The 57671-nt window shown below is 55.7% G+C and carries 43 protein-coding genes, 1 tRNA gene and 3 pseudogenes; 16 read left to right on the forward strand and 31 right to left on the reverse strand.

What is annotated here, in order from left to right; all coding sequences use genetic code 11:
* From EDC52_RS12960 to EDC52_RS12970, 3 genes are all read right to left on the reverse strand, one after another.
* On the reverse strand, positions 1-6782 hold a 6782-nt coding region (locus EDC52_RS12960), incomplete at its 3' end, for a two-partner secretion domain-containing protein (protein WP_131865768.1).
* 159 nt (positions 6783-6941) lie between these two features.
* Positions 6942-8549: a ShlB/FhaC/HecB family hemolysin secretion/activation protein gene (locus tag EDC52_RS12965; RefSeq protein WP_230468040.1), complete on the reverse strand. Its 1608-nt coding sequence runs from the start codon at positions 8547-8549 to the stop codon at positions 6942-6944.
* A 1134-nt stretch (positions 8550-9683) separates the two neighbouring features.
* Positions 9684-11141: an SGNH/GDSL hydrolase family protein gene (locus EDC52_RS12970; protein WP_230468041.1), complete on the reverse strand. Its 1458-nt coding sequence runs from the start codon at positions 11139-11141 to the stop codon at positions 9684-9686.
* A gap of 110 nt (positions 11142-11251) precedes the next feature.
* Here EDC52_RS12970 and EDC52_RS12975 point away from each other — a divergent pair, with 110 nt between their 5' ends.
* A complete protein-coding gene (locus tag EDC52_RS12975; RefSeq protein ID WP_131865769.1) occupies positions 11252-12181 on the forward strand; it encodes a LysR family transcriptional regulator in 930 nt (309 codons plus the stop codon).
* Between the two features lie 133 nt (positions 12182-12314).
* On the opposite strand, the gene EDC52_RS12980 is transcribed toward EDC52_RS12975, so the two are convergent.
* The gene (locus tag EDC52_RS12980) at positions 12315-13178 is read right to left on the reverse strand and encodes a DMT family transporter (RefSeq protein WP_131865770.1); all 864 of its coding nucleotides are present in this window, start codon (positions 13176-13178) and stop codon (positions 12315-12317) included.
* A gap of 151 nt (positions 13179-13329) precedes the next feature.
* Between EDC52_RS12980 and EDC52_RS12985 the strand changes: the two genes are divergently transcribed.
* A complete protein-coding gene (locus tag EDC52_RS12985) occupies positions 13330-14724 on the forward strand; it encodes an aminotransferase-like domain-containing protein (RefSeq protein ID WP_131865771.1) in 1395 nt (464 codons plus the stop codon).
* A 76-nt stretch (positions 14725-14800) separates the two neighbouring features.
* Here the strand turns inward: EDC52_RS12985 and btsR are convergent, their stop codons facing one another.
* The 8 genes from btsR to EDC52_RS13025 all read right to left on the reverse strand — a co-directional run bounded on the left by btsR (position 14801) and on the right by EDC52_RS13025 (position 22163).
* Positions 14801-15526, reverse strand: coding sequence for a two-component system response regulator BtsR (btsR, locus tag EDC52_RS12990; protein WP_131865772.1), 726 nt, complete (start codon positions 15524-15526; stop codon positions 14801-14803).
* Positions 15520-17211, reverse strand: coding sequence for a sensor histidine kinase (locus tag EDC52_RS12995; RefSeq protein WP_131865773.1), 1692 nt, complete (start codon positions 17209-17211; stop codon positions 15520-15522). Before EDC52_RS12995 ends, btsR begins: the two co-directional genes overlap by 7 nt.
* 185 nt (positions 17212-17396) lie before the next feature.
* On the reverse strand, positions 17397-18413 hold the full coding sequence (locus EDC52_RS13000; RefSeq protein ID WP_131865774.1) for a zinc-binding alcohol dehydrogenase family protein: 1017 nt from the start codon (positions 18411-18413) through the stop codon (positions 17397-17399).
* A gap of 138 nt (positions 18414-18551) precedes the next feature.
* A complete protein-coding gene (locus tag EDC52_RS13005) occupies positions 18552-19283 on the reverse strand; it encodes an SDR family NAD(P)-dependent oxidoreductase (protein ID WP_131865775.1) in 732 nt (243 codons plus the stop codon).
* Positions 19284-19396: 113 nt separating this feature from the next.
* A complete protein-coding gene (locus EDC52_RS13010) occupies positions 19397-20671 on the reverse strand; it encodes a 4-aminobutyrate--2-oxoglutarate transaminase (RefSeq protein ID WP_131865776.1) in 1275 nt (424 codons plus the stop codon).
* A gap of 228 nt (positions 20672-20899) precedes the next feature.
* Complete coding sequence (locus EDC52_RS13015) at positions 20900-21148, reverse strand: GlsB/YeaQ/YmgE family stress response membrane protein (protein ID WP_131865777.1); 249 nt, start codon at positions 21146-21148, stop codon at positions 20900-20902.
* Position 21149: 1 nt separating this feature from the next.
* Positions 21150-21356 carry a DUF883 family protein gene (locus tag EDC52_RS13020; protein ID WP_131865778.1) on the reverse strand — a complete coding sequence of 69 codons (207 nt, stop codon included), beginning with the start codon at positions 21354-21356 and terminating at the stop codon, positions 21150-21152.
* A 129-nt stretch (positions 21357-21485) separates the two neighbouring features.
* The gene (locus EDC52_RS13025; RefSeq protein WP_230468042.1) at positions 21486-22163 is read right to left on the reverse strand and encodes a metallophosphoesterase; all 678 of its coding nucleotides are present in this window, start codon (positions 22161-22163) and stop codon (positions 21486-21488) included.
* A gap of 261 nt (positions 22164-22424) precedes the next feature.
* Here EDC52_RS13025 and EDC52_RS13030 point away from each other — a divergent pair, with 261 nt between their 5' ends.
* Positions 22425-23279: a DMT family transporter gene (locus tag EDC52_RS13030; RefSeq protein WP_131865779.1), complete on the forward strand. Its 855-nt coding sequence runs from the start codon at positions 22425-22427 to the stop codon at positions 23277-23279.
* 247 nt (positions 23280-23526) lie between these two features.
* Here EDC52_RS13030 and hutU read toward each other — a convergent pair whose 3' ends face one another.
* The 3 genes from hutU to EDC52_RS13050 form a co-directional block, all read right to left on the reverse strand.
* Entirely contained in the window at positions 23527-25209 is a 1683-nt protein-coding gene (hutU, locus tag EDC52_RS13035) for a urocanate hydratase (RefSeq protein WP_131865780.1), read from the reverse strand.
* Positions 25210-25219: 10 nt separating this feature from the next.
* A complete protein-coding gene (hutH, locus tag EDC52_RS13040; RefSeq protein WP_196237767.1) occupies positions 25220-26785 on the reverse strand; it encodes a histidine ammonia-lyase in 1566 nt (521 codons plus the stop codon).
* 698 nt (positions 26786-27483) lie between these two features.
* Complete coding sequence (locus tag EDC52_RS13050; protein WP_131865781.1) at positions 27484-28098, reverse strand: HutD/Ves family protein; 615 nt, start codon at positions 28096-28098, stop codon at positions 27484-27486.
* Between the two features lie 116 nt (positions 28099-28214).
* On the opposite strand from EDC52_RS13050, the gene hutC reads away from it, so the two are divergent.
* The 5 genes and pseudogenes from hutC to EDC52_RS20090 form a co-directional block, all read left to right on the forward strand.
* On the forward strand, positions 28215-28967 hold the full coding sequence (gene hutC / locus EDC52_RS13055) for a histidine utilization repressor (RefSeq protein ID WP_131865782.1): 753 nt from the start codon (positions 28215-28217) through the stop codon (positions 28965-28967).
* 23 nt (positions 28968-28990) lie between these two features.
* On the forward strand, positions 28991-30211 hold the full coding sequence (hutI, locus tag EDC52_RS13060; RefSeq protein WP_131865783.1) for an imidazolonepropionase: 1221 nt from the start codon (positions 28991-28993) through the stop codon (positions 30209-30211).
* A 27-nt stretch (positions 30212-30238) separates the two neighbouring features.
* Positions 30239-31039 (forward strand): N-formylglutamate deformylase, encoded by an 801-nt coding sequence (gene hutG, locus EDC52_RS13065; RefSeq protein WP_131865784.1) that lies wholly within the window; start codon positions 30239-30241, stop codon positions 31037-31039.
* Between the two features lie 394 nt (positions 31040-31433).
* Positions 31434-31509: transfer RNA gene (locus EDC52_RS13070), tRNA-Asn, on the forward strand.
* A 182-nt stretch (positions 31510-31691) separates the two neighbouring features.
* A pseudogene (locus EDC52_RS20090) lies at positions 31692-31862 on the forward strand (Arm DNA-binding domain-containing protein); the annotation flags it as partial.
* A gap of 160 nt (positions 31863-32022) precedes the next feature.
* Here the strand turns inward: EDC52_RS20090 and EDC52_RS13080 are convergent.
* Positions 32023-33003, reverse strand: coding sequence for a LysR family transcriptional regulator (locus EDC52_RS13080; RefSeq protein ID WP_131865785.1), 981 nt, complete (start codon positions 33001-33003; stop codon positions 32023-32025).
* Between the two features lie 133 nt (positions 33004-33136).
* Between EDC52_RS13080 and EDC52_RS13085 the strand changes: the two genes are divergently transcribed.
* Positions 33137-34642 (forward strand): MFS transporter, encoded by a 1506-nt coding sequence (locus EDC52_RS13085; RefSeq protein ID WP_131865786.1) that lies wholly within the window; start codon positions 33137-33139, stop codon positions 34640-34642.
* Positions 34643-34714: 72 nt separating this feature from the next.
* Here the strand turns inward: EDC52_RS13085 and EDC52_RS13090 are convergent.
* Positions 34715-35608 (reverse strand): annotated as a pseudogene (locus EDC52_RS13090) (IS3 family transposase).
* Between the two features lie 89 nt (positions 35609-35697).
* On the opposite strand from EDC52_RS13090, the pseudogene EDC52_RS13095 reads away from it, so the two are divergent.
* Positions 35698-35811: pseudogene (locus tag EDC52_RS13095) on the forward strand (transposase domain-containing protein); the annotation flags it as partial.
* A gap of 220 nt (positions 35812-36031) precedes the next feature.
* On the opposite strand, the gene EDC52_RS20445 reads toward EDC52_RS13095, so the two are convergent.
* From EDC52_RS20445 to EDC52_RS13105, 3 genes are all read right to left on the reverse strand, one after another.
* Entirely contained in the window at positions 36032-36253 is a 222-nt protein-coding gene (locus tag EDC52_RS20445; RefSeq protein ID WP_165911715.1) for an alpha/beta fold hydrolase, read from the reverse strand.
* A gap of 103 nt (positions 36254-36356) precedes the next feature.
* On the reverse strand, positions 36357-36896 hold the full coding sequence (locus EDC52_RS13100) for a DUF2058 domain-containing protein (protein ID WP_131865787.1): 540 nt from the start codon (positions 36894-36896) through the stop codon (positions 36357-36359).
* 127 nt (positions 36897-37023) lie between these two features.
* Complete coding sequence (locus tag EDC52_RS13105) at positions 37024-37506, reverse strand: cold-shock protein (protein WP_131865788.1); 483 nt, start codon at positions 37504-37506, stop codon at positions 37024-37026.
* 744 nt (positions 37507-38250) lie between these two features.
* On the opposite strand from EDC52_RS13105, the gene EDC52_RS13110 reads away from it, so the two are divergent.
* From EDC52_RS13110 to EDC52_RS13125, 4 genes are all read left to right on the forward strand, one after another.
* On the forward strand, positions 38251-39498 hold the full coding sequence (locus EDC52_RS13110; protein ID WP_131865789.1) for an oligosaccharide MFS transporter: 1248 nt from the start codon (positions 38251-38253) through the stop codon (positions 39496-39498).
* Positions 39499-39516: 18 nt separating this feature from the next.
* Entirely contained in the window at positions 39517-40707 is a 1191-nt protein-coding gene (locus EDC52_RS13115) for a glycoside hydrolase family 88 protein (protein WP_131865790.1), read from the forward strand.
* Positions 40708-40757: 50 nt separating this feature from the next.
* Positions 40758-42539, forward strand: a complete 1782-nt coding sequence (locus tag EDC52_RS13120; RefSeq protein WP_131865791.1) for a DUF2264 domain-containing protein — start codon at positions 40758-40760, stop codon at positions 42537-42539.
* Between the two features lie 235 nt (positions 42540-42774).
* The gene (locus EDC52_RS13125; RefSeq protein WP_131865792.1) at positions 42775-43617 is read left to right on the forward strand and encodes an AraC family transcriptional regulator; all 843 of its coding nucleotides are present in this window, start codon (positions 42775-42777) and stop codon (positions 43615-43617) included.
* Positions 43618-43975: 358 nt separating this feature from the next.
* Here the strand turns inward: EDC52_RS13125 and EDC52_RS19980 are convergent, their stop codons facing one another.
* From EDC52_RS19980 to EDC52_RS13145, 4 genes are all read right to left on the reverse strand, one after another.
* Entirely contained in the window at positions 43976-44878 is a 903-nt protein-coding gene (locus EDC52_RS19980) for a hypothetical protein (RefSeq protein WP_196237768.1), read from the reverse strand.
* Between the two features lie 250 nt (positions 44879-45128).
* Complete coding sequence (locus tag EDC52_RS13135) at positions 45129-46058, reverse strand: SDR family oxidoreductase (protein WP_329955558.1); 930 nt, start codon at positions 46056-46058, stop codon at positions 45129-45131.
* 74 nt (positions 46059-46132) lie between these two features.
* Positions 46133-46870: an SDR family oxidoreductase gene (locus tag EDC52_RS13140; RefSeq protein ID WP_131865793.1), complete on the reverse strand. Its 738-nt coding sequence runs from the start codon at positions 46868-46870 to the stop codon at positions 46133-46135.
* A 14-nt stretch (positions 46871-46884) separates the two neighbouring features.
* Positions 46885-47625 carry an SDR family oxidoreductase gene (locus EDC52_RS13145; protein WP_131865794.1) on the reverse strand — a complete coding sequence of 247 codons (741 nt, stop codon included), beginning with the start codon at positions 47623-47625 and terminating at the stop codon, positions 46885-46887.
* A gap of 151 nt (positions 47626-47776) precedes the next feature.
* On the opposite strand from EDC52_RS13145, the gene EDC52_RS13150 reads away from it, so the two are divergent.
* Both EDC52_RS13150 and EDC52_RS13155 read left to right on the forward strand, forming a co-directional pair.
* Positions 47777-48376, forward strand: coding sequence for a TetR/AcrR family transcriptional regulator (locus tag EDC52_RS13150; protein WP_131865795.1), 600 nt, complete (start codon positions 47777-47779; stop codon positions 48374-48376).
* Between the two features lie 177 nt (positions 48377-48553).
* Positions 48554-50077 carry a carboxylesterase/lipase family protein gene (locus EDC52_RS13155; RefSeq protein ID WP_230468044.1) on the forward strand — a complete coding sequence of 508 codons (1524 nt, stop codon included), beginning with the start codon at positions 48554-48556 and terminating at the stop codon, positions 50075-50077.
* Between the two features lie 308 nt (positions 50078-50385).
* Here the strand turns inward: EDC52_RS13155 and EDC52_RS13160 are convergent, their stop codons facing one another.
* The 7 genes from EDC52_RS13160 to EDC52_RS13190 are packed head-to-tail and all read right to left on the reverse strand — an operon-like array spanning position 50386 to position 57479.
* Entirely contained in the window at positions 50386-51366 is a 981-nt protein-coding gene (locus tag EDC52_RS13160; protein ID WP_131865797.1) for a mannonate dehydratase, read from the reverse strand.
* A gap of 39 nt (positions 51367-51405) precedes the next feature.
* On the reverse strand, positions 51406-52143 hold the full coding sequence (locus tag EDC52_RS13165; protein ID WP_131865798.1) for an ABC transporter ATP-binding protein: 738 nt from the start codon (positions 52141-52143) through the stop codon (positions 51406-51408).
* Positions 52140-52988: an ABC transporter ATP-binding protein gene (locus EDC52_RS13170; RefSeq protein ID WP_131865799.1), complete on the reverse strand. Its 849-nt coding sequence runs from the start codon at positions 52986-52988 to the stop codon at positions 52140-52142. Before EDC52_RS13170 ends, EDC52_RS13165 begins: the two co-directional genes overlap by 4 nt.
* Complete coding sequence (locus EDC52_RS13175; protein WP_407924218.1) at positions 52975-53856, reverse strand: ABC transporter permease; 882 nt, start codon at positions 53854-53856, stop codon at positions 52975-52977. Before EDC52_RS13175 ends, EDC52_RS13170 begins: the two co-directional genes overlap by 14 nt.
* A gap of 14 nt (positions 53857-53870) precedes the next feature.
* Positions 53871-54899, reverse strand: a complete 1029-nt coding sequence (locus EDC52_RS13180) for an ABC transporter permease (RefSeq protein ID WP_131865801.1) — start codon at positions 54897-54899, stop codon at positions 53871-53873.
* A gap of 14 nt (positions 54900-54913) precedes the next feature.
* Positions 54914-56509, reverse strand: a complete 1596-nt coding sequence (locus EDC52_RS13185) for an ABC transporter substrate-binding protein (RefSeq protein WP_131865802.1) — start codon at positions 56507-56509, stop codon at positions 54914-54916.
* Between the two features lie 13 nt (positions 56510-56522).
* Positions 56523-57479, reverse strand: a complete 957-nt coding sequence (locus EDC52_RS13190; protein ID WP_131865803.1) for an N-acetylglucosamine kinase — start codon at positions 57477-57479, stop codon at positions 56523-56525.
* Positions 57480-57671 lie beyond the last annotated feature (192 nt).

Here is a 57671-nt window from a genome sequence, read left to right on the forward strand (position 1 = left end):
CCGGCGGTCAGCTGGCTGCCCTGGCTCTGGTGCCGGGTCTGGGTCTGCTCCGAGGTCGATGACTGGGCGCCATAGGACAGATTGAGGCCAATCAATGTCCCGTCTTTGCCTTGGGCCTGCTCCATGGCATAGCCCTGATAGGCCTGAACGCCACTGAGGGCCGACTTGATGCCGTCCAGCGCCGCCAGCCGGCCGTTGCTTTGCGTGCCGGCCTGGTTGATGGTGGTCACCGCCGTGTTGGCAATCCCGCCCACCAGGCCCGACAGCGCCAGGGTCAGGCCGCTTTGCATTTGATCCACCCGGTGGGTCTGGACGCTGTGATTGTCGGCATGCCCAATCGCCACCTGCTGGCCCTTGAGGGCGATATCTTTGCGCGCCAGCACATCCGAACCTTTGATCTTAAGCCCCTGGCCCGCCTCAAGACGGACAGTGCCTTCGGTGCTGCCGACAGTACTGCCGGCGCTGCTGTGGACGGTGCCGCCATCACTGATTTTCAGGCTGTTGCTGCCGTAGTTGAAACCCAGGCCGCCGGTGCCGGTCAGGCCGGAGGTCTTTTCCACATTCCAGTGCTGGTCCAGGCGCGTCTGGTCGGCGGTCTCGATAGCCAGCCGGTGGCCGGCGGTCAGGCTGACATCCTCGGTGCCGGCCACCGAGCTGCCGGTGACGAGTAGGTCATGCCCGGCCTTGATATCCTGGCTATTGCCGCTGAAGTTGCTGCCCAGGTTGTTCTGTTCTGTCACCTGGTCGTGACTTTCCAGCGAGGTCGCGGACAGCATATTGCGCCGGTTTTGTTTATCGTGTTCGGTCAGGGTGAAGCCGGACTGGCCGCCGGACAGGGTGATATCATGACCGGCTTCGGCGGTGAGGGCACCGGCGGCAGTGACCGAGGCGGCCTTGGCATTGAGATCGTGACCGGCGGTGAGGGCTATGCTGCCCTGGCTGTTAAGCTGCGATCCCACATCATCATGCTGGCTCAGGTGTCGATAGGTATCCTGGCTCCAGTCGTTGTTTTCAGTATGCGTCTGGGTCAGAGTATCCAGCGTCAGTGTATTGCCGGCGGCAATATTCAGTTTGCTGTCCGCGCCCACGGTGCTGGCCTGAGTCGCCGTCAGGGTAATATTTTGCAGCGCTTTCAGGGCCAGGGTGCCGCCGTCGTTCTGGACATACAGGCCGGCCGCCCGGTCGATAGCCCGGTGCTCCTCATCGCCCCGCAGGGTACTTTGGCTGATAATGTCGCGGTCGGCCCGCACCGTCAGGCTATCGCCGCCCGATAGCGTGCCGCCCCGGTTAACCATATCGGTACGCGCCGTCAGGTCGGTGCGTTTGCCGCCGATAAAACCGCTGTTGGTCAGGTTATCGGCGCTAAGCCGGGTCACCTCCCGGCCAAGGATGGCGCCGCTGTTGGTCAGGTCCTGTTGGATATCCAGCCCGACATGATTACCGCTCAGCAGCGCCCCGCTGCCGTCAAGATCGCCTTGCTGCAGCCGGGCGTACAGCTGAGGCGCGACGACGCTTTGTACTGATCCATCCGGCAGGGTGACGTCCTGTTTGACCAGCCAGACCATATTGCTGGTCAGCAGGGCCATTTGCTCAGGGGTCAACGCCACGCCCGGCGTCAGAGAATAGCGCTTGCCGAAGGCGATACCGGCATCCATCAGCGCTTTAAACTGATCACTGTCGTTATTGAAGCCGGACAGATAACGCTGACCGGTCAGGTTGATCACCTGATTGCGGATCACCTGCTGCTCGTAGTAACCGTCGCCCAGGCGTTTGAGCATATGGCCGGCATCATGGTTGATGGCCTGCTGCATGTAGTCGCTGCCCAGCCACTGCTTCCGGTTGGTAAAGCGGGGATCAGTCTCCACCAGATACTGGCTGGTGAAATCCGGATGCAGCTGGAACAGGCTGCTGACCGGCAGATGAATATCCGGACTGGCAGTGCGCACCACCGGGGCCACCTGTTGCGATTTTAACGGATCCAACGGCTGGACGATCTCTACGGTTTGCACGGTGGGTGCGTCAATCGGGCGCTTATCGAGCTGAACGGCCGGGCCGTCAGGGTTGCCAACCGATTCGGTCAAGGCGGTGGTTTTACGCGGCTCAAGACGGGTACCGCTGCCGTCAACCGCCGCAGATCCCTGGTAGGCCATGGCTTTCAGGTCAATGGTCTGTACTACTGCTGCCGGCTGGTAACGGCTGGTTTTTTTACCCTGGGAGGTTTTAGTGCCGCCAATACCGCCGCCGGATTTCTTGGCATACCAGTAAATCTGCTTGCCCAGATCCTGGATGATCCGCTCGCCGGGTGTGGCCAGGTTTTGCAGATGGTTGATGGTGCCGCCCAGCAGGCCGCCGGCCAATATCTGGCTGTCGCTGTTGCGAACCTGGTCACTGTTGATCGTCAGGTTGCCGCCGGCCAGGATCTTGGCCGGTTCGCTCTGGACAATCTGCGTCTCGGTCACGGTACGCTGGTAGTCATACTCGTAAAATCTATTATACCCGGTACCGTCCGGCATGTTGGCATTGTGCACGCCATAGTCGTTTTCATGGGAGGTATCGATATCGGCCCATTCAAAGCGTTGCGTATGCCCTTGCAACACCGCGTCGTGGTGAGGGCTGCGCTCCGTCACCTCGTTGCGGGTGACCAGCGTATCGTTGGCATTGACGATTCGGTCGATATTCAGCGACATGTCCCCGGCGGACTCCAGGGTGGCGCTGTGGTTAGTGAAGAGGTTTGCCCGGCCTTCGGCCTGGAATGCCTCATTCAATCCGCCGCCAATCGCCAGGCTGCCGGCACTGTAGATAAGCCCCTGGCTGCGGTTATTCAGGGTTTGCACGCCCAGATCAAGCCGGTCTCTGGCGGCAACGGTCGCCGCCTGGCCATTTTCATCCAGGTTATCAAGCGTGCCGGTGCTGAGCGCGATATGATCGCCATACAGGCGTCCACTGCCGATATTGCTCAGGTTAGCGGCCACAATGTGCGTCAGGGTGCCGTCCAGCAGGCCATGGTTAGTCAGCGTCCCGTCGACCAGCAGGTGGTTTTGGGCAGCGCTGATTTCGCCCGACTCATGGTTCGTCAGGCTGGCCGTATGCAGATTAAGCTCGCCGCCGGCGGTAATACGCTGGCTGTTCTCCAGGCCCTGGGCCAGGGTGAGCTGCATATCGCCGTTCGCCGTCACCTCGCCGGTGTTGAAAAAGGGCTGCTGCAGCGACAGGGCCATCGCATCCTGGGACAATACGCGACCATCGCCGCTCAATGCTCCGGCCGACAAATCAAGTTGCTTACCGGCTACCAGCGTGCCGCTGTTATTGCCGATGCGCAGTGCGTTTTCGCCCTGCACCTTGAGCACTTGGGCCGATGAGAGCAGGCCGTCAGCATTGGCCAGTTCCCTGCCGGCGGTAATCTCCAGCAGCTGGTTAGCGCGGATATTGCCGCGTCGGTTATCCAGCTCGGCGCTTCGCAGGATGACCGATTGCCCTTCTAGTCCCGTGATCCCGGCGTTGGCGTCGCGCGGGATACCGTTATCAATGTGGCTATCCCGATTGATGATGCTATCGGCGCTAATCGTCACCGCCGCACCGCTGCGGATGGCCCCGGCGGTGTTGTCCACCCGACCCTGGCCGGCATTCACCCGGGCATCACCGACCGCCCGAATCTGACCTTGAGCGTTGTTCAGCCCGGCAACCGTAAACGCGGCCCGGCCGGCTGACGCGATATCCCCCTGGCGATTGTCCAGATCATGCCCATGGGTGTCGAGCAACAGATCGCCGGCGCTTTGCAGTTGGCCGGACTGATTCAGCAGGGTGCCGGTCAGCAGGGTGAGCGCCCCTGAAGCATTGATCCAGCCGCTGTTATTATCCAGCGTCTGGGCCTGGGTCTGCACAGTGAAATCATCACCGCTTTGCAAGACGCCAGAGTGATTATCCAGGGCCGCAGTCTGCAGGTGCAGCACGCCATCGCTGACCAGGGTGCCGTGGGCATTATGCAGATCTTCGGTGGCAACGGCCGCGTCATCCCTGGCACCGATAAAGCCGTGCTGATTGTCCAGCAGGCCGCTGTGGATGGATAACCGTCCCAGGCTCAAGATGCCGCCCTTTTCACCGCTGGCGCGATTACTCAGACGACCCTCGCCGAGATCCATAGACATGGCGTTGCCCGCCTGCAGCAAACCGCTGTCGTTATTCAGCCCGAGGCTTTGCAGAGTCAGGTCATGTAATGCCGCCAGGGTGCCCGCCGCATTGTTGACTGCCTGTTGTCCGGCGTGAAGCGTGATATTTTCAGCCGCAATTGCACCATGCTGATTATCCAACAGGCCACGCACCTGCAGATCCAGGGCTCCCTGCTGCAGCGCGGTGATATGGCCGGACGCGTTATTCAGATCGCCGGTATCAAGCCTCAGGTCGCCATTAGCGTTCAGGTTTCCAGCCTGATTATTCAGGCTGCCGGCCGTCAGCAGCACATTGCCGTCAGCAGTAAGATGACCCCGCTGATTATCCAGGCCCTCGGCGACAGTGACCTTCAGTTGCCCGTTGCCGGGCGTGGCCGGCCGCTGGCCACTGTCGGCGGTCAGCAGGCGGCCGCTATCCGCTATCTGGCCAATGCCGGTAGCGTTTATCTGGCCGTCACGGTTGGACAAGGGGCCGGTGGCGTATCTCTGGCCGTCACGGTTGGACAAGGGGCCGGTGGCGTTTATCTGGCCGTCACGGTTGGACAGGGTGCCGGCGGTCAGCGTGACCTGCGGGGCCGCTATCCGGCCCCGGTCCAAAAGTGCGTGGCCACGGGCAGTCATCGTCAGCCGACCGTTGGAATTTATCTGGCCCTTTTGGCTCTGCAGGCTGTCGCCGGCGATCTTCAGGTTTCCGGTGGATGTATGGCTAATCTGTCCGTTGTCATTGTTGATTTGAGCGACATTCAACGTCATATCGTGGCTATTGCCGGCAATTTCACCGTCACCGTTATCGAGAATATCGCTGGTAAAGGTCAGGGTGCCGGCGGCGGCATGGTTGATATGTCCGCTGTGGTTATTGATGTGGCTGGCGTTAAGCGTCAAATCTCCGCCGTTACTGGCAATGTGTCCGCCACGGTTATTGAGGGTGCCCGGCAGGCTGAGCAGCAAATTATCCTCGCCCCATTGTGAAATCTGCCCCTGCTGATTGGACAGATCCGCTGCGAAAATAGCAAACCGGTCGGCCGACAGGCTGCCGCCATCATTGTTAAAGACGCTGGCGCTGTGGCCGGTAAACTGCTGTCGGGCGGCAATAGTCGCACCGCCGCCGGTCAGCAAATCACCTTCGCCGGCATCGAGTTTGATGTTACGGGCTGCGGTCCGACCCTGAGTCACATCCACGCCTTGACCCTGAAACACCAGATCGCCGGCGGCCAGATTCTGGCCCTGTACCCGCAATGGGCCTTGGGCATCCAGCGTTAAGTTGCCCTCTTTGACCTGGCTGCCGTTCTGCTGGATACCGGCGGCCAGGATGCTGCCGGGCTCACTGGTCAGTTGTCCGCCCTGTATGTGCAGGTCGTGGCGTGAACTGACCGTCCCGCTGTTGTGAAACGCCCCGCCGTTCTTCAGGCTGGCATTGCCTTCGGCCTGCAGGGTACCGCTATTATCAATCCCATTGCCGGCAGTCAGAGACGCATTGCCCAGCACGTGCAGCGATCCACTGTTGTATATGGCGTTGCCGGCCTTGAGCGTGGCATTGCCCTCAATCTGCAGACCGCCACGGTTATCAATGTCCAAGGAGGATGTCAGCGCCAGGTCGGTTTTACCGCCGACACGACCGCTGTTTTCTATCCGGCCATCGGTAGTGATAATGACTGCGCCGGCCTGAGCACCGACAGTGCCGGCGTTATGTACCCCAACGCCATCTTCGGTGCCAATAAGGCGGATCTGCTGCGCATACATGCCGCCGAGGCTGGCTACGTCCAGCGCCAATCGAGGTGGGGCAGAATCATCGGCCGATTTTTTTTCAAACCGCCGATTGTCGGCATCTACCCGGTTACGCCCCAGGGTGATCGCAAGATCGCTGGCATTCAGCTCTGCGTTCACGCTCAGCGAACGGGCAATGATATCGGTATAGTTCTGGCCGTCACCATTGCTTAAACCGGTACCCTGAATAACGATCTCGCCACGATCAACGTCATAGCCAGTCAGTCGACCCTCTGCCATCAGCGCCTGCCCGGTGGTCAGGGTGGCGCGATAGGCATTGATAAAACCGCAACCGCTGCAGGAGATGCCGGCCGGGTTGGCGATGACCACCTGCGCACGCTGCCCCGCCACCTCGATATGGCCATTAAGCAGACTGGGATCTCGGGAATGCACCTCATTAAGAATAATTCTGGCTTCACCGCCGGCAAGCATCGGATTTCCCTGCACCATGCCGCCCAATTGGGTGGAGATGTCCTGGCGCGAGTTATTAAGGATGGCGCCTCGACCGTCAACGTCGAACTGGCGGTAGCTGTTGCGAGAGACGCCACCCTCGCTGGGCGTCTGGATATTGATCAGGGGGATGCCGTTGGCGCTGCCAATAATGATTGGCTGCTCGTTACCGGGGGATCGCGCATCTGCCTGGATACCCGCCTGAGCGCTGCCAATAACATTAACCGTGCCGAATAACACCAGCCATGCCCATGACCATGGATTGAGGCGGCAGCTGCATTGGGCGGCCCCATCAACCTGCCGGCCGCGAGGCTGCTTACCGCCCCGGCGGGCGAGGTCGCCTACTACCATCAACAGGCCGCGGGCCTTATTGAAAACAATGCGATAGCGCTGACTGTTCAAGAACAGGTCTCCTTACTCTGATTCTTAAGAGGATTATCAGTACCGGAAAAACGGCACAGCTCGAGGCCACAGGCTTGCTGTGGTTAAATGAGATTTTGGGTGACACCGGCTGGTATAAGCCGGTGCAGATAGTGCAGGCTGATATCGTTCAGCCTGGCTTTAATATTGCCAATTAACCGTAAAGCCCATGGTCCAGGGATCGGTACTGAATCCATCAGGCTTTGAAAAAGGCATCGCAGCGAACAGGTCATAGCCCATGCCCCACCGACGGCCCCTTACGCCGATTGCCCCGCCGGCCAGGCGGCGGCCCAACAGGTTTTTCGCGCCATGGCCGCCCACTTCGCCGTAATCAACCCCCAGGTAGAGTTCCTCTGCCTGCGCCTGCGGCAGGGCCCAGGCAAGCTCATTGCTGAGATACCAGCCGCTGTCGGCATTCAGGGTGCGTTCACCGTCAAAACCTCGCACCGTCCAGCGGTTGCCGATAGCGAACTGATCCTGGGGGGTGAGCCAAGTGGAGCTCAGTTGCCGCTTATACTGCATGTTGTAACGAAACTGACTTTTGGCCACCTCAAACGGCATAGCGAACTTGGCAGTAAGTTGAACAATCCGGCTTAAGGCAGTGGCATCACCTGCCGATTCTTCCGGTGCCGGAATGGCACCAAACCAGCGTGTCCCCTGCTGATAACTGATGCCCGTATTCAGAGTGCCGAACGGGAAAAAGTGTCGGTTGTCCAATCCGATTCGCCAGGCTGAGACCAGACGGCGCTGGACTTCGATTTCAACGTCATCGGTTTTATTGCCGGACTGGCGCATCAGCACGTCATAAGTCAGGGTGGTTTTCTGGTTGCCGCTGCGGTGCAGAACATGGCTGAGCTGAACGTCAAGACTACTGCTTTTGCCGCTGTAGCGGATATCGCTGTTCATCCCTGCAGCGGTAAGGTGATAGTCATAACTGCTGCCGGTGATGCTCAGCAGTGAGTACCCCAACGGTACCGAATAATGTCCGGTAATATTGCCTGAACCATTAGCGCTGTTGTTGTTCAGGCTGCGGTTGCCCGCCAGATAAAACAGATCGCTCAGTGAAAAAGGATTATCCACAGAGAGCGTCAGGCCGCCCTGATAGCGCCCGGTGCTGCGCGAGCCGGCATCATCAAGCGAAACGCCTGCTCGCCACATGCGCTGTTGCTGCCAGTTGAGGACGATATCGCTTTCACCGGGCTGCTGCCCCGGCAGGATCTCGACATTGGCCTTCACCGTCGGCAGGCGCTGCAGGTTCTCCAGCCCCTGTTCGATATCGCGAAGATCAAGCAACCCCCCGCTATGCGCCGGAAAAGCGGTATAAAGGGAGACATAATGGCCGCTCCCCGCCGTCAGTTTGGTCTGACGTATTTTGCCGGGCACCAGCAACAGTTCAAGCTTGCCGCCGTTCAAATCCTGGGCTGGCGCCAGCACGCGGGTAGTGATGTAACCGGCATCCACCAGCCGGTTCTGCAGTGTGCTCATTAACAGGCTGATGCCTTGGACCCCGAGACAATGGCCGTTCGCCTGGCGACTGATATGGTTTAGATGCAGCCAGAACGGCATGGTATCCACCCCACTGATCTTCACCTCAGATAGCGTAAAACAGCGCGTTTCCTGAGGAAAACGAAGGTACTTGCTGCGCCCGCCCGGCTGGGAGAGGCGCACATCCGGCGATTGTGGCGTGACGCTTTGCTGCAAAGCGCGCTGCCGCTGCTGCTGATTAATCAGGTACTGGTCTGGGGACATAATAACGTTTGCCGGCTGTTGGTCCGCGTTATAAGAGTGAGGCAATAATACCCGGCCTTCATTAGCTGAAGCCGGTAATATAAAGCAAACGACGCCTGCAGAATAAAATAATAGACTACGCCAAATCATCCCACCCAAAGTGGAAATACGCTCCTTTATGCAGGGCATACGATATCCTTATCCATATTACACTATCTAATAACGCGTCCATTTAATTCACACCATTATGACAAGAACTGCGATTCTTACAATATTTTTTATTACTTTACGAAAAAGAACATAAAGCGAGAATTAAAAAGAAAAGCTAATGACAATAAGTGCAACGTTAAATTAGAACATCACCATAAATAATACGGCAGACTCACCAATAAAGTATAAACATAAATCATTAAATATAAGTACCGACTGCCATAAGGTGCTGCATCAACATACTCGGAAATTACGATAACGCGTGACATATTACGCCCCTAACAGGAGAGCATCTGACAATTAATCGAAATCGATGGAAAATTTTCAATATGCGTTCCTGAAACACTTTATTAAGCAATTGTTACTCATGACATAACGTCCCATTTTTGATGCCTGACCCCTCATATCCGACAGCTGATGCTTAAGACTTACAACTTACAACTTACAACTTACGACTCACGACTCACGACTCACGACTCACGACTTACGACTTACGACTTACGACTTACGACTTACGACTTTCGATTCACGACTCACGACTTTATGCCTCATGCCTCATGCCTCATGCCTCATGCCTCATGCCTCATGCCTCATGCCTCATGCCTCATGCCTAAATACGATACTTGTCTCTTAATAATTTTTTCTTCTTTCTTCTTTCTTCTTTCTTCATGGTTGTTGATTGTTGATTGTTGATTGTTGATTGTTGATTGTTGATTTGAGTATTATCACTAATAAAATATCATCCAGGATATATTGTTTATCATTCATTCATGTTCACTCAAATAGACGTTAAATTGAAAATACCAGGTTCGATTTTGCTCCATTCCCGCTAATTTTTATTGCCGTCTCAAGGATTGCTTCAGCTGCCGGCAATCTTTATTAACAGACAGGGCAATGCCAGATTGCCCTGCCGCTGTCAGGATGGCTAACCGGTAGACATCCGAGTCAGTGATCGCCAGAAACAGCATTGCGCTTTGCATCCGCCTGGTCCTGCAGATCCGGCAGTAACAGCGTCAGGCTGACAGCATATGCCATGGCCCGATTACCTTCATCGCCTGGGTGCAACCGGTCGCCGGAATCGAAACGCGCTGACAGACTCGCGGGATCAGTGGAGTCCTGCAGCAGAGCGTCAAAGTCTATCACCCCGTCAAACACCCCGCTGTGACGGATCCATTCATTGAGCTGGCGGCGCAAGCGGTCCTTGTCCGGATGAAAGTAATCAGCCAGCGGCGTACCGGGCAGCGCCCCCTTGAAAGGCGTCAGGGTGGCACCTATCGCCCTTACCCCGCGGCGGTGAGCCTGAGACACCCACTGCTGATAACCTGCGATAAGTGCCGACAACGTCGGCCTGGGGCTATGTGGCGCAAAGGCCGTACCCGGCCAGGTGATATCGTTAATGCCCAGCATCAGGATAGCGCTCTTTACTCCTGGCTGGGCCAGCACATCACGATCCAGTCGCGTCAGTGCATTAGCCCCCATACCGTCAGCCAGCAACCGTGCCCCGGAGATACCGGCATTGACCACCGCCACGTTGTAGGGCGCAAGCCGCTCTGCCAGGAAATCTGGCCAGCGCCGATCCTTATCCAGACTGGCGGCGGCGCCATCAGTAATCGAGTCACCCATCACCACCAGCGCCGAGGAGGACGGTGGCGCTTCGACCTCAATGCCGGTCAGCAGCAAACGGGCAGTGATACTTTGAGATGACGTGGCTACCCATTCAGCAGCGGCGGTACGATTGCCAGGGACTATCCACCCGGTCTGACGCCCATCCCAGTGAAAAGTGCTGACCGGCGTGGCGACCGGCAGATACAGGCTGACTGCCACCTGCGCCAGCGGGGATGAACGCAGTGCGATAGGATCGCTTATCACCGCAGCCCCGGGGAGGATAGTCACCGACGATTGGCCGCCAAAGGTGACTATCTGCAGGCTATTGATATTGAGTTTATCGTCCTGACCAGGCAGGCGTGCCAAAGGGGTACCCGCGATAATCGGCGCCCGATTGTCCGCGGATGGGTTGGAGGTGGCGGGAGCATTGACGATTTCTGCTCGATTCAAGCCGGTCTGCGTCAAGCCGACCGTGGCTTTGCCCAGGGTAATCGGCGCCTGGCCATAGGCATTGGATAACACAATGCGCATCCGCCGCCCACCCAGGCTAATGCGTGCCAGCTGGCGTATGGTCTGATCTTTTAACACCGCCGGTACCTGGGTTGGAAATAAAAAATCCTTCCCCCATACCGGTTGAGGACTGGCTTGCCAACTGGCTGTCCAGACCGCACCGCTATCGGCCGGTGACTCCATGGTGAATTTTTCAGCACTGACGGCCGGCGTGATAATGCCGCCAGCGAGTAACGCAGGCATCAGCCAGGTGCGGGCTACGGCAGAGGATCGTATGAGAATATTCATAGTAGTGACTTCATCGACATTAGGTGTTCAAATAATGAATTCAAAGACGCATTCGCACTAGATAGCGACCAGTACAATCATTTGTGACCTGAACTCATAAGGAATGCCCTATGGCGCGTTTGGAGGTTAACCGTTCCGGTGAACTGGATATCTTTGTCCAGGTCATTCAGCTGGGCAGCTTCACCGCCGCCGCCCGGTCGTGTTCGATGACGCCCTCTGCGGTGAGCAAGCTGATTGCGCGCTTGGAACAGCGGCTGGGTACGCGGCTGTTAAACCGCTCGACCCGGCAGCTCCAGCTTACGCCGGAAGGATGCGTTTTCTATGAACGCGGCGTGCGCATTCTGACCGATCTGGATGAAGCTGAGCGTTGCGTCAGCGCCGAGGCGGCCCCGCGCGGCCGCCTGCGGGTGAATGCCAATGTGCCGTTTGGTCATCATTTTCTGTTGCCATTGGTGCCGCGTTTTCTGGCGCGCCATCCGGAAGTGCAATTGGATATCGTGCTGACGGATGATGTTGTCGATATTCTGGAACAGCGTACCGATGTGGCGGTTCGCGCCGGTCCGCTGAAAAGCTCCAGCCTGACGGCCCGCAAGCTGGGCCAGACCGGCATGATCATTGTCGGGTCGCCGGATTACTTACAGCGCCGGGGGATACCGCAAACCGCAGAGCAATTGGCCCGGCATAATCTGCTGGGGGCGAATTACCCGCGTGCGCAGCCGGGTTGGCCGCTGCGCGTTGCAGGTACGGTTCAGGTGATGCCGGTTATCGGCAATGCGCTGGCCAGCGATGGGGAAGCGTTGCGCCAGCTGGCGCTGGCAGGCGTTGGCTTAGCGCGCCTGGCGGCGTTTCAGGTGCGTCTGGATATCGCCGCCGGGCGGTTGCAGCCAGTGCTGGAACAGCTCAACCCCGGCGATCTGGAAGAGATCCACGGGGTGTTTGTCGGTCAAGGCGGCTACTTGCCGCTGCGAGTGCGCGCCTTTTTGGACTTTCTCGCGCAGGAAGTGGATATCGGAAGGGGTCCGCTCGAGGCTCCACCATAGCCGCTTCGTAGAACCCGATGGCAAAGCCAGGCAGAGCAACCTCTGATCCCAAGCCGTTGATGCAGTTTTATCACCAGGGCTGGACTCAGTAATCTAAGGCAGTAGCGCGTGGCTGGCTCCCGGTCTGTCGCTGTCAGGCGGCGAACTTCTTGGCGCCAGCCACACAGAGTACCGCTCCCAGGGCAACCGCCAGCATCGCCCAACTTACCGGTTCATGTAAAAACAGCGCCGCCAGTCCCAAGCCGAAGAAAGGCTGCAGCAACTGCAGTTGACTTACCCCGGCAATGCCGCCCATCGCCAGGCCCCGATACCAGAAAACAAACCCTATCAGCATGCTGAACACTGAGACATAAGCCAACCCGGCCCACCCGGCCACGGTAATCGGTTCGAAGGAGGCGGGCATGGTCAGCAGGGTTATCGGCAGCATCACCGGCAATGCCACGACCAATGCCCAGCAAATCACCTGCCAGCCACCAAGCTTGCGTGACAGTCGAGCGCCTTCGGCGTAGCCCAGGCCGCAGACCACGATAGAGGCCAGCATCAGCATGTCTCCTTTCAGCGAGGCCTGGATGCCGCCCCAGGCCGCATAGCCAGCGACAAAAGCGCTGCCGAGCAAGGAAAACAGCCAGAAAGCCGGTTTGGGGTAATCTTTACCGCGGAGGGCGCCAAACACTGCGGTGCATAACGGCAGCAGTCCGATAAACACCAGCGAGTGCGCAGAAGTCATATTCTGCAGCGCCATTGCAGTCAGCAGTGGGAATCCGACTACCACGCCCAGCGCGACCACCACCAGTGATAACACGGTACTGACGCCTGGCCGGCGCTGTTGCAACGCCAGCAACAGCATCAGTGCCAGCAACGCGGCGATAGTTGCCCTGGCGCCGGTGAGAAACACCGGATCGAAATCCTTCACCGCCAGGCGGGTCGCCGGCAGCGAACCGGCAAAAATCACCACGCCTATCAATCCATTAATCCATCCGGCAGACATCTTGTCCATTGGAGACTCCCTTTTTTAGTCACATGTTGAGGCCATATGGGGCCGGTCTGAATTACATCACTCCTTGGCTGGACCCGCCACAGACAAAACAGTACAATTTAAAGTAACTGTTATGGTTTCTAGCGCCATACACTTTTCAGGGATCCTCAGCATGAAGCCGACAATGACTCGCATTGAAACCGTAATGGACAGCGTACGCATGAAAATTGCCTCGCGGGCTTATCTGCCCGGCACCCGACTGCCCTCGGTGCGTGCCCAAGCGACGGCGATGGGACTGTCAGTGTCGACGGTGGTCGAGGCCTATGAGCGGCTTTGCGCTGAAGAAGTTATCTACTCCCGCCAGGGTTCAGGGTTTTATGTCGCCGGCCCGATAGCACCGCTGGCGCTATCTGAAATTGGCCCCAGGCTTGAACGCGAAGTTGATCCTTTGTGGATCTCACGTCAGTCGCTGGAGAGCGATGCCTCAGTGCTGAAACCCGGCTGTGGCTGGCTGCCGACCCATTGGATGTACGAGGCCGGGATGCGCCGAGCCTTACGCACCATCGCCAGGGCCGACCGATCGCTACTGACGGACTATGCACCGCCCCAAGGCCTGCCGGCTCTACGTCAATTTCTGGCGCGACGCATGGGGGCTACCGCTATCGAGGCATCGCCTGAGCAGATTCTGCTGACAGACTCCGGCACCCAAGCGATAGATTTGATTTGTCGCTTTTTCCTGCAACCGGGTGATGCGGTATTGGTAGATGATCCTTGCTACTTTAACTTCCACGCCCTGCTGCGCGCTCATCGCGTCAACGCAGTCGGTGTTCCATTTACGCCCACCGGCCCTGATTTGACGGCGTTTGAAGCTGCCCTGCGCCAGCACGCTCCGAGGCTTTATATCACGAACTCCGGCATTCACAATCCCACTGGCGCCGCCCTTTCCTCAGTGACCGCGCACCGGCTGCTTACCCTGGCGGAAGGCACGGACCTGGTTATCATTGAGGATGATATATTCGCCGATTTTGAAAGCCACCCGGCCCCACGGCTGGCCGCTCTGGATGGACTGTCCCGGGTTATCCATATGGGCAGCTTTTCCAAAACGATTTCAGCGTCGATGCGTTGCGGCTATATTGCCGCTCCGTCCCGCTGGGTCGATGGTCTGACGGATCTTAAAATCGCCACCCAGTTCGGCGGTGGCCAACTGGCGTCTGCGGTGCTGCTGGCGGCGCTGACCGACAGTGGCTATCGCAAGCATATGGCGACGATACGCCTGCGTCTGGCCCAGGGAATGGACCATTGCCTAGGCGGTTTAGGCAAGATTGGCATCACGCCGTGGTTGGCGCCGCAGGCCGGGATGTTTGTCTGGTGCCGGTTGCCGAAAGGCGCTGATGCGGCAAAAATAGCCAGCGCCTGTCTGAGACTGGGGGTAGTGCTGGCCCCAGGCAATGCTTTTAGCCAATCGCAAGGCGCCGGCGATTTTCTTCGCTTTAATGTAGCCCAATGCATGGAAGATACCGATAACCGTATGCTGGCGGTACTGGCGCAGGTGCTGGCTGATATTTAGGCAGGACCCCATCTGATGTGGTGCTGGCTGATATTAAGGCAGGACCCCATCTGATGGCGGCAAGCCAGGTTGGCGCTCAGGTTTTAAGACCCAGTAATTGTTTGAGCGATTTGAGATAGCGCCGGCTGACCGGTACTGATTGGCCGTTGCTCAAGGCAATTTCCGCCTGTCCGCTTTCTTCAAACCGTATTTCACGCAGATGCGCCATATTGACCAGATACTGCCGGTGGCATCGCACCAGCGGGGTACGCGTTTCCAGCGTTTTTAGCGTCAGTTCGGTAAAACACTCTCCGGTATCATTGCCGGTAACAAATACGCCACTCAACCGTGACTGGGCGAATACCACTTCTTTCATTCGCAGCAGGTAGATGCGGCTTTGGCCGATACAGGGAATATATTCCAGATGGCTTTCCGGTTCGGACAAGGACATGATGTCCTGCTGCGGTCGTTCGTTGTGCAGGCGCGAGAGGGTCTTGGCCAATCGCCCCGCCTCTATGGGTTTGAGCAGGTAATCAAAGGCATTTTCCTCAAAGGCCCTGACCGCATATTCATCATAAGCCGTCAGGAACACAATATACGGCATCTTTTCAGGATCGAGCATGCCGATCATTTCAAGCCCGGTAATGCGCGGCATCTGAATATCCAGAAACAGGACATCCGGATGCAGACGATGGATAGCACTGATGGCCTCCACCGCATTGGAGCACTCGCCCAGCACCGCTACTTGCGGGTCTTGGTGCAGCAGGCATCTAAGATTCTCGCGTGCCAGCGGCTCATCATCGACGATCAATACGGTTAACATGCCTCAAGGTCCTCCAGCGGCAGGCTAAGGGTAATACGGGTAGATTGCTCAGGCTCGCAGGTGACGCTCAGGCCATATCCATCGCCAAATCGATTACGGATCCGCTTATCCACCAGGCTCATCCCCAGCCCGGTGGACGCGCTGTGATCACGGTACAGACCGGCGTTATCTTCTACGCTGAGCAGCAACCGCCCTTGGCTCTGGCAGGCGCTGAGTGTGATGATGCCGGTGCCGAGCAGATGAGAGGTGCCGTGTTTGATGGCATTTTCAACGATCGGCTGGAGGGAGAATGCCGGCAGATGCAAACCCAGTAAAGCCTCAGGCAACTCAAAATTGACCTGCAATCGATCCTGAAAGCGGGCTTTTTCAATTTGCAGGTAAGCGTTGACGTGTTCGATTTCATCACTGAGTGACACCACCTCTTCCGATCTTTTCAGATTTTTGCGAAAGAAAGTCGACAAGGATTGCACCAGTTGACCGGCCTGCTCACTGTCGCGACGTATCACTGCCACCAGGGTATTGAGGGCATTGAACAGGAAATGGGGATTGACCTGGGCATGCAGCAGCTTGATTTCTGACTGGGTCAGCAACTGCTTGTGACGCTCATACTGGCCGGCCAAAATTTGCGCCGACAGTAGGCTGGCAATTCCCTCGCCCAAGGTGCGATTAATCGAGCTGAATAAACGGTTTTTGGCTTCGTACAGCTTAATGGTACCGATAACCTGCTGGTTTTCGCCCAGCAACGGGATCACCAGCGTTGAACCCAGTTTGCAGTTACGGTGTAACGAACACTGATAGGGAATACCATTACCATCAGCGTACACCACCTCATTATTTTCAATGGCCCTAATGGAATGGCGCGAGGCAATGGGCGTGCCGGGCAGATGGTGGTCATCGCCGATGCCGATAAATGCCAGCAGTTTTTCCCGATCGGTAATCGCAACCGCCCCGATGTCCAATTGCTGATAAATAACTTCAGCCACCCGCATGCTGTTTTCATGGTTAAAACCCTGGCGCAGAAAGCCTTCAGTACAGGCGGCAATTTTCAGCGCCCGGGCGGAAAATGCCGAGGTATATTTTTCGAACATCGCCCTTCGGTCCAGCAGGATCCGCATAAACATGGCTGCGCCGACGGTATTGGTGACAATCATCGGCGCCGAGATGCTTTTGACCAGTTTAAGGGCTTCTTCATACGGCCGCGCCACCGACAGGATAATCAGCATCTGCATGATTTCCGCCACCAGCGTGACGCCGGCTACCGTAAAGGGATTGAACAATTTGTCGATTCGGCCGCGGCGGATGAACAAGCGATGCACCACCCCGCCAAGCAGCCCCTCGATGAGGGTTGATATCATACAGCTGGTCGCGGTCATGCCGCCAAGGGAATAGCGATGCAGCCCGCCGGTCAGGCCAACCAGCGCACCTACCGCCGGCCCGCCCAGTAGTCCCCCCAGCACGGCGCCGATGGCGCGGGTATTGGCAATCGAGTCGTCAATATGCAGACCGAAATAGGTTCCCATAATGCAGAAAATCGAAAACATCACATAGCACAGCAGCTTGTGGGGTAAGCGGACGGTAACTTGCGTCAGGGGGATGAAAATGGGGGTTTTGCTTAACAGATAAGCGATAACCAGATAAACACACATTTGCTGCAGCAGCAGCAACACCAGATGGAACTCGTACATAGATGCTGACCTAAATCAATGCGCCGGACCCGGCGGGCCCGACGCACAGTCATAATGGCGGCACCATAGCGCAAACAACAGATTTTTACTTTGACATGTTTCACTAATTTGAAAATACATTTAGGGAATAACTATTGCTCGACCATGACAATCAGGGCCACTGCCTGTTTATTCCCCTGGTGCCCTCAGGATAAATCGAATCCTTCCAGCACGATTTTCCCCCGGGCGCGATGGCTTTCAATCAGCTGATGGGCCCGTCGCAGGTTTTCAGCGTTGATGGCGCCGTAATGTTCGCTGAAGGTCGACTGCAGGGTCCCATCATCCACCAGAGCGGCCACTCGCTCCAGCAATTGATGCTGTTTTATCATATCGCTGGTCTCAAACATGGCGCGAGTAAACATAAATTCCCAGTGCAGCGAGAGACTTTTGGTTTTTAACTGATTGGCATCGAGCGATTTCGGATCGTCAATCAGGGCCAATTGGCCCTGGGGCGCCAGCACATCGATCAGGTGCTTATAGTGGCTTTCGGTGTGAGTGAGGCTTGCCACATGGCTAACCGGGTGAATACCAATGCGGGACAACTCTTCGGCCAGGGATTTGCTGTGGTCAATGACATGATGGGCACCCATTTTGCGCACCCATTCAGCGGTTTCCGGCCGCGAGGCGGTGCCGATAACCGTCATGCGGGTCAATTTACGCGCCAATTGAGTCAGAATGGAACCGACGCCGCCGGCCGCGCCGATAATCAGCAGTTGGCTGTTTTCGCCACCGCCTTCCGCCACCCGCAGGCGGTCAAACAACAGTTCCCAGGCGGTGATTGCGGTGAGCGGCAGTGCGGCCGCGTGGGCAAAATCGATGGAGGCCGGTTTATGACCGACAATCCGCTCATCCACCAGATGCAGCTCACTGTTTGCACCTGGACGGGTCAGGGATCCGGCATAAAAGACTTCATCCCCGGCGTTAAACAGCGTAACGTCAGATCCGGTTTCCAACACCACACCGGCGACATCCCAGCCCAGAACGCGGGGGGCGGTCACGGCGGCATTGGCCCTCACCTTGGTGTCGACCGGGTTCACCGAGATGGCATTGACGGCCACCAGCAAATCCCGCGGTCCCGGGCGCGGCGTCGGCAGATCGGTGGAATACAGGGAATCGGGACTGGCAATGGGTAGTCCATGCTGGGCATAAACGATGGCTTTCATGATAATGGCCTTTATTAGCTAAGTTAACGTTGTTGGGTAGCTTAAACATAGGCGGTTTTTTCAAGAAAAAACATCGGCCGGATCCGGTAACACTTTCACTCTGGCAATGAAAATCATCGGACGAGAACGATAGCGGTATCAGACATGCTGTCCACCATTAACCTGAATTTCCGCCCCATTGACGTAGGAGGCCGCTGAGGTGCAGAGAAAATAAATCAATGAGGCCACTTCTTCAGGCTTACCCAGACGCTGCAGCGGCACCTGCCGTTCGATGATCTCCTGGGTACCCGGCGAGAGGATGGAGGTATCGATTTCACCGGGTGCAATGGCGTTGACCCGAATGCCATAGCGGCCGAAATCGTTGGCCATTTCACGGGTAAGCGCCGACAGCGCAGCTTTTGAAGTGGCATAGGCCACCCCGGCAAACGGATGGACCCGAGATCCGGCGATTGAGGTCACGTTGATAATACTGCCCTGGGCCTGCTTGAGTTCGTCGAATAATCCATTGGCCAGCAGCGCCGTCGAGAACAGGTTGACGTTGAATACCCGCAACCAGGTGGCATAATCGGTCTCCCTGACTCCTAGCCGTTCACCCTGTTCGCCTTTGGGTGAAATACCGGCGTTATCGACCAGCGCATCCAACCGGCCCCCCAGTTTTTCTTTGATAAGCGGCAGCGCCGCTTCCACCCCGGCGATGTCTTCCAGATCCAGATGGATGTGATTGAGCATTTTTTCGGCCCATGGGCACTCTGCTACCCAATTCTGGCGGGAAGCGGTGAAAATACGCCATCCGGCGGCGTGAAAATGTTTGACCGTTGCATGCCCGATTCCCCGGCTAGCCCCAGTCAGTAACAGGGTTTTCTTCTGCATCCGATGGTCTCTTAATCGACAGTATATGCATCAAAATGTGCGGCAAAACAGCGGATGAAACAAGTAGTTTCCTCTGATTTCATCCAGCAATGCGGCGCCGGCCGCCGGTCAAATCAGTGTTTGGCGGTCAACAGTCGCTTTAGCAGATCCAGCGCAGCGTTGAATTGCGCAGCGGGAATAGTCAGGGGGTAAAGAAAGCGAATAACATTGCCGTGAACGCCGCAGGTCAGCAGCAGCAAGCCCTGCGCCAGCGCCTGGGACTGAATTTTTCTGGCGTATGCAGCATCAGGTTCACCGGTCTTTGGCGAATAAAATTCGACTGCGACCATCGATCCCTGACCGCGGACCTGAGCCATTGCCGGGCACTCTATTTTCAGTTGCTCCAGCGTATCCATCAGTTGGCTGCCAAGCTGCCTGGCCCGTTGGCAGAGGTTTTCCTCTTCAATCACTTCAAGTACCGCCAGCGCCGAGGCAACCGCAACCGGATTGCCGGCATAGGTGCCGCCCAGGCCCCCAGGGCCTGGAGCATCCATTACCTCTGCCCGACCGGCCACCGCCGATATCGGCATACCGCCGCCCAGACTCTTGGCCAGGGTAATAAGATCCGCTTTAACACCGGCACAGTGTTCCATGGCGAACAATTTTCCGGTGCGGGCAAAACCGCTCTGCACTTCGTCGGCTATCAGCAGGATGCCGTGCTGATCGCAAAGCTTGCGCAGGGCAACGATAAATTCACTCGGCGCGATGTTAAAACCGCCCTCGCCCTGAATCGGCTCAAACAGGATCGCCGCTACTTGATCAGGGCTGATGTCACTCTGGAACAGACGCTGGATGCTGGCGATGGCGTCGTCTACGCTGACGCCATGCAGGGCATTGGGATACTGGGCATGGAAAACCTGCCCGGGGAAAGGGCCAAACCCCAGCTTGTAGGGAGCCACCTTGCCGGTCAGCGCCAAGGTAAGCAGGGTACGGCCATGGAACGCACCGCCGAAAGTGATAATACCAGGACGACGAGTATAAGCGCGGGCAATCTTGACGGCGTTTTCCACCGCTTCTGCGCCGGTGGTAAAAAAAGTGCTTTTAACCGGACCCGTTATCGGAACCAAGGCGTTGATTTTTTCGGCCAGCGTAATGTAGCTGGCATAGGGAACAATCTGATAGGCCGTGTGGGTGAAGCAATCTAACTGCCGGCGAATAGCTTCCAGCAGCCGGGGATGACGATGGCCGGTGTTGAGCACGGCAATGCCGGCGGAAAAATCAGTAAATTCACGTCCGTCGACATCCCAAAGGGTGGCATTTTCCGCCCGGGAGGCATAAAAATCACACATAACGCCAACGCCGCGCGGCGTAGCGGCCTGACGGCGCTGTTCCAGTTCACTGTTGCTCATCGTTAGGTTCCTCTCACCAAGTGACGCGAATATACGGCCCTGCGATAAAGCCTTAGCCCTGACTCCGGCGGGCTTTAAGTCCCGTCAGCGGCCCTATTGTAGCGCAGTTTAGTGGCGAAAATGGATCATAATCTCAGGCCTCTGGATGATCGGGTGTAAGGCAGGATGATGAACTCTCAAAACAAACACGCCGGCCCTGAGGCCGGCGTGAAAGAAAGGAAGCGAGGCTTACCTTCGGACCAGACGGTAAATCCACAGCACCACGATAGCGCCGATGACCGCCACCACAAAACTGCCGAAGTTGAAGCCATCGACCCGGCCGAAGCCGAAGAAGGTACTGATGTAACCACCGACCACTGCACCGATGACACCCAGAATAATGGTAATGATGAATCCACCCCCATCACGCCCAGGCATGATCCACTTCGCCAGAATACCGGCAATCAGTCCAAAAATAATCCAGGATAAAATACCCATATCACTCTCCTTTCTTGCTGTTTAGCCACGCAGCTGCCATAAACCCTAACAGCGTGCTCACCCCAATACCTACCCAGGGATTCTGTTTGACATAGCCGCAGGTCTCTCCTGCCGCTTGCCTGAGGTGCTGATAAACATCTTCCCCGGTCTCAAATACCGTCTCCTGCAACTCGTCCGCCTGACGTCGTGCTTTGTTTCTGGAGAACATAGGCCAATCCCTCAAGTCAAAAAAATGCAAAAGTGCGGGTCGCGGAAAGAGACTTTTTTCGTAAACCTGTGTAAGTATAGACAAACTTGCCAAGTGTGCCGAAAAACATTTACCCGCTGCATTTTTTTATCAGACCGGCAGATTGTTCAGTTCCAGCACGGTGAGCTGTCCGCCATAGACTGCACCGGTATCAATGTAGTATTGATTATAGTAATGCCTTATCCGGTCCAGCGGTGTATGACCGAAGAAGAAGTGCGTCGCACCCAGGATCGGATTTGACCGGCCCTGTTGATTCAGATTGATCCGCCGACGACTCCACATCAGCGCATCGGTATCCACCTGATTACCAAATTCATAACGGTCGGCGGGATAATCCGCGTGAGCCACCACGATATGCCGCTTGCCCATATCGATATCGATCACCAGCGGCAGGGCGGCGGTGGTAGCGATCAGTTGTCTGGCCTCTTGCTGACCCTGTTCATCCAGGCGTATAAACCACTTCCCGCCGTTGGCCAGCCACAACCCATCATCGCCGGTCCTCAGCGCATCATAGGCCATTTGCTCATGATTTCCCCTGACCGCGCAAAACCAGGGCTCGTGCAATAGCCGCAGGCATTCCAGGTTATCTGCGCCGCGGTCTATCAAGTCCCCTACCGATACCAGCAGGTCGGTCTGACGGTCAAACCTTAACCGGGTGAGTTTATCCATCAGTTGCTGATAGCAGCCGTGTAAATCGCCCATGACAAAAATGCGGCCCCACGCGGCCGGATCAATGCGCTGATAGATTTCGGTCTTGTTGCCGGTCATCAAATTTCCTCCCATCGACAAGCCCGGGATGGCATATCCCGGTAAAGAGTCTTTCCAGGCTCACATAATAGCACTGCCTGCGCCCCGGCGGGCCGTCAGTCATACCGATGCCGCTGATAAATTGAATATACCCCCTACTACGCGGTGAAAAACCCGCATCACTCGGCCATAACCCGGTTATTATAATGGCGGTATCGGTAGCACCGGCAGGCGTTGCTGAGCGACTTTCTTCAGGATGCAGATAATATAACGGGACGCTTGATGAACAAACGCATTGCGATTATCGGGCTGAATATTTCAGCATTGTTTTTCGGTATTTCCGGCATTCTGGGCAAAGTGATAAACCTGACGCCAGCCGCGATTGTGTTTGGCCGCGCACTGTTTGCGGTGGGGGTGCTGGCCTTGCTGATGATATGCGTGCGCAGTTTTCGCTGGGAGTGGATAAGCGGTAAAAGCCTGCGGGTGGTTATCTTGGGCGCCCTGTTTCTGGCCGGTCATTGGTTGACCTTCTTTATTGCCGTCAAAACGGCCGGTGTGGCGATTGCGACGCTGGGCTTCGCCAGTTTCCCGGCTTTTACCACGCTAGGTGAAAGTGTGGCCTTTCGTGAACGCATTCACTTGCCGGAGTGGACCTTGATCGGTCTGATTTGCCTCGGACTGGTACTGGTATGCCCATCGTTTGACTTTTCGAGCGGCGGCACCCGGGGATTTCTCTGGGGCATACTGTCCGGTGGGCTGCTGGCATTATTGATAATCTGTAATCGCCTGACGGCGCTGCAGGTGCGCCCGGTGCAGGCGGCCCTGTGCCAGAATCTGGTGATTATGCTATTACTGCTGCCAGCGGCCTGGGGCGCACTTTTGCAGGCCTCTGCCGTCGACTGGCTCGGTCTGCTTGCGTTAGGGGCGCTTTGTACCGGTGTGGCGCACAGCCTGCTGGTCACCAGCCTGCGCTTTGTCAAAGCCCGCGCGGCGGCGGTATTTTTTGCCCTCGAGCCGGTGTATGCCATCCTGTTTGCCTGGATTCTGTTCGCCGAGCAACCCAGCCTGATGATGTTCGCCGGGGCAGCGCTGATCATTTTATCTGTGGTCGGCTATGCCCTTTACAAAGCGGACTGACGGCTGATGCCGAGCGGCGCATCGGCCGCCGAGTCCGGGGAAAATATTGCCAAGCTCGGCGATGGCGGTCACCGAGCCCGGCACACATATTATCAAACTGGGCGATGGTGGCGGCCGCCCAGTCCAGCGCAAAGCTAGTCACGCTGGGCGATGGTGGCGGCCGAGAATGACGCGGCCGGGATACAGAAATTGATGCACCGTCAGCGCTTTCTTCCTTACGCCACTCTGGTTGATAAAGTCATCCCGATCAGGCCAGCGGCAAATTGAGTCCATGGCGTTGGGCACAGTCTGCCGCCAGTTGATAGCCGGCATCCGCATGGCGCATGACCCCGGAAGCCGGATCGTTCCACAGTACCCGTTCCAATCGTTTATCGGCCTCAGGGGTGCCATCGCAAACAATGACCATGCCCGCATGCTGGGAAAAGCCCATCCCGACCCCGCCGCCGTGATGCAGGCTGACCCAGGTGGCGCCCCCTGCGGTATTGAGCAGCGCATTGAGTAATGGCCAGTCGGAGACCGCATCGCTGCCGTCTTTCATTGCTTCCGTTTCACGGTTGGGCGACGCCACCGACCCGCAGTCCAGATGATCGCGGCCGATAACGATCGGCGCTTTCAGTTCGCCATTGCGCACCATTTCATTAAACGCCAGCCCCGCCAGATGACGCTCGCCCAGCCCCAGCCAGCAGATACGCGCCGGCAGCCCCTGGAAGGCAATGCGTTCCCGGGCCATATCCAGCCAGTTATGCAGCAACCGGTTGTCAGGGAACAGCTGTTTCAATTTGGCATCGGTCTTATAGATGTCTTCCGGGCAGCCCGAGAGCGCCACCCAGCGGAACGGTCCCTTACCTTCACAGAACAGCGGACGGATATAGGCCGGCACAAAGCCGGGAAAATCGAATGCCCGGCTGACGCCCTCTTCCAGCGCTACCTGGCGGATATTGTTGCCGTAATCCACCGTCGGTACGCCCATATCGTGAAAGGCCAGCATGGCATTGACATGGACCGCCATTGATTGGCGGGAGGCGCTGATAACGCCCTGAGGATTATTCTTACGGCCGTCATGCCACTGTTCCAGCGTCCAGCCGGCCGGCAAATAGCCATTAAGCGGATCATGGGCCGAGGTTTGGTCGGTGACGATATGCGGACGTGGCCCGCCAGCGGCCGCACGCCGCGCCAGCTCAGGCAGAATATCGGCCGCATTGCCCAGCAGGCCGACCGAGATGGCTTCACGCCGCTCGCAGGCCTGCTGAATCATCTCCAGCGCTTCATCGATATTGTAGGCTTTGTGGTCCAGATAGCGGGTACGGAGCCGGAAATCAATGCGCGACTCCTGACATTCAATCGCCAGCACCGAGGCGCCGGCCAATACCCCGGCCAAGGGCTGCGCGCCCCCCATGCCGCCAAGACCGGCGGTCAGGATCCATTTACCGGCCAGCGATCCATCATAATGCTGGCGGCCAGCCTCGGCAAAGGTCTCAAAAGTGCCCTGTACGATGCCCTGGGCACCGATATAAATCCAGGAGCCGGCGGTCATCTGGCCGTACATCATTAGCCCAGCCTGGTCCAACTGATGAAAATGCTGCCAGTTAGCCCAGTGAGGCACCAGATTGGAATTGGCGATCAGCACCCGCGGGGCGTTTTCATGGGTTCGGAATACCCCGACCGGTTTGCCGGACTGCACCAGCAGGGTTTCATCTTCATTCAGATTACGCAGGCAGTCGAGGATCGCCTCAAAGCTCGGCCAGTTACGCGCCGCTTTGCCGATGCCGCCATACACCACCAGATCTTCAGGCCGTTCGGCCACATCCGGATCCAGATTGTTTTGCAGCATGCGATAGGCCGCTTCGATCAACCAGTTTTTACAGCTGAGTTTGGTGCCGTGCGGTGCGCTGACCGGTCGGGAGACGGCGTGGCTAAAATCTGTTTTCATCTGGGATCCTTTATTGTTCAATGCCGGTGGCATAACTGGGTAATAACGCTAATACCGGTGCTGGCCAGGCAGTTTCAGCCACCCAGTTGCGCATAGCCTCGATATCAGGCGCCAGCAGGCGATCTTGGTCGAGGAATTCCACCCGCTGCCGAATGCCGGATAGCAGTGCTTCAATCGTTGCCGAGCTTTGCAGGGGACGATTAAAATCAATGCCCTGGGCGGCGGCCATGGCCTCGATGCCTACCACGACCGCGGTATTAAACGTCATATCGCCCAGCCGGCGGGCGGCAAAGGTTGCCATCGACACATGGTCTTCCTGATTGGCAGAGGTCGGCAGGCTGTCGACGCTCGCCGGATGGGCCAGGGATTTATTCTCCGACGCCAGCGCCGCCGCCGTTACCTGGGCTATCATAAAGCCGGAATTGACGCCGCCTTCGCTGACCAGAAACGGCGGCAGTCCAGACAGGCCGGTATCCAGCAGCAGCGCCAGGCGCCGCTCGGAGATAGCGCCAATCTCCGCCACCGCCAGGGCGATAATGTCGGCGGCAAATGCCACCGGTTCCGCATGAAAGTTACCGCCGGAAATCACTTCCCCGGTATCGGTAAATACCAGCGGATTATCCGAAGCCGCGTTAGCTTCAATGGTCAGTGTGCGGGCGGCAAAATAAAGATTATCCAGGCAGGCACCCATTACCTGAGGCACGCAGCGGATAGAATACGGATCCTGTACCCGGCCGCAGTGCGCATGTGAGTCCAGTATTTCGCTGCCTGCCAGCAATGAAGACACCGCCGCTGCGACCGCTATCTGCCCCTGCTGGCCACGGGCTTGATGGATACGGGCATCGAACGGTTTTATCGACCCTTTGATCGCTTCCAGGGACAGCGTCCCGGCGACCAAACCGGCGGCGAAGGCGCGCTCGGCTTCAAACAGGCCAACCAGCGCCAGGGCGGTAGACACTTGCGTCCCGTTAAGCAGGGCCAGCCCCTCTTTGGGCGCCAGTTCAATCGGCACCAGCCCGGCCAACTTCAGCCCGTCAACCGCGCTGATAAGCTGGCCGTCGACCCTCACCTGCCCTTCTCCCAGCAACATCAGTGAAAGATGGGCCAGCGGCGCCAGATCCCCCGAAGCCCCTACCGATCCTTTCTCAGGAATACAGGGCATCACGCCCCGGTTGTACAAGGCAATCAGTGCCTCAACTACCGACAGTCTGATGCCGGAATGCCCGCGGCTGAGGCTGATAATTTTACCGGCCATCACCAGGCGCAGCACCGGATCTGCCAGCAGCTTGCCGATGCCGACACTGTGCGACAACACCAGATTACGCTGCAGCTCAGCCAGCCGGGACGCCGGAATGCGGGTCTGGGCCAGTTTGCCAAAGCCGGTGTTGATGCCATAGACGGTTTCACCGCCGGCCAAAATAGTGCCAATGGTCTGCTGGGCGCGTTCAATCGCGCCAACCGCGGCCGGGTCAAGGGATAATTCCACCTCGCCCAGATAAATGGCGCGCAGGGCAGCCAAATCTACCGCACCCGGCACCAGGCGATAGGGCCGTAAAACTGTGGTCGACAATGACATAATCTATTCCTGTATAGACAAGCAAGCTTAAAATGAAAGCGCGAGGATCAATCGCGCTGCTGCAGCCGCCGTTCGGTGGGTCAAGGCACCGGTCCCTGCAGGGTTTTGCTGCAGGAGCGCCGAAGATAGCTACCTTATTCGCCATAAAAATGGCGTCGTCAATATTGTGAGTCGATAACCGCGCCGTTTTACGAGATGACTCCCAAATTCTGTTCAGTTATGCCTTTAAAGGAAGGGAGGCCGGCGGTTGGGAACGTCGCTGTACTAACCTGTCTATACAACGACAATGATGCTAAGCAATCCCCGTGCCAGAAGCACAGCATGTTCAGACATAAGCAAAGGCGAAAGAATTGCTTCAGGGTGGTCGGGTAATAGGATGGCAATCAGGACTGGCAGATAGACAGGCAATCAGCACTGGCGGCTAGACAGGCAATCAAAACTGGTGGCTAGACAGGCAATCAGCACTGGCGGCTAGGCAGGTAGTCAGCACTGCGGCTAGGCCGTAGGCAGGTTGATGAGTGAGTGAGCAAAACAATGTCAAACGGCATGTGGTTAATCAAACCATAGATGGTTGTCTGTCGCCGCTGGGCCACCCAAAAGCTGGGTCGCCCCAAAAGGGAGCATTCACGGGTCCATAGCGGTGCAAGACCGGACATAACTACGCTGCAGGTCCGGCCAACGGTTTACCACCGCCGGCGCTAACCCGCCGCCGGGAATATATCCGCCCATAGGGCCAAGCAGTGCTCATCTTGCGGTACCAGGCTGGCGTACTGGTTGGATAGATGCCACCACAGCCCTTCTTCGGGGCCCAGCACCCGGGAACCGTTGACCTTCGGCAAGCCTTCCTGACCGACAATGTCATAGCGCCAGCTTCCTTTCAGCACATACACCACCCCGCTATGGCCGGCGGTCAGCAACTGTAACGAAGACGCCGCCCTCACTTTGGCCTGCCACGCTGGCCGGCGGGTCATGATATTGAAATCCAGGCTGGTCCCGCCCAACAGAGTAGTATCTATCGGCCATTCGCCATCAAATTCCCAAGGTTCGCCTACCACCGTCAGGGCATGGCAACTGCCGGTATCACTACGTTCCAGCTTGACCCCGTCACCGGACAACAGGGTAATAATCCGGTCGGTAGCGGGAAACCGCGAGAAAGGCCCCTGCTGTTCAATGGTGGCGATACTGGCTCGCCAGGCAAAAGCCTCGGCATCATCGTCGGTCGGCAAACTGGCTATCTGGCGGGTTTCGCCACCGCCGTTGCGCCAGCGACTGACCGCCAGTCGATCATAATGAAAATAAACAGGTAAACTCATTTAGCTATTGGCCTCTGGGTCACAGGAAATGCTTATCTACTTGTATATACATATACATACGCTGCATTCGACAGTAAACTGTTTTCTACTCTCTCTTGGTTTTCCGGAGGCCTGAAGTGGCTGAACTGCAGTCGGCGGCACAACTCTCAGCGGTAATGAGTGCGACGCCTGCGCCGATTTACCAGCGCGTCAAGCAGGCCATCGTGCAGCAGATCCGCACCGGCGTCTGGGCGGCCCACCAGCGAATTCCTTCGGAAAGTGAACTGGTGGCGGAGCTAGGCGTAAGCCGCATGACCATCAATCGGGCGCTGCGTGAATTGACCGCTGAAGGCTATCTGCTGCGCATGCAGGGCGTGGGGACCTTCGTTGCTGAAGCCAAACCCCAGACCGCGCTGCTCGAAGTCCGCAATATCGCTGATGAAATCGCTGCCCGCGGCCATCGGCACAGCAGCCGCCTGCTGGCGCTGGAGGCTCGCCCGGCCAGTAATGTAGAGGCGATCTCTCTGGGTATCCCTGCAGGCAGCCCGCTGTTTCACTCGCTGATCGTCCATTACGAGGACGATATCGCCGTGCAGATTGAAGATCGCAGCGTCAACCCATTCGCTGCGCCAGACTATATGCAGCAGGATTTTTCAGTTATTACCCCTTATATTTACCTGACCCAGGTGGCGCCATTAAGCGCCGGTGAACACCGGGTTGAGGCGATTAATCCCAGCCCGCGGGAACGTGAACTGCTGCAGCTCTCCGCCGGCGAACCCTGCCTGTTGATTCATCGCCGCACCTGGTCGGGTTCGGCGGTAGTGACCTGGGCCCGACTGTTGTATCCTGGGTCGCGCTATCAGCTGTTTGGCAGCTTTAACGTTGACTGATTGTCTTATCCGGAGAAGCGTTTATGTCTGAGGCTCCATCCCAATCGCGTATCTGGGCCGGCGCCAGCCTGGTGACCATGACCCAGGGCCGCTACCACATCATTGCCGACGGGGCGATGGTCGTTAACCAAGGCCGTATCGCGTGGTTAGGCCCGCGCGCCAGCCTGCCCGCCCGTTTTAATGGAATGCCGAGGCATGATTTTGGCGGTGGCATCATCACGCCGGGGCTGATTGACTGCCATACCCATCTGGTATTCGGCGGCGACCGTAGCCTGGAGTTCGAACAGCGCCTCAATGGCGTCAGCTACGCTGAGATAGCCGCTGCCGGCGGCGGCATTCTGTCTACCGTTAATGCCACCCGAGCGGCCAGCGAAGATGAGTTGCTGGCCCTGGCCGAACAGCGATTAAAGCTGCTGCTGGCCGATGGTATCACCTGCATGGAAATCAAGTCCGGTTACGGTCTGACCCTTGAAAGCGAACTCAAGATGCTCAGGGTGGCCAAACGCATCGGCAAAAAATATGCCCTGCAGGTCAGAACCACCCTGCTGGCGGCACACGCGGTTCCGCCTGAATATCAAGGCCGGCCCGATGACTATATTGATTTGATTTGTCAGCACTGGATCCCTCAAGTCGCCGCCCAAGGGCTGGCCGATGCGGTGGACGGCTTCTGCGAACACCTGGCCTTCAGCCCGGCACAGATTGCCCGGGTATTCGACGCCGCCCACCAGGCGGGCCTGCCGGTGAAACTCCATGCCGAGCAGCTTTCCTCCCTGGGCGGCAGTACGCTGGCTGCCCGCTATCAGGCGCTTTCAGCCGATCATCTGGAATACGCTACCGACCGAGACGCCGCCGCCATGGCAAAATCCGGCACCGTGGCAGTATTGCTGCCCGGCGCCTGCTATATGCTGCGCGAGACACAATTTCCGCCGGTGGCGCATTTTCGCCGCCATGGCGTGCCGATGGCGTTGGCAAGCGACATCAATCCCGGCACATCGCCCGCCTGCTCGCTGCGGCTGATGCTGAACATGGCCTGCACCCTGTTTCGCCTGACGCCGGAAGAAGCCCTGGCCGGCGTAACGACACATGCCGCTAAAGCCTTGGGCCTGTCGGACAGCCTGGGAACGCTTGAGGCAGGTAAACAGGCCGACTTTGTGCATTGGCCAGTTAATCATCCCGCCGAACTCTCATACTGGTTAGGCGGTCAAATAGCCAATACTGTGGTTTTTCGCGGCGAGCAGCGGTAACTGCTCCCCTGCAGGAGATAATGCGCTATGTCTATCAGCAATCCCTATGACTACCAGGCCGGAACCGCCCCGCTGCTTATCAGCATTCCCCATGCCGGTACACGGCTGACGCCGGCAGTGGCCGAAGGGCTCAGCGATGCGGCGCGTTCACTGCCTGATACCGACTGGCACTTGCCGACGCTGTATGACTTTGCCGCCGGCCTGGGTGCCCATATGCTTATCGGCAGTTATTCTCGCCTGGTGGTCGATCTTAACCGGCCGGCGGATGACAAGCCTCTTTATGCGACTGCCACCACCGGACTGTATCCTGACACCCTGTTCGACGGTACCCCGGCCTTTCTGCCCGGCCAATCGCCGGATGCCGACCAGCGCCGCCGTTACCTGGACCAAATCTGGCAGCCGTATCACCGCCAGTTGCAGGATACCCTCAGCGCCATCAAGGCCCGCCATGGCTATGCCCTACTGCTTGATGCCCACTCCATTGCTTCGATGATACCCAGACTGTTCGATGGCCGCCTGCCGGACCTGAATATCGGCACCAATGACGGCGCCAGCTGCGCACCTTCCCTTCAGGAAACGCTGGTCGAGCGCTGTGGGCAGCAACCCTTCAGCTATGTGTTTAACGGCCGGTTCAAAGGGGGTTACATTACCCGCGCTTATGGCCAGCCCCATGCCCGTCAGCATGCGGTCCAGCTTGAGCTGGCGCAGTGCAATTACCTGACTGAGCATGCCCCCTTTGATTACTTGCCCGAACGGGCAGGACAATTGCAGCAGGTGTTGAGACTGCTGGTCAGCAGCCAGCTGGCCTGGGCTGAAAAGGCATTGTAAGTTTAGCAGATATTGATTGGTTAAGGCTGAGGACTGCGGGTTAACAGTAGTGGCGGTACGGTACGGTACCGTAGTGGCGATGCTGTAGTGGCGATACTGTCACTGCGATAATGCAGTCGTGATCCCGTTGCTGCGATACTGTAGTCGTGATACTGACGCTGCGATATTGTAGTCGTGATACTGCTGCTGCGATACTGTAGTCGTGATACTGACGCTGCGATATTGTAGTCGTGATACTAACGCTGAGAAACTGTAGTCGTGATACTGACGGTAGCGGTATTTTTTGTGTGTAAAATCAGCAGAATGGTGAGAGAATCGACGGCTGTGCTTTTTTGCTTAAAAGACCTTTGACAAAGGGACAGGCTCTGATTAGTATTCGCCTCGTTCAAACGATTCCTCTGTAGTTCAGTCGGTAGAACGGCGGACTGTTAATCCGTATGTCACTGGTTCGAGTCCAGTCAGAGGAGCCAAATTCTTGTTTTCATGCCTCTTTGCGAAGCTTTATACGATTTAGATTCAATGAGTTAGTGTGAAAAGTCTTCCCGATGCATTTTCAGTTTCCCCTCCGCATCGGGAGAATTTGGTTGTCAGATTTGGGGTTGAGTTGGTTCGATGACGGAGTGACCCTCAAAGGTCTCTTAACGACACTTAAATCCGCAACTTAAAACCATCAGCAAAACCCTGCAAAGTTTCCGATTCCCACGCATTGTATCTTCTTATCAAACCCGGCGGCTCAAGTCACTGGTATCTCAAGTACCGTATTCAGTGGTAAAGAATGCCGAATTGCGCTGGGGCCTATCCTGCCGTATCCCTTTTTGTTGCATGACCACAGCGTGAAGGTATCCGTGAATTGTGTCTGCGAATAAAACGTCTATTTACACTGGGCAGAAGTCCTTAAAGTGGTTTTACATCATTGCCTCTTAAACTCCAGCCATATGAAAAGGCTCGCATTTCTGAAAGAAGGGCAACGAGCCAGCTCTTAGCTAGAATTGTCGCAGCGAATGGCTACCTGCTTCCCTCGAATACTGCTGGATTACGTCAAGCTTTTCCTTCTCTGCCCGCACTGCGTTGATCAAATCATCGATGAAAGCGCGAACCTTTGCTGGCAGGTATCGCTTCGTAGGATATAACGCCATGACAGGTAACTCAGCAGTGTCATAGTCAGGAAGGACCGGCACCAGCCGCCTCTCGGCCACATGGCGATCAAACAAAAAGGATGGCAAATAGGCTATACCCATACCAGACAAGGCCGCGTCAAGTATGGCCTCGCCACGATTGGCCGTAAACGCAATTCGTCCAGGGATCGTATGCCATCCCCCATCTGATGCCAGAATGCGCCATGCGTGTTGCCCGGAGGTATGAGTTCTCGAGTTCGCATAAGGAAGGCAAAGATGGTCGCGCAAGGATTCGATCGTCTGTGGCATACCATATTTTTCAAGGTATTCGGGAGCCGCACAAAACATCGTGCGATACCGGCCGATCACGCGCGAGATCAAGTACTGGTGTGGCTCGGTCACTCCGCCGATACGGATTGCCAGATCAAAACCCTCTTCGACGATGTCAACGACCCGGTCGGTCAGATTCATCTCAATCGTTACGTGTGGCCATTTTTTAAGAAATTCACGCACCACAGGCATAACGTGTAACTGACCAAAAGCACCCGGTGCCGTAATGCGCAGCAGACCTTTCGGCTGTGCATCCCGGCCTGCGATGTTGTTCTCGGCTGCCTCCAGGTCATCGAGTATGACGGCACATTGCTCGTGAAACCGCCGGCCTTCTTCTGTCACACTGAGTGCTCTGGTTGTCCGCCTGAAGAGACTGACTCCCAGGCGAGTCTCCAGCCGCCCGACGGCTTTTGCCACTGCTGAACGTGACAGACCCAGCGTGCGGGCCGCGTCAGCAAAAGTACCTGCTTCTATTGTCGTCGTGAAAGCGATGATGTCTCCGATGTTCGTTCCCCGCATATATCACTCCGTTTCTTATACGTCGCCAGTGAGGCGAAATACATTCGCCAATTGATATTATATATTATCAATTGAATCACTACAGGAGACAAACTTATGTGCTCCTCATCATTATTTTTAGAAGGAGCGAACGTTGAACGCATCATCTTCATTCTCCGGGGCCGGTCATCGGGGTCTGGTTTTGCTGGCTGCATGTGTTGTCGCCATCACCAATCCGCTGGCGTTTACGGGCCCTGCCGTCGCGCTGCCAATCATTGGTCAGGCGCTGGAGGGAAGCGCCGTTGAATTTGGTTGGGTAACTAACGCCTTTATGTTGACGTTTGGCAGTTGCCTCATGACAGCAGGGTCACTTGCCGACTATCTGGGCCGGCGGCGCGTCTTCCTTGTCGGCGTCGGATTGCTTTTCCTGTTTTCCCTTGCCCTTTGCTTCGCGCCCAATATTCTGGTCATCAACATACTGAGAGCCGGGCAAGGCATCGCAGCGGCAGCGGCGTTTGCAGGCATCATGGCTGCGCTGGCCCAGGAATTCCAGGGGCCGGGTAGCATGCGCGCTTTCAGCCTCGTGGGGACCAGTTTTGGCGTGGGCCTTGCCTTCGGGCCGATCAGCTCAGGCTTCCTGATCGACATTTTCGGCTGGCGGTCGATCTTTGCTCTGGTCGCGTTGCTTGCGGCGCTGGCTTACGCTCTGGGAACCGCATTTGTCCGCGAGTCGCGAGATCCTGACGCGGTGGGTATCGACTGGAAAGGCAGCATTACTTTCACTGCGGCACTGGCACTGTTTACCAATGCCATTCTTATCGCGCCTGAAAAAGGCTGGCGGGATGTCGAGACGCTGGTGTATCTGATAATAAGCATCTCGCTTTTCGCGCTCTTTTCGGTCATTGAGATACGGGCAAAACAGCCGATGCTGGATCTCTCCCTTTTCCGCTTTCCACGCTTTGTGGCGGTGCAGATGCTTGCTGCTGCGCCAGCATATGCCTTTGTCGTCCTCCTGATACTGCTGCCCGTCCGCTTTGTCGGGATTGATGGTATGAGTACACTGGACGCGGGTTGGATCATGGGAGTGCTGTGTGGCCCGCTGCTGTTCCTCCCCTTAATCGCTGGCTCATTAACACGGTGGCTGTCAGCGGCAACGCTTTGCGGTCTCGGATTTATTATGGCGGCCGCGGGTCTTCTGTGGCTGAGCCGCTGGCCCGGAGGTGAAGCGACCCCATTACTTCTCGGACCGCTTCTGGTCATTGGAGCAGGTATTAGCCTGCCATGGGGGCTAATGGACGGACTGGCTGTCAGTGTCGTTCCCCGGGAACGTGCCGGAATGGCCACCGGAATATTTAACACTACTCGGGTCGCCGGTGAGGGAGTCGCACTCGCCGTCGTGAGTGCCGTCCTGTCCGCGTTAGTGGCCACGCATATCAAACTGGATTTTCCGGATGCGTCAGCGAACGCAGGCAACGTTGCCCAACGATTCGTTGCCGGCGACCTGTCTTCCGTTCAGTCGATTCTCGTTAATTCGGCCCGTGAGGCCATTTTCAATAGCTATCACTCAGCCTTCAGCAGTCTGCTGGTTATCCTGTCAGGAATAACGCTTTTGACCGCTGTCGTGATCTTCATCGCACTTCGAGGGTCAGCGCCAGAGTGAATCGCCACGGGTTTAACAGACACCTCAGAGTCATTTATGGACTGCCCCCAAAACCGTGGACATATTCTGTCCTCACGATGAGGCCCGTTCAAAGGCCTCGGGACTGACGCCGCCCAGATGGCTGTGCGGGTGATATTCGTTGTAGCGCTCGAATGCCAGTGACAGGTTTACTACCACCGTCTGGCTGTCCGGTTTTGGCATCATGCCGATATAATCACGCTTCATCGTCTTAACGAAGCTTGCTGCTACACCGTTACTTTGTGGACTTCTGATCGCGGTCGTTCTGGGCTCCAGGCCCAGCATGTTAGCGAAGCTCCGGGTTTCATCGGCACGATAAGACGAACCGTTATCCGTCAGCCATTCGATGGGCGCTGTCGGCAGGTGTTGCCCGAACCGGCGTTCCCCTGAGCGTAGCATAACGTCCTGTACCGTATTGCTGTCATCACCGCCGGTGCTGGCCGCCCAGTCCAAGGCTTCCCTGTCGCCACCGTCGATGGCGAAGGTGACCCGCAGCTTTTCGCCGTTGTCGCAGCGGAACTCGAAGCCATCCGAACTCCAACGGCGATTGCTGTCGGCCACCGCCACCCGGACTGTGTGACGACGGGTATCCGGTGTGGTACGGGGTATCGACTCTAACAACAAGCCGTTGTCACGCATCACGCGCCATAGCCGTTTTGCGTTCACCCTCGGCAGACCTTCCTGCTCAGAACGGCGGCGCAGATTAGCCCAGATGCGTCGATAGCCATAACTCGGCAGGTCGGCAACGTCGGCACGGATGTGTTCCAGTAATTCGGCGTCATCCTGGTATTGCTTACGCCATTTAAAGACTTAATTGGCATTCACATTATGACGACGAGCGACAAGAGAAACGGAGCTTCCTGGCTGGAAGGTCTCCTGAACGATGGCGATCTTCTCCTGCGGAGTGCGACGACGGCGTCGCTCTGGCTCAGTAAGAACAGTACCCATGATTTCGCTTTGACCAGTCTTGAACATAGTTCCAAGCCTACCTCTTATTTAGGCGGGTCAAAGTGTATGGATCATCAGGGGGCTAATACAACGGCATAGATCCGGAGAAATACCTCAAAGAAGTATTGAGCCTTATCGCCGAGTGGCCCATAACTCGGATAGACGAACTGTTGCCGTGGAATATCACCTTCTCGCCTGAGTAGTTGTCAATACGGCGCATGCGGTACGCTTACGTAAGCAGCGAATATAGGATTTCCTAAACCTGTCTGTAGTAAGTGGTAGTTTTGCAGGGTAGGAATCAATTAGTTGCGGGGCGTGGTCAAGGACTGTCTCATTATTAATGGGTAAAAAAGCGTCAAGCAATATGAGATGCGTAACAATGCCATCTAATTTTTTTGCAGCCACAGTAGCGGGAAATCCACCCTAGCTGTGTGCAACGAGCGTAATATTTCCACGCCCCAAGCTGCGGACATCCTTGACAATATCCTGAACGTGGGTCTCTAAAGTCACAGCCCAAGAAAGTTCAGGCATGCGTTCTGCCTGGCCGGTAAGCGTTGGTGCACTGGCTGACATCAACTCTGCTTGTAGCAATGTCACCACCTGATCCCAACACCAACCGCCGTGCCAAGCTCCATGCACTAACACCCATGACTGCGGATTAACGTCGTGTGGCGATGTGCAAAGAAAACATTGAGTTGTTGATGAAAAGCCCTGAAGGACTTTTCAACACACCTATGGCAAAGCATTTTTACCACATCAAATCATCTGGCACTTTAAAATCAGCGTACGGATCTTCTTCATCCTGCTCTTCCTGACTCAGCGCGCTATTTAATACAATACTGTTCGCATCTCGCTGAGCAATTTTATCGGCAACGCTCGCAGGGATAATCGCGTAGGCGCTCTTTCCACTGCTATTAACCACCAAACGCGCAATGGCGAGGCGACCACTGATAAGCTGTGCTTGTGTCAGCTTGTCGACTGTTATTTTTTTAATGACATTATTATCAGTAAAGTTAAAATCAATATCACCTTTAGGCAGCTCGATCCTGTTCATTTCAATCAGTTGCTTAACCTGAGCTTTGTATTCTTTCGACAGGGCGGCGTTTTTTTGTTCTTCGCTGAATTGTTTATCGCGCTCAAGTTGCGCCTTCTTGTTTTCTTCAACAGCTTCTCTGGCCTCACGAGCCTGGGCGCGTGATTTTTTAGCCGTTCTCTGGACTTTCGCCACTTTTTTGCTGGTCACTAAACCAGCTTTAAGCATCTGCTCTTGTAAGGTAAGTTTTGTCATCTTCGCTTCTGACCCGATCAATAGTGGATAGGATTATACCGGTAAACATCGAGGCTGAGCCAGTGCGTGATGGCAAAATCCGATCTTGAATAACGCAGGTCCTGGTCAATAACCCGTTAGACGTATTTCATACTTTGAGCAGTTTTACCGTGGCATCGACGTCTATCTCATCTTCCGAGAAGATTGACGTCGTACCTTGGAAGGTGGTGATCGCCAGTTTTTTTAGCGTGCGCATCTCACCAGGCTTAGCGGCTGTCTTTGGCCTGATGCTACCCATCAGCATCCCCACAGACAGCACAGCATTGTCTTTATCAATACGCGGATCGGCGGACACTTCTTCGCTATATACCAGGAATGACTTGATCGACGTGAGCTTAAGGCGTTCGCCCGCGATATAGATGTACTTACTTTCCGGTACAACTTTTATTGCATAAGCGGACAAGCCCTGGTTATTGGTGGCGGGTTCGAAAGTCACCGCCGCATTCTTTTTAATCAGATCAGGGTTGGCGACCTTTATCACATGAAAATAGCGGTTTTCACCGTTTTCATCTTTGATAAATCCAAAACCTTTATCTTTAAACCAGGTTGTGATCGTTCCGTTCATCGCCATTCCCGCCTACTTAATCGCCAAGCTATTCAGTTTTAACAGCGCGCAGTGTAAAACACTATGCTGGTGCAGCCTAGGTCTTTGGTTTAAGTATTGATGATAAATTTCCAATTTGATCAGCGCAGGCAGCAAAAAAAATGGCAGTCAGGTGGCAAAAGTTGCCGGTTCTATCGTGGTTCACACTTCAACTCGACATCGACTGCAACTTGCTCACTCACCATTAACTCTTTATAAGTTACCTAACGTGATTTTAGATCATTATCGCCCGGGTTCTAGCCGCTACCGGCACGCACGCAGACACGGACACGGAGTAGCCTGCAGCCGTGTGACTATGGGCGCAGTTGGCTGCTTGACCATCCCGGCCTATGAATCCGATAGGTACCCAACAATGACCGATAACGTTTATAAAGACAGATTAAAAAAGCCATGGATATTAAACTTAAATTTTCGTATCAATAGTTTAAATTTTTATCCGTTTTTAGCTGAGTTTTTCAACATCATAACAGGCGCGTTTTTTATTTGTGATGTATGTCAAATATCGGACCTGCAGTCAGTGTGTATCGTGGCATCATATTAAGTCGCAGAAGGCTATTACATTATGGATTGACTCTTCAAAATTATATTGTTATCCCGTAGATAGAGTTCACTTCACCCTGGGCAGATCCGGATTGTGCGACCTATTTTCTGGTATAAAATTTGAGATTACTATTTCATGGGGCATTATTATGCCTCACTGAGGAGCATTATATGAATAGAAGTGCGCATGTCATCGCCAAAATGAGGGTGTATGCTTTTCTCTATTACTTTACCTGGGCGGTGACTTTCGTTTTATATACGTTATGGCTAAGTGAAGTCATAGGTCTGGATAGTGTTACTATCGGTACGGTTTTTGCCGTCAACGGTATCCTGGCGGTCATTTTCAAACCAGTTTACGGCTATATTCTCGATAAGATAGGCATGAGTAAAAATCTGCTTTATTTTATCGGGTTAATCACTACCATGATGGCGCCCTTCTTTATATTTATTTATAAACCGCTATTGCTAAGCTACACCCTGGCTGGGATTATCGCCGGCTCTATATTCCTTGGGCTAGGCTGGTATGCGGGGGTTGCAGCTAACGAATCCTATATGGATCGCTTGAGCCGGGTATACAACACCGAATTTGGACGCATCAGAATGATGGGCTCCATAGGTAGCACCGCCGGCGCATCTGTCTCAGGGTTACTTTTCAATATATCGCCTAATATCAACTTAGTGGTCAGCAGCGTCGGTGCGGTGATTATGCTGCTGGTACTCCTGAGCGTCAAAATCGATGAAAAATTGCTCGTTGATAATATTGTGGTATCAAAAGATAAGATTAAATCAAAAGATGTGCTTGAGTTATTGGGTAACAAAAAGTTCTGGATGTTCGCACTGTATATTGCCGGCGTTGTATGGATGATGTTCGTTGCTGAACAGCAATTCCCACGTTTTTTTGTTACCTTCTTTGATTCCAAGGCCGAAGGAAATAAGTGGTACGGTTATATGATGACCGTCAAGAATGGATTAGAATTTTTAACCATGCTGGTAGCACCCATGATCGTTAACCGCATTGGAGCGAAGAATGCTCTGCTGCTTTGTGGTGCCATAATCGGTGTCCGCCTGATGCTTTGCGGCATGGTTCAGAATCATATTGCCATTTCGGTCCTAAAAACGTTTTATGGCCTGGAAATGGCTCTGCTGCTGATCTCGGCATTTAAATATATTGCGGAGCATTTCAACAAAAAAGTCAACGCAACCATGTATCTACTCGGATACCAGACGATGATTTATATCGGCTCAACGCTGATTTCTGCACCGGCTGGTCATTTCTACGATATATATGGTTTTGAACAGACCTATTTTTATATGGGCATGTGGGCCTTGACCTTCACCCTCATCTCATATTTTACGCTTTCCAAATGCCGTTCCGGTATTGAAAAAGAAAGTGATACGTACACCGATGTAAAAGCTTAATAAACGGAGTTAGGAAATATGTTGCCAAAAATAATCACTGAGCCGCTTAAACAGGTTAAACAGCCGGCGCCGGATCGCTTTTTACTTAAACAAAAGATTCAGGCAGCAATCCATATTGCGGCGCAAAAAACGTTAGTCAACATAACTAAGCTGGAGGGTAATTTTCCTGGCGAAACCTGTATTGACGGAGTCTGGCAGCGTACGGAAAATATTGGCTGGACCACCGGCTTCTGGGCCGGCCAATTGTGGCTACTCTGGGAATTGACCCACGATGGCCGTTTTCGCGACCAGGCGGAACAGTGGGTTTCCTCTTTTACCGAGCGTCTTGATAACCGTATTGATGTCGATCATCACGATCTGGGTTTTCTTTATACGTTATCCTGCGTTTCCGCCTGGAAGCTGACCGGCAATGAGTCTGCGCGGCATACGGCAATCCGGGCGGCCGAATCGCTAGTAACTCGCTTCAACCCTGTAGCAAACATCATACAGGCGTGGGGAGATTTGGATGATCCCGCCCAACAGGGCCGGATGATTATTGACTGTAATATGAATCTGCCGCTGCTTTACTGGGCGTCGCAGCAAACGGGTGACAGCAGGTTTGCCGCCGTGGCGACCGCGCATCTTCAGCAAGCCGCGCGCCATCTGGTGCGCCCTGACGCCTCGACACACCATACCTTTTATATCGACATCAACACCGGACAACCACTGCATGGCAGAACCCATCAGGGCTATAGCGATACATCGTGCTGGGCACGGGGCCAGGCTTGGGGAATCTATGGATTTATGTTGGGCTATAAGTATACGGGCCAAAGCTCATATGTCGAGCTGACTCGCAGCCTGGCGCACTATTTTCTGAACCGCCTGCCGAAGGATGGGGTATGTTATTGGGACCTCGACCTCAAAGGGACCGACGTTTATCGGGATAGCTCGGCGGCGGCGATTGCGGTTTGCGGACTGCTTGATTTGGCAAATACACTGCCTTCAACCGACCAATACAAGTTGTATTATGAACATGCTGCTCTGAATATTGTCGATTCGATGATCGATAATTATTTATCCCCACTGTCTGAGTCCTGCGATGGGTTGTTAAAACATGGCGCCTGCAATGTGAATAAAAATAAAGGCGTGGATAGCTGTAACGCCTATGGGGATTATTACTTTGTGGAGGCATTAACCAGATTGAGCCAGGTATGGGATAGCTACTGGTAACAGTAAATTCTCTAAATTGCCCGAGCGTATTGAATAATCAAGGTGTTCTAATGGAATCTAAAAACGCATACTGCAACATAATGAGGAAATGGGCTGAATCAGCGAAGCCCTTTTTCACTCAACATTATAGCCGTATCAAGATGGGTAATACTGCCGCGCATTATCCGGACGATGTCGCGCAAATGGAAGGCTTTTCCAGGATGCTTTGGGGGCTGCTGCCGCTGTGGAGCGCAGGCCATTCTACGGATTTGCTGGCAGACTATACGGCTGGCGTACGCCACGGCAGCGACCCGCAACACCAGGAATACTGGGGTGAGGTAAGCGGTCCGGATCAGCGCTGCGTTGAAATGGCGGCTTACGCGCTTGCGATGGCGCTGCCGGACTCACTGCTCTGGGCATCGCTGTCGGTTGACGAACAGGACAATCTAACCCACTGGCTGCAGCAAAGCGCGGACTTGCCGGTGCCGAATAATAACTGGCACTTTTTCCCGGTACTGGTGCAGGTCGGCTTTAAATGCGCTGGTCGCGTTTATGATATGAGTGTCATTAATTCACATCTGGACGCCATTGAACCTTTCTGGCTGGGAAATGGCTGGTATTCAGACGGCATGGGCAGACCACGGGATTATTACAATTCCTGCGCTTTTCACTATTATGGCCTGCTCTATAGTCATTTTATGCAGGATGTTGACCCAGAGCGCTGCGAACGCTACCGCCAGCGGGCAATAGCATTCGCCCTTGAGCATATTTACTGGTTTTCCGCCGATGGTCCGGCCATTCCTTTTGGCCGCAGCCTGACCTATCGCTTTGTGCAGGCCGCTTTCTGGAGCGCTGCGGCATTTACCGGACTGGATGTTTTCAGCCCGGGCATTATCAAAGGGATTATACTGCGCCATATTGACTGGTGGCTGGAGCAGCCGTTTATTACCCATGATGGCTTGTTTTCCATCGGCTATGGCTACCCTAATCTCACCATGGCCGAGGACTATAATAGCCCCGGCTCGCCATACTGGGCGCTGAAATCGTTATTAATCCTCGCCATCGACGACCAAAGCGAGTTCTGGCAAAGTGAGCCGGAGCCATTTCCCGCGCTAGAGAAGGTCCATTTTATTCCGCAGGCGACTCAGGCCATTGTCCATTCAGAGGATAGCCGCCACGCCTGGATGTTAATGTCCGGCCAGTTTCATCCACTGAATTTTGTTAATACCGATGCCAAATACTGTAAGTTCGCCTATTCCAGCCACTTTGGCTTTACCATTGAGCGCGGAGCTTACGGGCTGAACCATGCCTCTTGCGATGCCATGTTGCTTTTCAGTGAACACGATAATTATTACCGTGGCCGACGGGAAAGCCGGTCGACCACCATGACGGACCAATTTATTCGCAGCGAATGGTATCCCTGGGACGATGTGAAAGTCATTACCTGGCTGATACCTTGTGAACACGGCCATGTCCGCATCCACTGCGTTGAGACAGCGCGGGAAATAGACTGCGTCGAGGGCGGTTTCGCGGTTAATTATCACCGATTGCAACAGACGCTTGATGACACCTCCGCGCTCTTTATCCGTTCGGAAAACGGTGGCAGTGGGGTAATCGATTTACTGAATAACAGGCACACTACCACGGTCATTACCCCCCCTAACAGTAATATCGTTTATGCTGAGCCGTCCATCGTCCCTTGCCTGGCCAAAGATCTGTCAGCGGGAACGCACTGGCTGGCAGGCTGGTACTCTTCCTCCCTCAGCGGCAAGCAGGAACCGGCGCCAGAGGTTAGGTTTGACACCGTCAACCGGCGGTTGATGCTCGACAGTACACCGATCAACATTTACTGATGAAGCCCAGGATGGCGGCCGCTAGCATGTACTGATGAAGCCCAGGATGGCGGCCGCTAGCATGTACTGATGAAGCCTAGGATGGCGGCCGCTAGCATGTACTGATGAACCCAGGATGGCGGCCGCTAGCATGATTGCGCTTCTGCAGCCGCCGCTTTTGCGTTTTGTCTGAATACGGGGCAATATGTGATAAAAACATGTTGAAAATAAGTATGCGTAATGTGAGCAGCAGCAAATGAAATCGAGGTCATTATTTGAAAACATCAAACTAAACAGCAGCTCTATGGTCTTTCGTCAGAAAGACACCGCCGTCGCACAATATTATCACTGGCACCCATGCCTGGAGATTATCTTTATATTGAGCGGTTATGGTCTAGTGGTAGTGGATAATCAGCAGTACACCGCCAAGCCCGGGAGAATGTTTGTTTTCCCACCATTCAGGTTACATAAAGTACAAATCACCGGCACTGATAAACATCCTTACATCCGCGCCATTGTGCATATCGATCAGACGCAAATTATGAATGCGCTGGAGGGTTTCCCCCGCCACAGCAAAAATTTCCGCTATCTTTCGGCGGACTCCTCCCCGGCACAGGCGTATGATCTGTCGGATAAAATGGATTTTATCGCCACGACGCTAACGCAGTTTGAAAAGCTGAATCCCGGTCCGGATTACCATATCAGCGAAGTAATGCTGCTGATTATGCAGCTCATGAACAGCCTGCCGGCAGCGGTGGAAGGTTTTCAAAAAAACGACATTACGCTTTCGACGCAAATTATGGACTGGGTTGAACAACACTATTCTGAGCGATTATCCCTCGACTGGATCGCTACGGAATTAGGCTTCTCTGCTGGCTATATTTCAAAAACGTTCCGGGCGCAAACGGGGGGTACCCTGCAGGAGTACATCCTCTGCCGTCGCATTAAGCAGGGATGCGACCTTTTGCAGACCACCAATTTATCTATTGCGGATATTGCAGAATCAGTCGGTTTTAAAGATGTTACTTATTTCATTACCTGCTTTAAAAAGCTTATGAAATCTACCCCACTGCAATATAAAAAAATACAGCGTCGCTAACCGGGGTTTAAGTAGCTGTATTTATTTCTGAATGAAGTAAAACATATATGATTCGATACGCTAGATAATGTTTACCGATGGCCTCCACGCGCTGCAGACCCAAGCGGCGACCGGGTCGCCAACTGTCATCTAGCTACCGCCGATGCCGCGATCAAGGGACGCGATGGACTGGACCATGACCTCATCCACTGCGGCCTGAGCCGACAGTGTTATGGCAGCACACGTCATTACGCTGTGAGGCCAGCAATGCGATCCTTGCTGTCTGCAAATCCTTGCTATCCACCAGCAATACGATTCTTGCTGCCTGACAGACCCTTTCCATCCGGCAGCGTTGCTTCGACACGGTAATAACGCAGCTCTATTCAGCGGTTGTGTCAGCCGACGTAGCCGTTTCTGGCGTGCTAGTGGGGGTTGGTGCAGATGTGTTTGGCGGGATTGTGGTGTTGGCCGGCGATGTGGCGGCACCCGGTGTCGCTGTTTCCGGCGTCATAGCGGTTGCAGGGGCTGTTGTCGGCGTTGTGGTTGTAGCCGGAGTGGCCTTGTCCGGAGCGGTGGTGGTTGTCGGTGCAGGGGCAACCGCCGAATCAGGGGGAGTTGCCGGCGCTGTGGTGGTTGCCGGCGCTGTGGTGGTTGCCGGCGCTGTGGTGGTTGCCGGCGCTGATACTGCGGCCGGCGCTGCCGTTTCCGGTTGAGTGTTAGCTGCCGGTGCGGCTGTGGTTGCCGGTGTCTGGGTTGGTACCGGTATCGAGGCAGCCGGAGTTGCCGTGATAGAAGGATCGGTCGTTGACGCTGCCGGTGCCGTCGCTGCAGCGGGTGCGTTGAACATCACCTTAGTAGGTGAACCCAAAGAGAAAGTAGGCGTAGACCCCTTGATGGCATAATTAACGTGCTGCTCCAGATGCGGTTCCGTCGTCACCTCTACTGCGGGAATGGTTACCCGGCCCACTAGCGAACGAGCATAGCCGCCGATTTTATGTTTACCGGCACTGACGTGCAATTCGACGGTTTGGCCTACGGCCAGAATACCGGCATCGACATCATCGACGGTGACATAGATCGGCACCCCATCATCTGACGGCGTAGCAATATGCGTAACGGTCACTATGGTCGGCCCGGACGAAAAATCGGCGATGTCGGGTTTAGACGGGGTCAAGGCCGCAGTGACCGATGATTTGGCGGCTGAAGTCGCCGATGTAATCTTGGTGCAACCACTCAACAATAGCGCGGTGGTAATAACAATCAGGGTAGAACGGTTAAGCATGTGGCGGCATTTCCCTATCAGAGATTTGTGACTTGATTAATATCATAACTGATAACGATATTGAGATGAATGTCAGACTGCCGATCTTCACAAATCCAGACAAATGATTTTCACCAAAGCCAGCTGCCCCGCCTGTTCTTCATCACAACAGCCCAGGGCTGGCGCAGAAAGCCCACCGCAGTACCGCTGAAATCGATGCTTCGGCATAGCAAAAAATCTGCGGCAGGCTTTCATATTAGGGCTGAGTGAATTAAAACGCGCCGCTTAGCGAGTCGACCGCCGCGTCGAAACGGCCCTCTCGTTCCGCATAGCGCAGTCCCAGTACCCCATCGACCAACAGCTCAACCGGGGGTGGCGTTTGGCGAAACTGCGCCATGGTTTGGTTGATGAACTCGGGTAGCGGCATATAATTGGGCTGGCGGGATTGGCCAGGCATCAATTCGGTCTGCACCCCCGGTGGCGCTATCTCGAATACCTCGATGCGTGTTTTGCGTAACTGATAGCGCAGCGATACTGTGTAAGAATGAAATGCCGCTTTGGCAGCGCAATAGGTTGGCCGGGTCACCAGGGGAACAAAAGCCAGGCCGGAGGTGGTGTTGACGATAATCGACTGGGGCTTGGTCTGCAGATGAGGCAGCAGCGCAGCGGTCAGTCTCATCGGTCCGTTGAGGTTGGTTTCTATCGTGTCGTGCATATCAGCCAGATCGGCCTGCTGATCGAGCAGGTTCTCACGCCGCATGATGCCCGCATTATTAAAAACGACGTTAAGATCGGGGTAGCGTTCAACTATTTCAGCAGCAAAGCGGCGTACGCCCGCCGGGTCGCGGACGTCCAGCGTCATCACCTCCATTCCCGGGAACTCGGCGGCCGTGGCCTCCAGCACGGCGCGCCGACGGGAAGCAATGATCACCTTGTTGCCCAACTGATGCATCTGCTCGGCCAGGCCTCGCCCAATCCCGGTGCCGCCGCCGGTGATAAGCACCGTGTTGCCGGTCAGTCGAATCGGTCGATTGCGTGCCATTTGTGGTCGCGTCTGGGGATTGGCAGGCTTGCCGGGCTGTGCCAACGCGGCGCTTGCACCCAACACCGCAATCGCCGGTGCCGTCAGTGCCGCCGCAGTCAGTATTTGGCGACGTGAAAATGCGCCCTTCTGATCCGGTTCTTTCCGCTCTTTATTCATCTCGCGTTCCTTTCATTAACCTGGTTGAGAGAGTTACTGACGTGTCGACACCTTGGTCTTTTTTGCAGCGGCGCTCAGTTGAAGCCGCCGTTTACCAGCATGGTCTGCCCATTGATCCAACCACCGTCTGGGCCTACGAGGAAAGCGACGGCGCCAGCGATGTCATCCGGTAGTCCCAGACGCCCGAGAGGCGATCGGGCGGCAGCCTCCTGCAGATTCGCCTCCGTTTTACCTTTCAGGTACAGTTCGGTAGCCACCGGGCCAGGCGCAATGGCATTGGCAGTGATGCCGCGACCACGAAGTTCCCGGGCCAGCACCGCGACAAGCACCTCAACGCCGGCTTTGGTCGCGGCATATACCCCGTAGCGAGGGGGCAGCACTACTGTGGTGCCGGACGATAGCGCAATGATTCGCCCGCCTGCTGCAACCTGTCGTGCGGCCTGGCTCAGTATCCGAAAGGCGGCGGTCAGGTTGATGGCGATCTGGAAATCGACCGCCGCCCTTTCCATCTCGGCATGTGACCCCAGTAATTGGATACCGGCGTTATGGACCACCACATCCAACCGCCCGAAATATTCAGCTACCCGGTCAAACAACCGCTCGGTATCCACCATCTGCGCCAGATCGGCCTGCACCGCCAAGGCTTGGCCGCCGGCCCTTTGGATCTGGGCGACGATATGATTGGCTTCACTCACACCAGTGGCATAATTGACCGCCACCGCATAGCCTTGCTGGGCGAGTTTTATGGCGATAGCCGCACCGATGCCACGTGATCCGCCGGTCACCAGTGCTGTTTTACCGATTTTGCTCATCAGTAGGGCTCCGTTCAGATTGCGCCGCCATTGGCGAACAGCGTTTGGCCATTGACCCAGGCACCATCAGGGCCGGCGAGGAAAGACACCACCGCGGCGATATCCTCGGGCCTTCCCAGTCGCTCGAGCGGTGCCATCCTGGTGATATTGCTGATCAGTTGGTCTGACTTGCCCTTAAAGAACAGTTCGGTTGCCGTTGGGCCTGGCGCAACGGCATTTACCGTGATATTCCGTCCCTTTAACTCGCGTGAAAATATCGCGGTCAGCGTTTCGACAGCCGCTTTGGTAGCGGCATAGGGCCCGTAAGTCGGTAATTTTAGTCGGGTCAGGCTGCTTGATATGTTGATGACTCTCCCCCCCTCAGCCATTTGGCGAGCCGCTTGCTGCAAGCTATTGAAGGTGCCGGTGAAGTTGATCGAGACCATGCGGTCAAACGTTTCGGCATCCATGTTGGCGATCGGCGCCAGTTCCATTATTCCCGCATTGTTGACCAGCACCGCGATCGGGCCGCTGCGTTTTTCAACCGTTGCGAACATCGCCGCTACATCACTAAGGCTGCTGATATCAGCAGCGACGGCAAAAGCGTTGCCACCTGACGAAACGATTTCATCCACTACTGCCGTGGCGGCGTCTAGGTTGCTGAGATAATTCACCGCGACGATAAATCCATCTGCAGCCAATCGTTTGGAAATTTCTGCACCGATGCCCCGTGAGCCACCGGTGACCAGTGCAACCCTGCCTTCGGAATAGGTCATTTTTTTATCCTCTGGATGTAGGTAATAACTACTGCACAACACATTAACTTAACGTTACGAAACGTATTATTAATTGCTCCGACTGTCAACTGCTTTATCGTTACTTGAGGTTATGTTAAATTAAGGCATCCAATAACTAGGTGATGATTAAATGGACGTGAAAACTGCCCCTCCCGCCCGGCTTGGACGACCACGGGCCTTAAGCGCGGACTCACACGAGGCAATCCTCACCGCGGTGTATGATCTGCTGCAGGAAATGACGCTGCGTGAGCTGACCATGGAGAAAGTCGCCAAACGTGCAGGCGTCGGCAAGCCGACCTTATATCGCTGGTGGAAAACCAAAGCGGCACTGGTGATTGCGATGTTTAATGAGCGGATAGTGCCTACCTTCGATGCGCCGGATGCAACGACGCTGGAGGGGTCCATCAGTCAGAAAGTCGACCGACTGATAACTGCTTTTAATGGTTTCTTCGGCAAAGTTATTTCAGAGATCATCGCTGAAGCCCAAAGCGATCCTGATGTTCTGGTCGAATTCAACGAACATTACATTCTGCCGCGCCGCGCCAGCACAGTTAACGACATTATTTCCGCTCAAAAACAGGGACTGGTTCCAGCCCACGTCGATCCAGAATTGGTAGTCGACGCCATATTCGGCAGCCTTTACTTCAATTTGCTGTTAAAAATAAAACCGCTTACTGCGGAATATGGAGCACACCTGATAGATAACTGCAAAAAGCTGCTTGAAATATAACGTGCCCCGCAGGGGTCCAGGCAGCTATCGATGCAGTCCGTGACGGTTTATATTGAAATGATATCGAGGGGCTAACGGATGGTCGGTAATAAGAGCAACGCCTGCCCTGGCCGGTGGCGTTCATACGGGTGGTTTTTAGCATTGCTGCTTTCCGGCTGCACGCTATACCCGGGAAAAGTGCCCCAGATCACTGAAGATCCGGCGGCGACAGCGCGTATTATCACCACCCAGGAGGGGCCGGTGCGCGGGGTGATTTCCCAGCGCGGGCAGGCGTTTCTGGGCATTCCTTTTGCGGCGCCGCCGGTCGGTGAAAGGCGTTTCGCTCCGCCGGCGCCGGCAGCGGCCTGGCAACAGGTCCGCGATGCCCGGAACATCGGGCCGGCCTGTCCACAGTCCGGACTGCTGTTTACCGGCGACAGCGCGGAGGATTGCCTCACGCTTAACGTTTACGCACCGCATAACGCCGCCGAGGGCACGGATTTACCGGTGATGGTATGGCTTTATGGCGGCGCTCTCGCCCTGGGGTCGAACGGACAATATGACCCGAGCCTGCTGGCAGAGCGGCAAGGGGTTATCGTCGTGGCGCCGAACTATCGCGTTGGCGCTCTGGGTTTTCTCGCCCACCCTGCGCTGCGGGGACCTGGCGAGGGCAATTACGGTCTGCTGGACCAGCAGGCCGCGCTGAAATGGGTTAACCGTAATATTGCGGCATTTGGCGGTTCTTCGACCAATATCACCTTGTTCGGCGAGTCGGCCGGGGCGCTCAGTACCTGTATGCATCTGCTGCTGCCTGGTTCGCGCGGGTTGTTCTCGCGCGTGATCCTGCAAAGCGACAGCTGCGCGCAGCCGGATACCTCATTGCCGCTGTCCCAGGCCGAAGCGGGAGGCCGGTTGATGGCCCGCGAACTGGGTTGTGACGACGACCAGACTGCCCTGGCCTGTCTGCGCGCCATCCCGGTGAAGAAACTGTATCAAGCCGCCAGCCAGCGGCGCGGCAACGGCGGCAAAGATGGCTGGGCGCCAATGACCGGCGGTGATGTCTTGCCCAAGCCGCCTCTGCAGGCGTTCTTAGCGGGAGAAGGTGCGGCAGTGCCGGTGCTGATCGGCAGTAACCGCGATGAAGGCCGGTTGTTTGCCAATTTCAGGGCGTTTGGACTGGGCCTGGTGAGCCGCCAGGGTTATGAGGAATCGGTCGCTAATGCGTTGCCCGGCAATACCGCCGCTGTGCTGAAGCAATATGACGATATTGCCGCCAAATCCTACTACCAGGCTTATGCTGATATCGTCACCGATTCGCATTTTGCCTGCCCAGTGCTGACGATGCATCAATTGCTGGGGACTCAAGCGCCGTTCTACGCCTATGAGTTTGATGATCCCGATGCGCCTATCTCACTGCCGCGCGCGCCCTTCACGCCGGCCATGGGATCCTATCATGCGGCTGAAATCGCTTACGTATTTCAGCGCCCATGGGCATTAGGCGATCCGGGCGATTTTACCCCGCGGCAGCGGGCGTTGTCCGAGCGCATTCAGCAAGCCTGGGGAGCCTTCGCGCGTACCGGTCGACCCAATAGTGCGGGGCAGACCGCTTGGGAGATCTTCGACGGCCAGCGGCCCTATGCCCTCTCGGTGCGGCAGGCCGGCTACGTTGAGGATTTTGCCGCCAGGCATCGTTGTACGTTCTGGAACGCCAGGGGCTATTGAGGATGGGTTGCAGATCAGCGAGGAGCGGATTGCTGTTGCAACCGTCGCTGAATCCGGTAAAAAATCGGGTAAAGTGTCAATATCCCGCACAATGCCGGCATCGGCCTTGGCGCCGAGATGATGCTTGAATCTGCGTATCGCAGCATTTTCGCTCGATATCGGTGGGGTATTTCCCTTGGCAGGGTGCGGTTTTCTACAAAAGCTCAGGGCGCGATCATGACAGACAAGCGTAGAAGTGAGTATTGACACTGTCTCCTGGGCAGTCACCCTGGAGACAGAGGATAGCGGTGTGGAACTCTGAGTCGGTTTTAAAGATGCCCCGCCTCCATCGCCTCCAGCAGCGCGGCAATATAGCCATAGCAGAAGCTGAAAGCCACGCCAACCGGATCGCGTCCGCTGATGGTCGGCACATGATCGGGCATTATCATCCAGGGATAGCCGACTTCACGGTATATTTTCAGGGAACGCACCATATCCATATCGCCTTCATCGGGGAAGCGTTCCATAAAGGACAGCTTGCCGCCGCTGATATTGCGGAAATGGACATTGAAAATTTTCTGGCGTGAGCCGAACCAGCGAATAATATCGTCGATTTCTTCGCGCGGATTCTCCAGCATTTCGGCTATCGAGCCCTGGCAGAAATTCAGGCCGTGGTACGGGCTTTCATGCAGCATAACAAATTTTTTCAGCCCCTCAACGGTGCCCAATACCCGGGTGACGCCCTTATAACCAGGCGGCGTGTAGGGATCGTGCGGATGGCAGGCCAGGCGAACGCGGTTGCTTTCGGCGACCGGCACGACCCGTTCAAGAAAATAAGCTATCCGCTGCCAGTTCTGTTCTTCAGACAGTTGGCCGGCCAAACCGGGAGCCGCATCCTGAACCGCTTTGTCCCAACGCCAGGCTTCATTAAGCGAACCACCGCGGCCGCGCTCCATCTCGGTGCGCGGTATTCCTATCAGATTAAGGTTATATTTGGCGGCCGGTATACCGGCTTTACCGATATTCTCAATCATCCGGCACAGGTCATCAATCTGGCGATCGCGATCGGGGCCAGCCAGCAGAATGTCCGGATAGGATGCCTCTTCGATCGGTCGCGAAGACATCGGCAGTTGGATCATATCCAGCGTCAAACCGAAACTTTCCACCTTTTCCCGATGGCGCAACATATCGTCAAGGGTCCAACTGGCCGGCTTGCCCGCCGGGTCGGCACAGATATGTCGAATCCCCAGTTGGGCCCATACGCGAAAATCATCATCATCCCGGGCATCTACTTGCGTACCAATGTACATTCCGCTGGTCTCCTTTTAATGAAAACTGAATACGCCGGTTCAAAGCACACTGGCTTCAAATAGCAGGCGCGAATAGTCATGGTGAGTATCTCCCTGGCGTAAATCATCTCGGCTCAGGTCATCGACGAAAACGCCGTCTTTCATCACCAGCACGCGATCGCACATATGGGCGATAACGCTTAAATCATGGCTGACCAGCACATAAGTCAGATGCCGCTCATCCTTGATGTCGCTCATCAGGTTCAGGACTTCCGCCTGAACCGAAACGTCGAGCGCCGAAGTGGGTTCATCCAGCAGCAGGATGTCGGGCTGCAGCATCAGCGCCCGCGCTATTGCGACCCGCTGCCGCTGACCACCGGACAGTTGATGGGGGAACCGATCGGCGAAGTCCGCCGACAGTCCCACCTGCTCCAGCGCCGGCACCACCCGGTCCCATCCTGTGCCCCGTTTCATGGCGCGGATAGGCTCAGCCAGTATCCGGCTGATGCGATGACGAGGATGAATCGAACCGAAAGGGTCCTGAAAAATCATCTGGGTCAGCAATAGCTGTTGCCGGGTACGGGTTCTACCCACTTGCACGCCATTCAGTTTTACCTGTCCAGTCCAGTGTCCGTCAAGCCCCGCCAGGGAACGCAGCAACGTCGATTTACCGCAGCCTGATTCGCCGATTATCCCCAGCGTCTGGCCTTTTATGACCGAAAATGATACGTCTCTGACCACCTGCTTGAGTGCATTTTCCTTGCCGAATGAGACACTGAGGTTCCGCACATCTATCATGATTTTAGCTCCGCAAGGTCAATGGCGCTTCGGTCGAGGGTTTTAAGCCGCAGTACCGGCTGCCGGGGGTCCGGCATTGCGGCAATCAGGCCGCGAGTATAGGGGTGCTGCGCTTGATCCAACCGGGTCAGGGTTTCGACGATCCGGCCCTTATACATGACGATGATACGTTCACAAAATGCCGCCACCATGCGAATATCATGACTTATCAGCATCAGGCCGGCCTGATTTTCCCGTACCAATTCATCCAGCAGCGTTAAGACATCACCCCTAACGCTGACATCGAGCGCTGAGGTCGGTTCATCGGCAATGACCATACGCGGTCTGGCGAGCAGCATCATGGCAATCATCACCCGCTGTCCCATCCCGCCGGAAATCTGATGAGGATATAACCCCATGGTTCGCTCGACGTCCTGGATGCGCACCTTTACCAGCATCTCGGCGGCCATCGCCTGCGCTTCGCGTTTGCCAACCGACAAATGCAGTAGGGCCGCTTCAGCCACTTGCTTGCCAATCGGCAGCACCGGATTGAGCGAATAACGCGGATCCTGCATGATAAGCGCCATCCGGTTGCCACGCAGCGCACGCAGATGGCGCTCTTTTTTATCCAGTAGGGAGGTGCCTTCGAAAGTCAACCTATCGGCCTGAATGCGGCCGATGGGAGGAAGGAGACGCATAATCGCCCGACCCAGCGTCGATTTGCCAGAGCCGGATTCGCCGACAATGCCCAGCCGTTCTGCGCCTAGCGTCAGACTGACGCTATCCACCGCCGGCGTATCGGTCGGGCCGAAAAACACCGACAGGTTTTGTACAGTCAGGATATGATTTTTATCAGGAGCGGCCATGACGAGGATCCAGAAGGTCGCGCAGTGTGTCGCCGACGAGATTAAACACCAGGCTGGTCACCAGAATCGCTATTCCCGGCATAACCGCCACCCACCAATGGTCCAGCATGAATTTCCGGCCACTTGAAATCATCGCCCCCCACTCCGGCGCCGGCGGCTGGGCGCCCAGCCCAAGGAAGCCCAAGGCGGCGGCGGTAAGAATGATACCGGCCATATTCAGCGTCAGCCGTACAATGACGGAGGGAATACACATCGGCGCAATATAAAGCAGCAGCAATCGCAGCGGAGAGGCGCCGTACAGCCTTGCTGCGGCCACATAATCGGTGTGACGGACAATCAGCGCTTCGGCCCGGGCAAGACGGGCAATGGGCGGCCAACTGGTAAGTGAAATGGCGACGATTGCCGTCTCAAGACCCGCGCCTAAAGCGGCGGCGAATGCCAACGCCAGGATAAGCGACGGGAAAGAAAGCACGATATCGGTAAAGCGCATCAGGACGGTGTCGGTTCTGCCGCCGACAAACCCCGACACCACGCCGATGATCAAGCCAATCGGACCGACAATCAGCGACACCGCCAGAATGGTAGCAATCGTAATGCGCGCCCCAAAAACAAGACGTGAAAAAATATCGCGGCCAAACTCATCGGTGCCGGCCAGGTGGGCAAGACTGGGGGGCAGGAAAGCCGCCTTGAGATTTTGCGCCGCCGGATCAAAAGGTGCCAGCCAGGGAGCAAAGAGGGCGCAAAATACCAGGATAAAGAGAATGATAAACCCTGCCAGCCCCAGCGGCTCGCGCGATAGTTTTGCCCAGATGCCGGGCAGTCCGGCAAATACCCCCCCGGCCCTGGCCGCAGACTTGCGCTGAGGCATCAGGTGTTGTGCGCTCATACAGCGACCTCCCGCGTACGTGGATCAAGCATCAGATAAGCCAAATCGGTGATAAAATTCAGCAGCATGAAAATGGCACCGATAATCAGCGTGCCGGCCAGGATGGCATTCATGTCGCCGATCATCAGAGCATTGGTCATGTACTGCCCGATGCCTGGCCATGAGAAGACGATTTCCGTGACTACCGCCCCTTCCAGCAGGTTGCCATAAGAAATGGCCAGCACCGTGACCAACTGCACCGCAATATTGGGCAGCATATGCCGGGTCACGATGCGGGTGCCGGATGCGCCTTTGGCCCGCGCCGCCGTGACATAATCCTGATTAAGTTGCTCAAGGGTAAAGCTGCGGGTCATACGGGTGATGTATGCCATTGCCGAGTACGCCAGGATGCAGGCGGGCAGAATGATATGGTGTACCGCATTCCAGAATGTTTCGGTATCGCCGGCCAGCAGGCTGTCGACCAGCAGCAGCCCGGTCCGGGGTTCAACCATACCATCAAGATACGTATCTACCCGTCCCGGCCCTCCCACCCAGGCCAGGGCGGCATAGAAAATCACCAGCCCCACCACGCCAAACCAGAACACCGGTATCGAGCTGCCGACCAGCGAGATGACGCGCGCGCACTGGTCAATCCAGCTATCGCGATGGAACGCCGCCAGCATGCCTAACGGTACACCGATAACCGTCGAGATGATGACGGCAAAGGTCGCCAGCTCGAAGGTCGCCGGGAAAGCCTGGGCCAAATCTCTGGTGACCGGATTGCCGGTCAGGATGGCGCTGCCCATATCTCCGTGCAGCAAAGAGGTCAGATAAATCCAGAACTGTTGATACACCGGCAGATCCAGGCCGAGCTTTTGCCGCATCGCCTCGAAGGCCGCTGGATCCGCCAGTTCTCCAACCACCGCACCAACCGGATCGTTAGGCAGCACCCGGCCGATGATAAAGGTCACCACCAGCAGCGCAAACATACTCACCAACAACTGCTGCAGCCGTTTGATGATTTCCAGTAACGTGAATTCCTTCATGATTCCCGTCTCGCTTATTTTGTCTTGGTCACGTGCTCCAGCCGGTTAAGCGACCAGAGATTGGTGTGGTAACCTTGCAGGCTCTTTTGCAACACAATGGGGAAAAAGGACTCGAACATCGGTAACACGGCCGGTTTGGCTGCGACGAATTTTTCCTGCAGGGTGGTCAGCAGCTCGGCACGCTTGCCAGCATCACGTTCACTGCTCGCCTGATTACGCAGCGCGTTCAGCTCAGGAATATCCCAAGCCGAGCGCCAGACGAAATTGCCGGCGTTTTTTGCCGCCAGCCGATTGTCCGGGTTGGTGACAAAATCATTCATCGCCCCCAGCGCATTAGGCATAATCGCGGTGGCCTGAGGCAGCAGCAGGTCGAAATCGCGCGCCCGATGCGCCGAGACGATATCCGCGCCATTGCCTTGTTTTATCTCGATGCGAATGCCGATCTGCGCCAGGTTCGCCTGCAGTGCGGTGGCAATATCGACCCGCGGCGGTTGGGCGATGGTTTTCAACGTGAGCGAAAAACCGTCCGGATAGCCAGCTTGCGCCAATAATTTTTTTGCTTTTTCCGGCTGGAATGACCAGTCAGGATTAGCGATTGCTCCCGCCCAGTCCTCTGGAACCGGTACGTTGCGTTGACGGCCGTAGGGGCCGAGAATGGTGCCGGTAATGCCTTCATAATCGATACCGTAGGCTATCGCCTCGCGCACCAGCGGATTGTCCAGCGGCTTGCGGCCCGCATTCATCGCCAATACGTAGAATCCGCCGATCTTGACCTGCTCGACCCTGAACGCCTGATTGCCGACAAAGGACTTTACGTCTGGCGCGGTAAGCGCATTGGCAATATCCACATCGCCACGCTCCAGCATCAGCCTTGCCGTCTGGCTTTCCGGGACATGGCGCATAATGACGCGTTTCATCGCCGGTGCATCGCCCCAGAAGCGGTTATTCGTCTCAAGAATGACGGTTTCATTCGGTACCCAGCGCCGCAGCGTATAAGGGCCGGATCCGGCGACATGGGTACGCAGCCAAGCATTACCATAATCATCGTGGTCGACATGGCGCTCAACCTCCACGCTGTCAACGATGCTGGAAATACCCATCGCCAGGCGATAAAGCAAATCCTCGGCAGTCACCTTATCGGTGAGTTCGATTCGAAACGTTTTCTCGTCGATCACCTTGACCAGCGAGTCGATATTCTGGGCGTTATAGCCGGCACTTTTATAATAGGCGGAGGCAGACTGGTTAAGCTTTAACAGTCGGGTCAGGGAAAAGGCCACGTCGCGGGCGGTGACCTGGTTACCGGAGGCAAAAGCGGCCTGGCGCAGATGAAAAGTAATGCCGCTGTTGTCGATTTCCCACGTCTCGGCCAGCTGTGGCTTGATGGTGTTATTAGCCGCGTCGTCCGAATAAACCAAACGGTCGTATACACCGGCGAGGATCTCCTGGGTTTTTGGTTCAGTTCCCTGTTGAGGATCAACCGAAAGAACCTGTGCAAGCGACGTGGCGATCACCAATTGATTGTCAGGCGTCGTGGCTTGAGCGAGCGGTGCCCCAGAAAGGCCAATGGCCATTGCCATGGCTGCCATTAACGTGGTATTGAACTGTTTCATCGGGTATTCTCCATTACATGAAGAGGCGGTGGGTCGCAGGCAATGAGGAACAAGCCATTTCCTGTTGCGACGTGAGGTAGAGATGTCGAGCGAGACTGATCGCGCCTTTCACAGGAGGCTCAAGCAACAGCGCCGTTTGGGTAGATTGACCCACCAGTCGACGCACCTCCCGGCTAAAGGCATTGAATAACAGGGGCTGACTGACGATCACACCACCCGCACAGACAACGGTACTGACATCCCCCTGTCTTTGTTTCAACAGCGCAACCTGTCTGGCCAGTGCAAGGGCATGTGCATTGATGATATCCAGCGCGCGCACCGATCCATTTTTCGCGGCATCGAATACCAATGGTGCCGCTTTGGCCCAAACTCGCGGTTCCTGGGTTGAAAAGACGTATTCCAGGCCGTGGGGATGATCAACGCCAAACCAGGCCAGTAACTGTTCCGCAAAGGGATCGCTTTCGCCACCGTCGTAGGCCGCCAGTGCGGCTCTGGCCGCGTCTCTGACAATACCTGTCGCCCCGCCTTCATCGCCGAAAATCCAGCCCCAGCCGCCGACCGTCAGCGCGTTGTCTCCCACGGTGGCGGTGACCGATGAACCGGTGCCGGCAATCAGCCCGGTACCGGAAGCTTTACCGTGCGCCAGAATGAGCAAATGCGAATCGTTGAGAACACGCACCCGTGGATAGCGGGCGGCAAGGGGCCCGCTGAGTACCGCTTCCTGCTCAGGGCTGTCATTGCCATGCACACCGGCGACGACCACCTTAACCATCCCGAGCTGAGCCGTCGTTGCCTCTACCAGCGCCAGCAGCGCCTTTGCGCGCTGAGTTCCATCAAGACTCGCCCAGCCGGTACTTTCATATACCTGGTCGAGTAAAAGCATGTTGTCATAGGCTGACTCGACCTGAATATGGGTTTTGCTGCCTCCCGCATCGATTGCCACCAGAAGCGGTATTTCACTTCTACTCATTTTGATGATGTCCTTTCACATTTGCTTAGCGCCAGGTTAAGCGATCCCCGACCATGCCGGCCCGGTTCGCTCTGTGATCAACGTTAAGCATTGGCTGGTATGATGATGTGGTTGGTATATATTAAAGTTACAAACTTTTATAAATCGGTCAAGCGTGATTGTTGTGAAGTCCATAGCATTTATTTATATTTA

It is taken from the genome of Biostraticola tofi (genome assembly GCF_004343195.1).
GTDB lineage: Bacteria > Pseudomonadota > Gammaproteobacteria > Enterobacterales > Enterobacteriaceae > Biostraticola > Biostraticola tofi.

What these genes read in the sequence shown, in the direction of transcription:
- EDC52_RS12965 (WP_230468040.1), bottom strand. Translation starts at nt 8,549, where the DNA reads ATGTCCCCAGACCAGTACCTGATTAATCAGCAGCAGCGGCAGCGCGCT.
- EDC52_RS12970 (WP_230468041.1), bottom strand. Translation starts at nt 11,141, where the DNA reads ATGAATATTCTCATACGATCCTCTGCCGTAGCCCGCACCTGGCTGATG.
- EDC52_RS12975 (WP_131865769.1), top strand. Translation starts at nt 11,252, where the DNA reads ATGGCGCGTTTGGAGGTTAACCGTTCCGGTGAACTGGATATCTTTGTC.
- EDC52_RS12980 (WP_131865770.1), bottom strand. Translation starts at nt 13,178, where the DNA reads ATGGACAAGATGTCTGCCGGATGGATTAATGGATTGATAGGCGTGGTG.
- EDC52_RS12985 (WP_131865771.1), top strand. Translation starts at nt 13,330, where the DNA reads ATGAAGCCGACAATGACTCGCATTGAAACCGTAATGGACAGCGTACGC.
- btsR (WP_131865772.1), bottom strand. Translation starts at nt 15,526, where the DNA reads ATGTTAACCGTATTGATCGTCGATGATGAGCCGCTGGCACGCGAGAAT.
- EDC52_RS12995 (WP_131865773.1), bottom strand. Translation starts at nt 17,211, where the DNA reads ATGTACGAGTTCCATCTGGTGTTGCTGCTGCTGCAGCAAATGTGTGTT.
- EDC52_RS13000 (WP_131865774.1), bottom strand. Translation starts at nt 18,413, where the DNA reads ATGAAAGCCATCGTTTATGCCCAGCATGGACTACCCATTGCCAGTCCC.
- EDC52_RS13005 (WP_131865775.1), bottom strand. Translation starts at nt 19,283, where the DNA reads ATGCAGAAGAAAACCCTGTTACTGACTGGGGCTAGCCGGGGAATCGGG.
- EDC52_RS13010 (WP_131865776.1), bottom strand. Translation starts at nt 20,671, where the DNA reads ATGAGCAACAGTGAACTGGAACAGCGCCGTCAGGCCGCTACGCCGCGC.
- EDC52_RS13015 (WP_131865777.1), bottom strand. Translation starts at nt 21,148, where the DNA reads ATGGGTATTTTATCCTGGATTATTTTTGGACTGATTGCCGGTATTCTG.
- EDC52_RS13020 (WP_131865778.1), bottom strand. Translation starts at nt 21,356, where the DNA reads ATGTTCTCCAGAAACAAAGCACGACGTCAGGCGGACGAGTTGCAGGAG.
- EDC52_RS13025 (WP_230468042.1), bottom strand. Translation starts at nt 22,163, where the DNA reads ATGACCGGCAACAAGACCGAAATCTATCAGCGCATTGATCCGGCCGCG.
- EDC52_RS13030 (WP_131865779.1), top strand. Translation starts at nt 22,425, where the DNA reads ATGAACAAACGCATTGCGATTATCGGGCTGAATATTTCAGCATTGTTT.
- hutU (WP_131865780.1), bottom strand. Translation starts at nt 25,209, where the DNA reads ATGAAAACAGATTTTAGCCACGCCGTCTCCCGACCGGTCAGCGCACCG.
- hutH (WP_196237767.1), bottom strand. Translation starts at nt 26,785, where the DNA reads ATGTCATTGTCGACCACAGTTTTACGGCCCTATCGCCTGGTGCCGGGT.
- EDC52_RS13050 (WP_131865781.1), bottom strand. Translation starts at nt 28,098, where the DNA reads ATGAGTTTACCTGTTTATTTTCATTATGATCGACTGGCGGTCAGTCGC.
- hutI (WP_131865783.1), top strand. Translation starts at nt 28,991, where the DNA reads ATGTCTGAGGCTCCATCCCAATCGCGTATCTGGGCCGGCGCCAGCCTG.
- hutG (WP_131865784.1), top strand. Translation starts at nt 30,239, where the DNA reads ATGTCTATCAGCAATCCCTATGACTACCAGGCCGGAACCGCCCCGCTG.
- EDC52_RS13080 (WP_131865785.1), bottom strand. Translation starts at nt 33,003, where the DNA reads ATGCGGGGAACGAACATCGGAGACATCATCGCTTTCACGACGACAATA.
- EDC52_RS13100 (WP_131865787.1), bottom strand. Translation starts at nt 36,896, where the DNA reads ATGACAAAACTTACCTTACAAGAGCAGATGCTTAAAGCTGGTTTAGTG.
- EDC52_RS13105 (WP_131865788.1), bottom strand. Translation starts at nt 37,506, where the DNA reads ATGGCGATGAACGGAACGATCACAACCTGGTTTAAAGATAAAGGTTTT.
- EDC52_RS13110 (WP_131865789.1), top strand. Translation starts at nt 38,251, where the DNA reads ATGAATAGAAGTGCGCATGTCATCGCCAAAATGAGGGTGTATGCTTTT.
- EDC52_RS13115 (WP_131865790.1), top strand. Translation starts at nt 39,517, where the DNA reads ATGTTGCCAAAAATAATCACTGAGCCGCTTAAACAGGTTAAACAGCCG.
- EDC52_RS13120 (WP_131865791.1), top strand. Translation starts at nt 40,758, where the DNA reads ATGGAATCTAAAAACGCATACTGCAACATAATGAGGAAATGGGCTGAA.
- EDC52_RS13125 (WP_131865792.1), top strand. Translation starts at nt 42,775, where the DNA reads ATGAAATCGAGGTCATTATTTGAAAACATCAAACTAAACAGCAGCTCT.
- EDC52_RS19980 (WP_196237768.1), bottom strand. Translation starts at nt 44,878, where the DNA reads ATGCTTAACCGTTCTACCCTGATTGTTATTACCACCGCGCTATTGTTG.
- EDC52_RS13135 (WP_329955558.1), bottom strand. Translation starts at nt 46,058, where the DNA reads ATGAATAAAGAGCGGAAAGAACCGGATCAGAAGGGCGCATTTTCACGT.
- EDC52_RS13140 (WP_131865793.1), bottom strand. Translation starts at nt 46,870, where the DNA reads ATGAGCAAAATCGGTAAAACAGCACTGGTGACCGGCGGATCACGTGGC.
- EDC52_RS13145 (WP_131865794.1), bottom strand. Translation starts at nt 47,625, where the DNA reads ATGACCTATTCCGAAGGCAGGGTTGCACTGGTCACCGGTGGCTCACGG.
- EDC52_RS13150 (WP_131865795.1), top strand. Translation starts at nt 47,777, where the DNA reads ATGGACGTGAAAACTGCCCCTCCCGCCCGGCTTGGACGACCACGGGCC.
- EDC52_RS13160 (WP_131865797.1), bottom strand. Translation starts at nt 51,366, where the DNA reads ATGTACATTGGTACGCAAGTAGATGCCCGGGATGATGATGATTTTCGC.
- EDC52_RS13165 (WP_131865798.1), bottom strand. Translation starts at nt 52,143, where the DNA reads ATGATAGATGTGCGGAACCTCAGTGTCTCATTCGGCAAGGAAAATGCA.
- EDC52_RS13170 (WP_131865799.1), bottom strand. Translation starts at nt 52,988, where the DNA reads ATGGCCGCTCCTGATAAAAATCATATCCTGACTGTACAAAACCTGTCG.
- EDC52_RS13175 (WP_407924218.1), bottom strand. Translation starts at nt 53,856, where the DNA reads ATGCCTCAGCGCAAGTCTGCGGCCAGGGCCGGGGGGGTATTTGCCGGA.
- EDC52_RS13180 (WP_131865801.1), bottom strand. Translation starts at nt 54,899, where the DNA reads ATGAAGGAATTCACGTTACTGGAAATCATCAAACGGCTGCAGCAGTTG.
- EDC52_RS13185 (WP_131865802.1), bottom strand. Translation starts at nt 56,509, where the DNA reads ATGAAACAGTTCAATACCACGTTAATGGCAGCCATGGCAATGGCCATT.
- EDC52_RS13190 (WP_131865803.1), bottom strand. Translation starts at nt 57,479, where the DNA reads ATGAGTAGAAGTGAAATACCGCTTCTGGTGGCAATCGATGCGGGAGGC.